The organism is Methylobacterium sp. NMS14P (assembly GCF_028583545.1).
Classification (GTDB): domain Bacteria; phylum Pseudomonadota; class Alphaproteobacteria; order Rhizobiales; family Beijerinckiaceae; genus Methylobacterium.
This window is the reverse complement of record NZ_CP087106.1, coordinates 1,687,276-1,735,000: the sequence shown is the minus strand read 5'-3', so window position 1 is coordinate 1,735,000 and position 47,725 is coordinate 1,687,276. Positions and strand designations below refer to the sequence as shown.

Genomic DNA, 47,725 nt, shown 5'->3' with positions numbered 1-47,725 from the left:
ATGTGGTCGTCGGCGTCCCGGGCGTGGATCACGAGCGGCAGGCCGGAGAGCCGGGCCGCCGCGATGTGGGCGCGCAGCACCCGCTCCTGCACGGCCTCGGGGGCGGCGTCGGTGTAGTGGTAGTCGAGGCCGGCCTCGCCGATCCCGACGCAGCGCGGGCTGGCCTGGGCGAGGCCCGCGATCGTCTCGGCGGCGACGTCCGGCTCCTCGGCGGCCCCGTGGGGATGGGTGCCGATCGTGTGCCAGACCTCGGGATGGGCCTCGGCGATCGCCCGGTAGGTGCCGGTCTTGGCGACCCGGGTGGCGATCGTGAGCATGCCCGTGACGCCGGCGGCCCTGGCGCGGGCGATCACGCCCGGGAGGTCGGCGGCGAAGTCCGGGAAATCGAGATGGCAGTGGCTGTCGATGAGCATCGGGTCTCGGGGCCGTCGGGCGGCAAGGGTCTCAGGCGGCAAGGGTCTCAGGCGGCAAGGGTCTCAGGCGGCAAGGGTCTTCAAGCGGAGGGCGTCTCGGGGCGCTCGAAGCGCGGGAAGATCGGCGCGGGGGCGGGGAGCGCCGTGCCGGGCACGAGCCGGCCCCCCTCCCCCACATCGGCGAGAATGCGCCGGTCGGCCGGCACCGCCAGCAGGTCGAGGAGCTTGGCCGCCGCCCCCGGCACGAAGGGCTGGGTCAGGATGCCGAAGACGCGCAGGCTCTCCAGCGTCGTGTAGAGCACCGCGCTCATCCGCGCCGGGTCGGACTTGCGCAGCTTCCACGGCTCCTGGGCGGCGAAGTAGCGGTTGGCCTCCGCGACCACGGCCCAGATCTCGGCCAGGACGGTGTGGAGCGCGAGCTCGCCGATGAGGTCCCGGGCCCGCGCCGGCAGGGCGTCGGCCTGGGCCAGCAGGGCCGTGTCGGCCGCGTCCAGGGCGCCGGGATCCGGCACCGCGCCGTCGCAGTTCTTGGCGACCATCGAGAGCGAGCGCTGGGCGAGGTTGCCGAGGTCGTTGGCGAGGTCGGCGTTGATCCGGCCGATGATCGCCTCGTGGCTGTAGCTGCCGTCGCCGCCGAACGGCACCTCGCGCAGCACGAAGTAGCGCACCGGGTCGACCCCGTAGGTGTCGGCGAGCTCGAACGGGTCGAGGACGTTGCCGAGCGACTTCGACATCTTCTCGCCCTTGGAGAGCAGGAAGCCGTGGCCGAAGACCCGCCTGGGCAGGGGCAGCCCGGCCGACATCAGGAAGGCCGGCCAGTAGACCGCGTGGAACCGGACGATGTCCTTGCCGATGATGTGCAGATCCATCGGCCAGAATCTTTTTCTCGGGCTCGAATCGTCGGGGAAGCCGGTGACGGTGAGATAATTGGTGAGCGCGTCGACCCACACGTACATGACGTGGTTCGGATGGCCGGGCACCGGCACGCCCCAGTCGAAATTGGTGCGGCTGACCGAGAGGTCCTTGAGGCCGGAACGCACGAAGCTCGCCACCTCGTTCCGCCGGGTCTCCGGCCCGATGAAGCCGGGCTGCTCGTCGTAGAGCGTCAGCAGCCTGTCCTGGTAGGCGGAGAGCCGGAACAGGAAATTCTCCTCCTCCATCCACTCGACCGGCGTGTCGGTGGCGAGGCTGCGGCGGCTGCCGTCCTCGAGGAGCCGGGTCTCGGACTCGTCGTAGTAGGCCTCGTCGCGGACCGAGTACCAGCCGGCATACTTGTCGAGGTAGATGTCGCCGTTGGCCTCCATCCGCCGCCAGATCTCCTGGGCGGCCGCGTAATGGTCGGGCTCGGTGGTGCGGATGAAGCGGTCGTAGGCGCAGTCCATCCGGTCGGCCATGGCCTGGAACCGGGCGGCGGTGCCGTCCACGAAGGCGCGTGGGCTGGTGCCGGCCCGGGTCGCGGCCTGCTGGATCTTCAGCCCGTGCTCGTCGGTCCCGGTGGAGAACAGCACGTCGTAGCCGTCGAGCCGGTGGAAGCGCGCGACGGCGTCGGCGGCGATCACCTCGTAGGCGTGGCCGATATGGGGCGCGCCGTTGGGGTAGGAGATCGCGGTCGAGAGACCGAAGGTCTTTCGGGGATTCGCCGGGGCGTTGGACGTCACGTCTGTGGTGTTCCGGATGAGCGCGGGAAGCTGCCCGCGTTGTCGCGCGGCCCGCGCCGGGACGCAACCGTCGCGGCCCGCGGGCGCGGTGCCCGGCCGGGGACGCGGGGCGAATCCCCACCGGTGCCGGACACGCGTCATCGTCCCCGCGCGCTCGTGGCGCCGGGGGCATGGCCCGGGAAACCGCACGAGGGACGCGGGACGCCGCGGGAACCCAGGTGTCGGCCAGGTACGCGCGGGATCCGATCCCCGCGGCGCCCCGCGGCATCGGCCGGGCGCCTGCCCCGGCCGGTGCCGTCTTTCTCGTCGCGGCGTCTCCGGCGTCCCGGTCCTGCGACTCCCCGTCAGCGGTCTCGGGCGAGGTGCGCGCACGCCGTGCCCGCACCTCCGGAACCCGCATCGGCGCCGTGGCCTTCCAGCCGTCCCCCGCCTCGTAGTGGGCGGGTCCGCAGGTCGCTCAGGTTCGGCCCAGACGCGGGTCGGCGCGGGGGCATTTCCTCACCCCGCCGGGCACAGTGCCGCCCGGTCTCACGCCCGCGTCCGAGGCACGCCCCGCACCGGTCCGCCGCCCGGGGCGATGGCGGCTGAGAGCCACCGACGCGGGCGCCGCCCCGTCCCCGGACCCGCCCGGTCAGCCACCGGGCGGGCCCCCGAAGGATGCCCCGGGATCGCTCCCGGGACGCCGCGGACAGGTGCGGTCAGGAAGCACAAAATAGGAACATTGTCAAGGAAAACTGAGCCGCGCGGCTCGGTCGACGCGCGCCTCTCCGCCCTCGCGAACGCAGCGAAGCGACGAGAGGGCGGCGCGACGTCATTGAGCGGGGCGCGACCCTGGCTCGCTTCGCTCCGCTCGCAAGGACGTCGGTGCCGAAGAACCATCGGCCGCTGGCACCGTCACAGGGGCCGAGCCCTGCCGGCGTTCCGTCGCGCCTCCGGATCGGTGCACCGCGCACGGCCGCCATCGACGTCACATCGGCCCGGAATGCCGAGCGCCAGCGGACGCAGATCCGTTCGCTAAGTTTTTCTCAGAGCTTGAGGGACGCAGAATCGTGACATATGAGCGATTCGAATCGGTATTGCCGGATCTTTGCCGACAAAGTCTCTATAGGGATCGGACGGACGATCGGCGAACATTCGATATATTACTAATCATCGAGAAAAGAAATCAGTTATTGCTGAATTGGTCGATCGAATATGGGGGTGATGTGATCTATCTGTCGTCGATGAGTTGTCTTCAGGTCACGCTTCGGGGCACCCGGCTCCGCGCAACGGACGGGTCCTCCGGAGGGCGCGCGCCAGCGCCTCTCCGAGCGGCCTGATGCTCCGGGTCTTCTCGACGGCCGGGACACATCCCCGGACGCGCTTCAAGCTCTGGCAGGAGGTCGTCGCCGAACGGATCGGGCCGATCGAGCAGCGCCGGCGCGCCGACGGGCCGTTCGCGGGCGAGATCGAGATCGGCGCCGTCGGCCCGCTGACATTCAGCCGGATCACCCAGAGCGCCCTCACGACCACGATCACCGCCGATACGGTCCGGCGCCGGCCTGACGGGCTGATCCGCGTGAACTTCCGTCTCGCCGGCTCGTCCACCTTCCAGCAGCATGGCCGCGAGGCGGTGCAGGGGACGGGAGACCTCACCGTCATCGACCATCACCCGGGCGTGCTGGACGCGCGCACGGATGGCCAGACTCTGGTCATGGCCCTGCCGCGGGAGCGCCTCGAGGGCATGCTCGGATCGGCCCGGCTGTTCGCGGCCCTGACGATGCCCGCCGGATCGGCCACGACCCGCCTGGTGACGACCTTCTTCGGGGATCTGCTCCGGGTGAACCGGCAGCTCTCCCCCGAGGCGGCGGAGCGCATGGCGACCATCGGCGTGGATCTGATCGCGGCCGCGCTCGCGGATCGGATGGCCCGGGAGGTGCCGCATTCCCTGCACGGCAGCGTCGTGGTCCAGCGCGCCAAGGCCCATGTCGAGGCGAATCTCGGCGACCAGACCCTCGATCCGCCCCGGCTCGCCGCCGCGATGGGCGTGTCCCTGCGCCGGCTCCAGGAGCTGTTCCACGAGCGCGGCCAGCACATCTCCGACTGGATCTGGGAGCGCCGCCTCGCGGCGGCGGCCAGGCGCCTCTCCGATCCGATCAGCCTGCACCGTTCGATCGGCCTCGTGGCCTATGAGTGCGGCTTCGCGAACCAGGCCCATTTCGCGCGGCGCTTCAAGGATCGCCACGGCCTGTCGCCCCGCGCCTACAGGGAGGCGGCCGCCCTGCGGCTGTCCGGCAGCCAGCCGGATCTGTGAGACGCCGCGACTCCGGTGCCGGTCGGGCTCGGCCGGGACCCCGGCGCCGTCCCGCTGCGCGGCGCGTCCGGAGCCCGGGCTCCCCGCACGGCCCCGGGCCGACGGGAGCGCCCGCCGGGCCTTAAGCCACCGCCGCGAGATCCCCGAACAGCGACAGCACCACCGGGCGCCGGTCGAGGTTGTAGATCGCCGCCTCCCGGGCGGCGCGGCCGAACCGGTCGGCGACCTCCACCAGGGCGGCGAGGCGGGCGGGGGGCTCGTCCCGGCGCCGGTCGAGCTCGGCCGAGACGAAGCGCAGCACCGCGTCCTGGGCGGCCTCGAACCGCGCCTCGGCGTCGCGGCCCGCCAGGGTCTCGGCGAGCTTGAGCACCCGGCCCCAGTCGGGCGTGCGCGCCCGCGCCAGCAGGGTCTCGATCTCGGCCACGAGGCCGGCGGTCACGGGATCGAGCATCGCGAGCGCGCGGGCGACCGAGCCCTCGCACTGGGCCAGCGCCCGGGCCAGGGCGGTCTCGTCCGGCTGCGGGAAGGGCTCGGGCAGGCCGCGCACCACCCGGGCGACGTCCTCGGCCGGGAGCGGGCGCAGCATCAGCGCCCGGCAGCGGGAGCGGATGGTCGGGAGCAGCCGGCCGGGCTGGTGGGACAGGATCAGGAACAGCGCGCGGGGCGGCGGCTCCTCCAGGACCTTGAGCAGGGCGTTGGCGGCGTTGGCGTTCAGGTCCTCGGCGCTGTCGAGGATGCAGACGCGCCAGCCGGAATCCGCGGCCGTCGAGGCGAACAGGTCGAGGGCGCGGCGCACCGCGTCGACCGAGATCTTGGTCGGCAGCGTCTTGGCGCCGGCGATCCGGTGACGGCGCAGGACTACGAGGTTCGGGTGCGACAGGCCCGCCACCTTGCCGAGGACGGCGTCGCCCGCCGGCACGGCGAGGCCCGCCGGGCCCCCGCCCGCGGGGTAGGCGAGCAGGCGCCGGGCGACCCGGTAGGCCAGGGTCGCCTTGCCGATGCCGGGGGCGCCGCCGATCAGCCACGCGTGGTGCAGGCGCCCCGCCGCGATGGCGGCCGCGAAGGCGTCGGCCGCGGCCGCGTGGCCGACGAGCCCGAGGGTCTCGCGCGGGCGCGGGATCCCGGCGAGGTCCCCGGGCTCGACGTCGTCGGCGGCGCGGTCGGTGGGCTTCACGGGGCGGGTCTCACGGGGCGGGCTTCATGAAGTGGGTCTCACGGCGCGGGCCGGCGGGCTCCGATCTGGGCGGCGCGCCCGCGCGACTGCTTACACGGCCGCCGGCCAGGATGGGACCGGTCGGGCCGGGACTGGTCCCGCCCACGCCGCCGCTCACGCGGCGTCGCCGCTCCGGCCCGCCCCCGCCGGCCGGTCGGGCAGGAGCGCCGGCAGCCGGGACGCGACGGCGGCGCGGATCGCCGCCTCGACCGCGTCGGGGTCGCGGGACGCGTCGATCACCGCGCAGCGCTCCGGTTCCGCTCGGGCGATCGCCAGGAAGGCCTCCCGCAGCCGGACGTGGAAGTCGAGGGCCTCGGCCTCGAACCGGTCGGCCCCCTGCCCCGTCCGGGCGCCGCGCCCGGCCGCGCGGGCGAGGCCGGATTCGGGGGCGAGGTCGAGGATCAGGGTGAGGTCGGGCCGGGTCGGGCCGACGACGACCCGCTCCAGGGCGTCCACGAGCCCGGGATCGAGCCCCCCGGCGGCGCCCTGGTAGGCCCGGGTCGAGTCGATGAACCGGTCGCAGAGCACGGTCTCGCCCCGGCGGAGCGCCGGGCGGATCAGCCGGTCGAGATGGTCGATTCGGGCGGCGCTGAACAGCAGGGCCTCCGCGAAGGGGCCGTAGGGCTTGGCGACGCCGTCGAGCAGCGCCGTGCGGATCTCCTCCGCCCGCGGCGAGCCGCCGGGCTCGCGCGTCACGCAGACGGGCCGCCCCGAGCGCGCGCGCAGGGTCGCGGCGAGGCGGGCGATCTGGGTCGACTTGCCGGCCCCCTCCCCGCCCTCGACGGTGATGAAGGTGCCGCCCGCCGCGGCGGGATCCCCGGACGACGGCCCGGTCACGCGCGCGCCGTCACGACGGGTTGGCCGCCCCGGCAGCACCCTTGTCGGCCCCCTTGTCGGTTCCCTTGTCCCCGCCCTTGCCGGCCCGGTCGAAGGCCTTGCGGACGAGGCCGGTGCCGAATTCCAGCGCCGCGTCCATCGCCCGCTGCGACAGGGTGCCGGGCTCCACCGCGGCGCCGGCGAAGAGCGGCTGGTCGAGGGCGACGGTGTCGCCGCGCTGGACGCGCAGGATCCCGACCCGCTGGCCCTCCTCCACCGGGGCGATGAGCGGCCCGGTATAGATCGCCCGGGCGCTGACCCGGTCGCTGGAGCCCCGCGGCAGCAGCACCCGCACGGGCTTCTTCGCCACCAGCGGCACCGAGCCCGACTGGCCGCCGAACACCGAGGCCTCGGCCACGGTCTCGCCCGGCGCGAAGACCTGCCGGGGCTCGAAGGCGCGGAACCCCCACTCCATCAGCTTGCGCGCCTCGGAGGCGCGGTCCCGGGCGGTCTTGAGGCCCGAGACCACCAGCACCAGCCGCTGGCCGTTCTGCACCGCCGAGCCGGTGAGCGCGTAGCCGGATTCCTCCAGGTAGCCGGTCTTGAGCCCGTCCGCGCCGATGTCGAGGGCGAGCAGCGGGTTGCGGTTCTGCTGGCGGATCTTGTTCCAGGTGAACTCCTTCTCGGCGAAGATCTTGTAGTAGTCCGGGTAGGTGTCGATGATGTGCAGCGCGAGCTTCGCCATGTCCCGGGCCGTGACCTTCTGGTCGGGCGCCGAGTAGCCGGTGGCGTTGCGGAAGGTCGAGTTCGTCAGCCCGATCTCCTTGGCGCGCTGGTTCATCAGCCCGGCGAAGGCCTCCTCGGAGCCGGCCATGTTCTCCGCGATGGTGATGGCCGCGTCGTTGCCCGACTGTACGATCAGGCCGCGCAGCAGGTCCGACATCTTGATGCGGCTGTTGACCTGCGCGAACATCGACGAGCCGCCGCCCCCGGCCCCGCCGCGCTTCCACGCGTCCTCGGTGACGGTGAACTCCGTGTCCATCGACAGGCGGCCGGATTTCAGCGCCTCGAACACGATGTCGGTGGTCATCAGCTTGGCCATGCTGGCCGGCGAGAACCGCTCGTCGGCGGCCTTCTCGAACAGGACCGAGCCGGAATCGGCGTCGATCAGGATCGCGTGCGGGGCCGCGGTCTGGAAGCCCTGCGCGGCGGCGGCGGCGAGGCCGGCGCCCAGCGCGCAGGCGGCCGCGAGAAGGGTGAGAAGGGGTCTGCGCATCACCGTTCCGTCCCGCGCCTGCCGTCGGGCCGGAAGCATCCCGGCCGTATCCCAATAACAAGCGTGACCATATTACGGTTTCGGCGCCGGATCGAATGCGAAATGCCGCATCGGCCGCCGGGTCGGCCGCCGGATCCGTCGGGCGGTCCGGGCGGGTCCACGCCGGACCCCGGAGCCGCCGTCAGTAGATCCCGGCGAGGCGGGCGTGTCCCGCCTTCGCGGCGGTCTTGTTGGCCGGCCCCTTGGCGGCGGGGGCCTTGGGGGACGTCTTGGCGTTGGCGTTGGCGTTGGCGTTGGCGGAGGCAGTCCCGGCCGCCTTGGCGGGCGCCGCCGCGAGGCGGGCCATGGCGAGCTTGGCCGCGGCCGGCATCGCGGCCGGGGACGCGGCGTGCGGGGAAGTCGACGGTCCGGACGGCGCCCTGGCGAGCTTCACGGGCGCGGGCGCCGGCGCCGCCCGGCCGCGGGCCTCGGCGGGCGCCGGGCCGGCCTTCGGGCCGGGCTTTCCGGCGGCATGACCGTGCGCCGGCGGCGCGGCCGGGGTGAGGGCCGGGGCGAGGGCCGGGTTGAGACCCGCGACCTTCAGGGTCCCGGCGCCGCCGCCCCTGGCCGCGACGGCCGGCACGGGGGCGGGCCGGAACTCGCGCACCCGCGGGGCGGTGGGCTGCACGGCCGCCGGGACCGTCACGGCGGCCGAGGCCAGCACGATCGGCGCGCGCACCGGCGCCGTCCGCTCGGGCCGGGTGGCCGGGGCCTCGGCGGGCGCCTTCTCGGCCTCCTCCGCCTCCTGGGCGGGCTTGAAGGCCAGCGCCGGGGCGGAGCGCGTGTAGCGCTCCGTGTCCTCCGTCGGGCCGAGATCGGCCACCATCACGGTCGAGCGGCCGGCCGGCCGGCCGTCGGTGCGCAGGCTCGCGAGGAGCTTGCGGTCGTCGCTGCCGGCCACCGAGGCCTTGCCGACATACTCGACGCGCACCCGCGCGGTGCCCCTGCGGTGGAAGCCCAGCGCGTCGGCCGCCTCCTCCGACACGTCCATGACCCGGCCGGCATGGTAGGGGCCGCGGTCGTTGACGCGCACCAGCATCGAGTAGCCGTTGTCGAGGTTCGTCACCCGGGCGTAGCTCGGCAGCGGCAGGGTCGGGTGGGCGGCGGCGATCGAGTGGCGGTCGAAGACCTCGCCGTTGGCGGTCATGCGGCCGTGGAAGGCCGAGCCGTACCAGGAGGCCAGCCCCTCGCGCACGTAGCCGTTCGGGTTCTCCTTCGGCACGTAGGTCTGGCCGGCCACCACGTAGGGCTTGCCGGTGTAGCGCCGCCCGCCGCCCTTCGGGATCACGTCGCCCTCGTTGTAGAGGCGCGGGCTCGCCTTGACCCCGTATTTCGGGTCGATCCCGTTCCCGGCGACGAGCTTCTGCTGGGGCGAGGTCGCGCAGTTGGCCGTGGCCAGGGCCACGCCCGAGACGGCCATGAGCCGCAGGGCGAGGCGCGCCGGCCGGGGAAGCGTCGTGCGCACCATCGTGGGGTTCACCAAACTCTACGCGTGACCGGGGCCCGACCGGACCGGAGCCGGCCGCGTGCACAGGGCCGCGACCAGTCCACCCAGATTTGTAGCGGTCGCGTAAAGGAAGCCTGAACGATGGGGCCCGGCCGGGTTCAGGGAGCGGGCCATCCGGCCGCCCAGATCTCGAGCGATGCGCGCGGATCGGCGGGCAAGCCTCTGTCCGAGAACGGAGTTTTCAAGATCGTGGCGGCGCGCGCATCCGACCGACCCGGGGCGCGGCGCCCCGAGTTTCCGTGTGGGAGCGGGGCGAGGTCAGGATCGCGACGCCTCACGACAGGGCCGGTGCGGAGGCGGCGCGCGGGTTGGGCCGCGCCGCCCTTCCGGGGCGCCGGGGCGCGCCGGGAAGGCGGAACCGTCGTCAGTGCCCGGCGCCGGCGCGGTGGCGCGGCCGCCGCACGCGCGGCAGCGGCACGGCCCGGAGCGGCCGCGCCGCCCCGGGCGCGGGCCCGGCCCGCCCTCAGCGGGACTGCGTGTCGGTGAGCTGCGCGATCGACTGGGCGCCGCGCTGCTTGAACAGCAGGTCGAGGCCTTCCAGCATCAGCGCGTGCATCTTGGTCCGCTCGGCGTAGGCGAGGTCGCGCAGCTGGTCGTAGACCGGCGGCTCCAGGTAGACCGACATCTGGCGGGCGCGCTGCTTGAGCGTGGCCGCCTGCTTCGGCGCCGGGGGCGCGAGGGTGAGCGACACGATCTCGGCGCCCTGCGGCCGGGCCGCCAGGGGCCGGGCCGGCGGGCTCGCCGACGCCACGATCGCCGCGAGGCTGAGCTTAGGCGGCTTGGACATGCTGGCCCGTCCTCAGGGACTGCGTGCGGCGCTCGATCCAGGACCAGAGGCGGCGGACCTCGCCGGCGGCCTGGCCCTTGGGGTTGAACTCGGTGACGCCCTGGCCGAGGCCGATCGCGTCCTGGTGGTCGGTGCGGGCGACGATGTTCACGTCGGGCAGGATGCCGAGCACCGCGAGCCCGTCCGCGGCGTCGCGGACCCGGTAGGAGCGCGGCGGGGTCTGGTTCAGCACGAAGGCGAACTTCTTCTCGAGCCGGTAGACGGCGGCCAGGGTCGGCTTGAACGCCCGCAGGTCCGCGGGGGTCGGCCGGCACGGGATGATGCACAGGTCCGCGGCGCGGATCGCCGAGAGGGTGCCGGTGGAATCGACGCCGGGCGTGTCGATGAACACGTAGTCGTAGGCGGAGTCGCGCAGGCGCTCCATCACGGCGTCGATCTGGGTGGCGTCGATCTGCGCCACCTCGGGACCGTCGGCCGTGCGGTGGTCCAGCCAGTCGGAGATCGTGGCCTGCCGGTCCATCTCCAGGATGCAGACCGTGTGGCCCGCCTCCCGGGCGGCCACCGCCAGGGAGATGCACAGCGTGCTCTTGCCGCTGCCGCCCTTCTGCGTGACGAAGGTGATCGCTTTCATCCCGGGCGTCCTCCAGAAGGCCCCATCCATCCGTCCGGGCGCCCGCAACCGCCGGTCGCCGCGCCGTCTGTGCCAACCTCAGGTATGGGATTCGCGGTGTGCCGCGATCCTGTGACCCAAGGATGTCCGGGCACAGCTTGGGGCCGGCATGGTTAACGAGCCGTTAAGACCACGGTCCGTCGCGGATATCCCCGCCCAGTGCGGCCGCAGGACAGCGGTCTAAACTTCAAGTTAAGATTCTTGGCATATAGAGGGTTAACAGCCTTTCCAGCGACGCCCGGATACCGTAGCGTGAGCGCGGGTGAGACGAGGAGCTTGGTGGGGGTGAAAACCTCAAGTTTAAAGACAAGGATCGCCCCATCGAGGAATGGCATGTCCGAAGCCCCGATCCCGCAATCCATTCTGGAGGCCTCCGGCGTCGTGGGCACCTGGGCCCACGATTACTGGGCGGGGCAGCTGGCGCTCTCGGCCCCGCTCGCGGATCTGCTCGGCCTGGACCCCGAGGCGGCGGCCGCCGGCGTGTCCCTGGAGGCCTTCCTCGACCGCACCCATCCCGAGGACCGCGTCCGGATCGAGAGCTACCTCCACGCGGTGGCCGAGACCGGCGGCCCCGTCGAGGCGGAGTTCCGCACGAGGGACACGCGCACCGGGATCCGCACGCTGCTGATGCGCGGCCGGATCGAGCGGGACCCGACCGGCGGGGCGACCCGCGGGCGCGGCATCGCCATCGACCGCACCGAGGAGCAGGCCGCCAACCTCGTGCAGAGCGAGCGGGTGGTGAACCGGATGGCCGAGCACGTCATCGCCCTGCGCGACCTCGCCCGCGCCCTGCACCGGCCGACGCTCACCGACCGGATCGAGCACCTGATGATCGAGATCGGGTTCGAGCTCGCCCGCTTCCTGCCCGAGCCCGAGGACGAGCCGCGCCACTGAGCGCGCGGCTCGGCGCGCGATTCGGCGCGCCACGCAGCCCGCCACGCAGCCCGCACCGGGCCGCCGGTGCGGAAGCCCCGCCGGACCGATTGATCGCGCCCGTTCCGGCAAGCTACTGTCCCGGCAATACTTTGCCGGGAGGACGGGGATGGCCCGCGACACGATCTACGACCGCGACCTCGACCGCGTCCCGGCCAACCACCAGCCGCTGACGCCCCTGCTCTACCTGGACCGGGCCGCGCGGGTGTTTCCCGACCACCTGGCGGTGGTCCACGGCCCCCTGCGGCGCTCCTACCGGGAGGTCTACGCCCGCGCCCGCCGCCTCGCCTCGGCGCTGGCGGCGCGCGGGATCGGCCGCGGCGACACCGTGGCGGCGCTGCTCGCCAACACCCCCGAGATGATCGAGTGCCACTACGGCGTGCCGATGACCGGGGCGGTGCTCAACACCCTCAACACCCGCCTCGACGCCGACGCGATCCGCTTCTGCCTGCAGCACGGCGAGGCGACGGTGCTGATCACCGACCGCGAGTTCTCCCGGACGGCCGCCGCGGCCCTGGAGGGGCTGGAGCCCAAGCCTTTCGTGATCGACGTCGACGATCCCGAGTACGACGGCCCGGGCGCCCGCCTGGGCGCGACCGACTACGAGGCCTTCCTGGCCGGGGGCGACCCGGAGCACGACTGGCGTCTGCCCGACGACGAGTGGGACGCGATCACCCTGAACTACACGTCGGGCACCACCGGCGACCCGAAGGGCGTGGTCTACCACCATCGCGGGGCGGCGCTGCTGGCCCTCGGCAACGTCATCACGGGCGGGCTCGGCCAGCACCCGGTCTATCTCTGGACCCTGCCGATGTTCCACTGCAACGGCTGGTGCTTCCCCTGGACCCTGTCGATCGTGGCCGGGACCCATGTCTGCCTGCGGCAGGTGCGGGCCGAGGCGATGTACCGGCTGATGGCCGAGCACGGGGTCACGCATCTCTGCGGCGCGCCGATCGTCATGCAGATGCTGATCAACGCCCCCGACGCCGAGCGCCGCGACCTGCCCCGCCGCGTCGCCTTCTTCACCGCCGCCGCGCCGCCGCCGGAGGCGGTGCTGGCCGGCATGTCGGAGGCCGGGTTCGACGTGACCCACCTGTACGGCCTGACCGAGAGCTACGGGCCGGCGGTGGTCAACGCCTGGCACGCCGACTGGGACGCGCTCGCCGCCGACCAGCGGGCGGCCAGGAAGGCCCGCCAGGGCGTGCGCTACCCGGTGCTCGAGGCCCTCGACGTCCGCGACCCGGAGACGCTGGAGCCGGTGCCCGCCGACGGGGCGACGATCGGCGAGGTGATGATGCGCGGCAACGTGGTGATGCGCGGCTACCTCAAGAATCCCGCCGCCACGCAGGCCGCGTTCGCGGGCGGCTGGTTCCGCACCGGCGACCTCGGGGTGAAGCACCCGGACGGCTACGTGCAGCTCAAGGACCGCTCGAAGGACATCATCATCTCGGGGGGCGAGAACATCTCGTCGATCGAGGTCGAGGACGCCCTGTTCAAGCACCCGGCGGTGGCCGCGGCCGCGGTGGTGGCGAGGCCCGACGAGAAATGGGGCGAGACCCCGTGCGCGTTCGTCGAGCTCAAGGCCGGCGCGACCCCCACGGCCGACGAGCTGATCCAGTGGTGCCGCGGGCGGCTGGCCTCCTACAAGCTCCCCCGCCACGTGATCTTCGGCGAATTGCCCAAGACCTCCACCGGCAAGGTGCAGAAGTTCATCCTGCGGGAGCGGGCCCGGCAGGACGGGGCCTGATCGGCGCCCGGCCGGTCAGGCCTGCGGCGGATCCCGGCGGTCGGCGCGGACCGGGACCGGCACGGCCTTCGGGGCGGATCCGGCGTCGCGGAGGTCGGCCAGGATCTGGGCGACGAACGCCTGGAGCGACACGAGGCTGAACAGGGTGATGGACGCGACCAGGGCGGCGGAGACCAGGGTCTTGGCGGTTTCGGGATCCACGGCGGGAGTCCTTGGCTTCGCCCCGCCGCGGGCGATCCGGGCGGGGGGCGCCGCTGGTGGCGCCGGTGCTTCCCCAAGGTGGGCGCGCCGCCCGCGCCGCGCCAGCACCGCCGCGGTCGCGCCTGGCATGCGCGGAGGGCCGGGCTCGACCGCGATTCAGGTTACCGCGACGCTTCGTCCGACCGGGGCGTGATCGCGCGGGACCGTGCAGCTTTCCCGGCTGGCCGAACGTTCCGTTTCCCGCAATAAGCGCCGGCGCGGAGCGGCGCGCATCCGGGAGAGACGGCATGGCCGGCAGCGGCATCGCGGGCGGTATCGCGGACGGCATCGCGAGCGGCACCCGCGCGGCGCGCCGCGCCGGTCAGGGGCTGATCCTGGCCGCCGGGCTGGGGGCCGGGCTGATCGCGGGGCTGGCCGCGGGTCCCGCCCGGGCCCAGGGGGCCGTCCCGGCCCAGCCCGCGCCCCCTTCGAATGCCCCGTCCCAGCCGGCGGCGCCCGCCCCCGCCCCCGCCCCGCCGGGCCCGGCCGAGCCGGTGACCCGCGCCGGCTACTTCTACATCGGCGGCCGCTACCAGAAGCTCGGCGACAAGACCGTGATGGTCGGCCAGATGTTCGTGCAGTCGCGCACCCCGGCCCGGATCACGCAGCCCTACCCGGTGGTGATGGTGCACGGCCTCGCCCAGACCGGCGTGAACTACCTCGCCACCGCGGACGGCCGCCCCGGCTGGGTGCAGCGCTTCGTCGAGAAGGGCTACCAGGTCTACGTGGTCGATCAGGTCGGGCGCGGGCGCTCGGGCACCAACCCGGAGGTCTACGGGCCCTACGACCGGCTCGGCACCCGCAGCCTGGAGCGCACCCACACGGCCCCGGAGGTCTACGACCTCTACCCGCAGGCCAAGCTCCACACCCGCTGGCCGGAGGGGCCCGGCGTGCAGGGCAACGCCGCCTTCGACCAGTTCTTCGCGAGCCAGGTCCCGTTCCTCGCCAACAGCCAGCAGACCGAGGAATGGGTCGACCCCGCGCTGGTGGCGCTCCTCGACAAGATCGGGCCGGCGATCCTGGTCACCCACGGCCAGGCGGCCCTGTTCGGCTGGGCGGCCTCGGACGCGCGGCCGGACCTCGTGAAGGCGCACGTCGCCGTCGAGCCGAACGGCCCGCCCTTCTTCGACGTGCAGTTCCGCGGCGGCAAGGAGTTCTGGGAGAAGACCGGTGACGGGCGCGCCCGCGCCTACGGGCTGACCCGCATGCCGCTGACCTTCGACCCTCCGGTGAAGGCGCCCGAGGACCTGACGGTGGCGCAGCAGGCCAAGGGATCCGAGTCCCGGCCCGACAAGGCGGCGGACGGGCGGATCCGCTGCTGGCTGCAGGGCGAGCCCGTCCGGACCCTGCCGAACCTCGCCAAGGTGCCGGCCGTGGTGGTGACCGCGGAGGCCTCCTTCCACGCCACCTACGACGACTGCACGGTCGCGTTCCTGACCCAGGCCGGCGCCAGGCCGGACGTGGTCCGGCTGGCCGACCAGGGCCTCCGCGGCAACGGCCACATGATGATGCTGGAGACGAACAGCGACGCCGTCGCGGACGTCCTGGCCGGCTGGCTCGCGGGCCGCGTGAAGTAGCCCCGCGGGACCGCTTCCGCCGCACCACCGATACGTGTCGCTACGGCAACAGCCGTCGCCTTCCGCGTGAAGGCCGCTTGCGGCCGCGCGCGGCTGTCCGTAGTCCGGTGTATAGAAAGATCAAGTATTACAGTACTTTATCACAATTCTAAACAGCGCGGCTGAGACGTCGGAGGCGAATCCGGCGCGCGCGGCCGGCTGCCCGCAGCGTCGCATCCGGCAAGAGACCATGAGAGCCGCCCACCCCCTCCCCCGCCTGCCCCTGCGCGCCCTGCTCGCGGGCGCCTCGCTCGCCGTGATGGCGCAGGCGGCGCCGAGCCTCGCCCAGGACGCGGCGCCGCGCCGCGGCGGCGCCAACCCGCCGGCCGGCGGCAGCGTGCAACTCGAGGAGCTGAGCGTCACCGGCCAGGGCGGCCCGGCCTCCGCGGTCCGCGCCGGCGCGCCCGTGCGGGGGGCGGAGAGCCCGACCGGCCCGATCGACGGCTACGTGGCCCGGCGCTCGGCGACCGCGACCAAGACCAACACCCCGCTGATCGAGACCCCGCAATCGATCACCGTCGTGGGCCGGCAGCAGCTCGACACCCAGAACGCCCAGACCCTCACCCAGGCGACCCAGTACGTCGCCGGCACCTACGCGGGCACCTTCGGCGCCGACACGCGCCTCGACTTCTTCCAGCTCCGCGGCTTCGTGGTCAGCGATTACGGCCTCTACCTCAACGGCCTGCAGCTCCTGAACTACGGCTTCGCCTACAGCCGGGTGAACACGTTCGGGCTGGAGCGCATCGAGGTGCTGCGCGGTCCCTCCGCGGTGCTGTTCGGCGCCGGCAATCCCGGCGGCCTGATCAACCAGATCAGCAAGCGCCCGACCGAGACCCCGTTCGGGCTCATCGAGGTCGGCGGCGGCTCCTTCGACCAGCGCTACGCCGCCTTCGACGTCGGCGGCCCGGCCGACGCCGAGGGGCACTGGTTCACCCGCCTGACCGGCTACGCCCGCAACGGCGGCACGCAGGTCCAGGGCGCGCCGGACGACAGCTACTACATCGCCCCGGCCTTCACCTACAAGCCGGACGGGTCGACCAAGTTCACGGTCCTGTCGAGCTTCCAGCACGACAACACGGCGGTGACGGCGAACTTCCTGCCCTACTACGGCACGGCCCGGCCGACCGTGCTCGGCCTGCGCATCCCGCGCTCGCTCAACGTGGGCGACGCCGGCTTCAACACCTTCCAGCGCGACCAGGCCTTCATCGGCTACGAGTTCGAGCACGTCTTCGACGACACCTGGGCGGTGCGCCAGAACGCCCGCTACGCCTACACGCAGAGCTACCAGAATTCCTATATCGGCCAGCTCGGCTACACCGACCCGCTCCAGACCCGGCTCGGCCGCTACCTGTTCCGCGATTCCGCCAAGATCGCGCAGCTCGACGTCGACACGCAGGCCGAGGCCAAGTTCTCCGACGGCTTCTTCCGCCACGACTTCCTGATGGGCGTCGAGTACCGGAACTTCCAGATCCACGACAACCAGGCCTCGGGCTTCCCCGGCCCCGACCTCAACATCCTCGCGCCCTCTTACGGCCCACAGGCGGTCTCGGCCTCGCCCTACCTGATCAACGCCAACTCGTTCCAGCAGGTCGGCCTCTACTTCCAGGACCAGATCAAGCTCACGCCGGAGCTGACCCTGATCCTCGGCGGCCGCCAGGACTTCGTCCAGAACACCGTCTACGACCGCCTGACGCCCGCCAACACCAACGGCCGCAACGACAGCGCCTTCACCTACCGGGCGGCGGCGATCTACAACTTCGACTTCGGCCTCGCGCCCTACATCATGTACGCGACCTCGTTCCAGCCCCAGATCGGCGTGGACATCAACAACCGCACCTTCAGGCCCGATACCGGCGATCAGGTCGAGGGCGGCGTCAAGTTCGAGCCGCCCGGCCAGGGCTACTTCCTGACGCTGGCGGGCTTCGACATCCACCGCAACAACGTGCTCACCCCCAACCCGGTGAACACGATCTTCCAGACGCAGGTCGGCGCGGTGCGCTCCACCGGCTTCGAGGCGCAGCTCGTCGCCAACGTCGCCGACGGCCTCAACCTCGTGGCGTCCTTCACCAAGTTCGACTTCACCACCGAGCGGGATGCCGACCCGGTGCGGGTCGGCAAGACGCCGGTCAACATCCCCCAGACCCTGGCCTCGCTGTTCGCCGACTACACCATCCCGCTCGGGCCGTGGCGCGGCTTCGGCTTCGGCGGCGGCGTGCGCTACGTCGGCAGCTCGTTCGCGGACGTCGGCAACACCCTGCGGGTACCCGACTACGTGCTGTTCGACGCGCAGGTGCACTACGATTACGAGAACTGGCGCTTCCAGGTGAACGCCTCGAACCTCGCCGACCGGCGCTACGTCGCCTCCTGCCAGTCGAACGTGTCGTGCTTCTACGGCGACGCCCGGCGGGTGCTGGCGAAGGTCAGCTACAGGTGGTGAGGCGGCTCGGGCGGTCCCGTTGGCGACCGCCCGCAGCATGGTGACCAGCCCCGTCATCGCGAGCGTAGCGAGGCGATCCAGGGCAGCGCGACATCGGCGGGCGTGGCGCTGCTGGATTGCTTCGCTGCGCCCGCGAGGACGGCGGCGCCCGGATCAGCCGTCCGCAGCCTCCGCCCCGGTGATCGGCTGCGGGCCCGACAGCCGGGTCGGCAGGGCGTCGATCCGCAGGGACCGGCGCAGGGCCCGCGAGAAGGCGTCGACCGCCACCGTCACCAGCGCGGTGGCGGCGATCAGCACGACGGCCACGTCGAGGCGCAGTTCCGAGATCGCGGCGTCCACGTAGAAGCCGAGCGTCGCGACCCCCAGGATCCCGAAGATCGCGCTCTCCCGCAGGATCAGCTCCCAGCGGTAGAGCAGGTAGGCCAGGAACTGCCCGTAGAGTCGCGGCACGGTCTCGTAGGCGTAGAGGTCGAGGCCCCGCGGCGCGTCGGCCCGGTAGGGGATCGCGTCGGCGTGCCGGCCCATCAGGTAGGCGACGATGCCGGCATTGTGCAGCGCCAGCGCCAGGATCGCCGGCAGCATCGAGGGGCCGAGCAGCTGCAGGCCCACATAGGCCAGCATGTATTCCGGCGTGGAGCGCACCACCACGAGTAGCGCCCGCCCCAGGGGCCGCCCGACCGGGCCGGCGAAGCGCCGCGCGGTCAGCGGGAACAGGACGAGGGCCCCGAGCGCGGTGGCGGCCAGGGCGATCTGCGCCAGGACCAGGGTCTGGGCGGTGCCGGGCAGGACCTGCTCGGTCAGGATCGGGCGCAGCCACGACCAGAGCCGCGCCCAGGTCTCGGGCTCGGCGAGCGGCGCGCCCCGGAGCGGGGCCGGCACGACGTCGTGGCCGAGGAAGCGGGCGAGGCTCGGGCCGATCGCCGCGCTGCCGACGGTCGGCGGCAGCGCCAGCGCGGCGCCGACGAGGAGGACGGGCAGGGTCCGGGCGCGCACCCAGAGCCGCCGCGTGCCGATCAGCGCGTAGAAGATCAGGAGCAGCGCCCCGGCCTCGGCGTAGCGGCCCTGGCGGAAGGCGGATTCGAAGGCGAAGCCCATGGTCGGCAGGCCGATGAAGCCGAGCACGAGGCTGGAGCGCAGGCCGCATTCCAGGCGGTAGAGGGTGTAGTCGCGCATCCGCCCGGCCACCTCGGGCAGGCGCGCGTACAGGAACGCCGAGACCGCGCCGGTGCCCGCGGGCAGGACCCGGAGCGCCGCGAGGTCGGCCTCCTCGATCAGCTCGGCGTAGACCTTGGCGCAGATGCCCGCGTAGGGCAGCGCGATGGCGAGCACGCCGGTGGTCGCCGACAGGCCGAAGACCTGCATCAGCAGCAGCGCCCAGAACAGCTCGTGGACGGCGCGCAGGCCCGCGCAGGCGAGCCGGACGGCGCGCGAGCGGGCGAACGGGATGGCGAGCAGCAGCCCCGTCCCGGCCCCGAGCCCGACGCCGAGCATCGCGAAGGCCACCGTGGTGACGACGCTCCAGCCCTCGACGGCGAGGAAATCCGGCCGGACCAGGCCGTCGAGGAGCCGGGCGAGGTCGGCGAAGGGGTGGAGCGTCGTGACCTGCAGGTCCGCCACCAGCAGGCCGGCGAGCGCCGCGGCCAAGAACCAGCGGCTCGCCGCCGCGTAGCCCGGCCGCGGCAGGAGGGCGGCCTTGAGCGCGCCGGCGCGCATCAGGCGGCCTCGTAGAACGGGCTGAGCCGCGCCGGGTCGAGGCCGGACGAGGGCGCGTCGAGGACGATCCGGCCGGCCTCCAGCACCACGATCCGGTCGGTGTGGGCGAGCGCCAGGGTCACGTCGTGGAGCGCCAGGATCAGGGTCTCGTGCCCGCGGGCCAGCTCGGCCAGGATCCGGCCGCCCTGCTGGCGGTCCAGAGCCGAGACCGGCTCGTCCCCCACCAGGATCGGCCGGCCGTTGTACAGGGCGCGGGCCACCGAGACGCGCTGCTGCTGGCCGCCGGAGAGCTCCCCGGCCCGGGCCCAGAGCCGGTCTGCGAGCCCGACCCGGTCGAGGATCGCCTCCACGGCGGCGACGTCGGCCCGCGCCGGCCGGACCAGCGTGCGCAGGTTGTGCAGGGTCGAGCGCCGGTCGAGGCGGCCCATGTAGACGTTGTGGAACACCGAGAGCGGCCGCACCAGGGCGGCCGCCTGGGGCACCAGCGCCACCCGCCCGGGGGCCTGCCCGTGGATCAGGCCGATCAGGGTCGACTTGCCGGCCCCCGAGCGCCCCATGAGCGCGACCCGCTCGCCCGCCCGCACGGTCAGGTCGAGGCCCGACAGAACCGGGCGCCCGTCATAGGCCGCGGAGGCGTTCGCCAGGACGATGGCCGCGCCGGAATCCGCGCCGGAATCCGTGCCGGCTGCCGCGCCGCGCGACACGGGCGTCAGTCCAGGAGGCCGGTGGAGCGTCCGACCTCGACGAGGGGCTCGTAGGCCGCGTTGGTCACGGGGATGAACTTCGAGCGCCCGAACGGCTCCAGGATCGCCGGGTCGGCGATGCCGGTCAGCGCGGCCCGCAGCCTGTCGGTGAAGCCGGCGCCGTAGGTCTGCTCCACGTCGCCCCGCACGGTCCACTGGTAGTCGGGGAAGGTCGGGCTCTCCCAGATCACCGCGACGGCCTTCGGGTCGACCTTGCCGGCCTTCGAGTCGAGGTCCCAGACCGAGTAGTCGACGGCGCCGACCGCGAAGGCGCCGGACTGGACCAGCTGGATCGTGCGGGTGTGGTCGCCCGAGAAGCCGACCCGGGCGAAGACCTGCTCGGGGGTCTTCCCCGGGAAGGCCTGCCGGATGAAATACTCGGGCATCAGCCGCCCGGAGGTCGAGGCGCGGGCGCCGAACGTGAAGGTCTTGCCCGCGACGTCCTTCGGGAAATCCTTCTCGGGCTTCAGGCCGGTGGCGGCGTTGGCGATGAGATAGGTCTTGAACGCCGCGTCCTCGGCGCCCTGCGCGATCGCCTGGGAGCCCGGGACGGCCTTGCGCGCCTGGACGCCGGTGAAGCCGCCGAACCACGCGAGCTGCACCTGCCCGTTGGTGAAGGCGGTGACCGCCGCCGGGTAGCTCTTCACCGGGATGTAGCGCACCGGCACGCCGAGCCTGGCCTCCAGATAGGCGGCGACCTTGCCGAAGCGCTCGACCAGGCGGCTCTCGTCCTGGTCGGGGATGCCGGTGAACACGAGGGGCGGGAGCGCCTTCGGGGCCGGCTTCTCCTGCGCCCGCGCCGGCCCGGCGGCGGCCAGGGCCGCCAGGGCGCCCAGGGCGAGCCGCCCCAGCCAGCCCGGTCCCGGCTTCGATCCCGGCTTCGATCCCAGCGTCGATCCCTGCATCGCGTCCTCGTGGCACCACGCCCACGCACGGTGGGCCCGCAATCCGGTGGCGGGCGTAGCAGAAGCCGCCTCGCACGCCACCGTCAGGCGCTGTTGATTCCCGAAAACGGGTCAAACCGGAAGCTCTCGGAGATCCGATCAGCTATCCGCGGCCTGAAAACATCCGAATCCGGCGCCGGACCGATCAGCGGTGGCGGCGATGGTGACGACGAGGGCGCGCATCCGGTGGGCGCGGTGCACCAGCGCCCGCGCCTCCATCCGGGCGTAGCGGTGCACGCGGCCGAAATTGCCGTCGCCCCGGGCGGCGGCGTTCCGGTCGCGGCCGTCGCCGGGAGCCGCGAGCGTCGGGCTGGCGGCGCCGACGACGAGGCCGAGCGCGCGCGCCGCGGATGAGCTTGTTCGTGGGAGAATCTCGTCTCTCCGCAACCCTGTGCCGCGCCGACCGAACGGGTCATCCGCGGCCCGGTTCCGACGCGATGGGGCCGGCGGTGCGGCATCCTGCGGCGGAGCGCGGCCCCGGTCCGCGCCGGGTCGACATCGCGCGCCGCGGCCCGATCCCGGGCCGCGCGACGCCCCCGGAGAGGCACCTCCGGTCCGGGCGGTGACGGCCGGACCGGGCGCTCCGCTACGCCGCGATCGAGAACAGGGTCAGGTGCTCCGGCAGGTCGGCATCCGGCACCGGCGCCGCCCGGATGCCGGACGGGAGCGTCCCGTCGAGCAGGTCCAGGAAATGCCCGGAGGCGGCGAGTTCGATCTCGGCCGCCTTGGCCCGGGTCTCGATCCGCGCCAGGGCGTTCATCGCCGGGCCCAGCACCGTGTACTCGGCCCGCACCCCGTCGTCGAAGACCCCGACCAGGAGGTCGCCCGCGTGCAGGGCGACGACCACCCGCAGGGCGAACAGCCCCTCCCGGGCGCGGGCCGCGTTGAGCGCGGCGATCCGGTCGTGGATCGACAGGGCGCAGGCGAGCGCCGCGCGCGCCTGGGCGTCGGGGTGTCCGACGACGAACTGCACCAGCACCGCGTCGCCGATGTACTTGTCGACGAGGCCGCCCTGCTCCGCCACCGCCGCCTGGGCGGCCGCCCGGACCGCCAGCAGGGCCGTCACCATGGCCTCGGGCGGGTGCTCCCGGGAGAGCCGCGAGAAGCCGCGGATGTCGAGGATCATCAGGCAGGCGTGGCGCCGGTGGATGCCGAGGCCGGAATCGCCGTCCTCGGCGGCGAGGTCGAGGGCGACCGTGTCGGGCACGAAGCGGGCGAGCTGGGAGCGCTCGTGCTCCATGCGCAGGGCCCGCGCCACCGCGGCGCGCAGGCGGATCATACCGTCGACCACCAGGAGGCCCGCCGCCATGAAGGTGGCGAGCCCGGTGACCTGCGCGGTCGGGAAGGTGTCGGCGTTCGGGAACAGGTCCGGATGGACCAGGCCGACCAGGAAGGCCGCGCTCCAGCAGACGGTGACGAGCCCGCAGAACAGCAGGGTCTGCGCCACCCGCATGCTCAGGCCGGTCTGGAGCAGGAGCAGGAAGGCGGGCAGGCGGCTCACCGCGTCGGCGCCGAGCCCGGCCCCGCCGCCGGCCAGCATGTGCTCGATGATCACGTAGACGGCGAGCCCGGCATTGAGCCCGGTGCCGGCCCAGCTGTAGGCGCTGGCCGCGGGGCCGCCGCCACGCTCCCGCAGCCCGAACCAGATCGTGCCGAGGCCGTACAGGGCGAGGATGAACCAGTGGCTCAGGGCGTGCAGCGAGCCGTCATAGGCCTGGGCCGCCATCAGCAGCACCAGCACGATCACCACCCGCAGGCCGAGCAGGCGCAGGCCGCCGCCGGCCTGCATGGCCCGCAGCACCGCCTCGTCGTCCGATCCGGGATCCGCCCGGCGCTCGGCCGGAGCCCGCGCGGGCTGCAGCGCGGAGAGCGTCGGGTTGCCGGCGCTGCCCGAGGCCATCAACCGCCCCGGCCGAGGCGCCGGGCCGCCGCGAAGCGGTTGAGGAAGCGCGGCTCCTTCTCGGGGGCGATCCGGATCGCGAGGTGCAGGGTGCCGTCGGCCTCGGAGCGGCGGTCGAGGATCTCGGCGTTCTCGTAGAGCCAGTTCAGCGCCGCCCCGTCCTCCGGCGGCAGCGCCACCGCGAAGCTCGCGCGGTTGCGCCCGATCCGCGCCTCGATCCGGCTGGTGAGCGCGGCGAGCCCCTCCCCGGTCAGCGCCGAGACCAGGACCGGCGCGGCGCTGTCGCGGTCGTTGCGGGCCCTGGCCTGGCCGCTGAGGTTCAGGAGGCGGGTGCGCTCGTCGTCGTCGAGGAGGTCGGCCTTGTTCCAGACCTCGATGATCCGGTCGGCGCTGGTCTCGATGCCGAGCTCGCGCAGGACCTCGCCGACATCCTCGGCCTGGGCCTCGGAATCGACGTGGGAGACGTCGCGCACGTGGAGCAGCACGTCGGCCTCGATGGCGTCCTCGAGCGTCGCCCGGAAGGCGGCGATCAGGGGCGTCGGCAGGTCGGAGATGAAGCCCACCGTGTCGGACAGGATCACGGTCTCGCCGTGGGGCAGCTTGGTCGCCCGGGCGGTGGGGTCGAGGGTAGCGAACAGCATGTCCTTGGCGGTGACCTCGGCCCGGGTCAGGGTGTTGAACAGGCTCGACTTGCCGGCGTTCGTGTAGCCGACGAGCGCCACGATCGGGTACGGCACCCGCGCCCGGCTCTGCCGGTGCAGGCCCCGGGTGCGCACCACCGCGTCGAGGTCGCGCTCGATCCGGGTCATGCGCTCCTGGATCATGCGCCGGTCGGCCTCGATCTGGGTCTCGCCGGGGCCACCCAGGAAGCCGAAGCCGCCGCGCTGGCGCTCGAGGTGGGTCCACGAGCGGACGAGCCGGGACTTCTGGTAGGCGAGGTGGGCGTGCTCGACCTGCAGCGTGCCCTCCCGGGTCGAGGCGCGGCGCCCGAAGATCTCGAGGATCAGGCCGGTGCGGTCGATGACCTTGGCGCCCCAGGCCTTCTCGAGGTTGCGCTGCTGCACCGGCGACAGGGCGCAGTCCATCACCACGAGGCCGATCTCGCGGGCGCGGATCAGGCCGGCGATCTCCTCGACCCGGCCCTTGCCGAGGTAGGTGGAGGGCCGGATCCGCGGCAGGCTGACGGCGAGGCTCTCGACGACGTCGAGCTCGATCGCGGCGGCGAGGCCGGTCGCCTCGTCGAGGCGGGCCTCCACGGAGCGCGACGGCGCGGCCGGTCCGGGGCCGGCCCCCGGCGCGCCGCGCGCGAGGTAGGGGCCGATCACCAGGGTGTGGGTCGCCGCGGCGATCTCGCCCTCGGGGGCGGCCTGCGCCTGGAGGCGGGCTTCGCCGGACGTCAGCGTCTCGCTCATGCAGCCTTTGGCACCGCCGGGAGGCCGGCGGCTTCGTTCGAGAGGTCGGATTCGACAGAATGGGGATGCGGGCGGGCCGGGCCAAGGCTCGGAGCCGGAAACGCGGCGGATATCCGCTGTCGCCCGGTCATACCCGGGCCGCGCAGCGGGGCCCGGGATCCGGACCCGGCGCCCTGCCGGCTCCCGGCGCGCTCGCGGGGTCCGGGCTCGACCGCGGCGCCCCGGAACGGCGGCGCCGGGCGCCGACGCGCGGCTATGCACGGGCGGCGGTCATCCCCGACGCGGCGACCCCCTCGCCCGTCGAGACGATCACGCCTTCTCGGCGGTCTCGTCCGGCTCGAACAGCTGCACGGGATGGCCCGGCATGATCGTGGAGATCGCGTGCTTGTAGACCAGCTGCGAGTGCCCGTCCCGGCGCAGCAGCACGCAGAAATTGTCGAACCACGTCACCACGCCCTGGAGCTTGACGCCGTTGACGAGGAAGATGGTCAGCGGAATCTTGTTCTTGCGGACATGGTTGAGAAAGGTGTCCTGAAGGTTCTGTGCGCGTTCGCCCGCCATCTTCTTGGCCTTCTTGTTGTCCCGGCTTCACTCGGCCCGGGATGGGTATGCCGCGGGCCGGATCGTCCGATCATCCGGTCCAGCGTCGTGTATACAAACACCATGACGACGTGAAAGCGTGGGCGCAAGCAACCCCCGTTCCAGCCGATCCGTGACGGATCGGCCCCGCCCTCAACGCGCCCCCCGGCGCCGCGGCCTCACGGGCCGATGCCGAGGGACTTCAACTTGCGGTGCAAGGCCGAGCGCTCCATGCCGATGAACTCGGCGGTGCGCGAGATGTTGCCCGAGAACCGGGCGATCTGCGCCACGAGGTACTCGCGCTCGAAGATCTCGCGGGCCTCGCGCAGCGCGAGGCTCATCAGCTTCTCGCCGCCCGCGCCGCCCGGCGTCGTCGGCACCAGGGCGCCGATCTCGGAGGGCAGCATCTCGGAGGTGACCTCCTGCTCCGGGTCGGCCTGCGTGAGGATCATCAGCCGCTCGACGTTGTTCTTGAGCTGGCGGACGTTCCCCGGCCAGTTGTGCGACTGCAGCACCGCCATCGCGTCCTCGGCGATCCGGCGCTTGGGCAGGCCAGTCTGGGACGAGATGTTGTCCATGAAGAACTGGATCAGCTCGGGCACGTCCTCCCGGCGCTCCGACAGGGCCGGCACCCGGATCGGCACCACCGAGAGGCGGTGGAACAGGTCCTCGCGGAAGCGGCCGGCGGCGATCTCCTCCTGAAGGTCCCGGGACGAGGACGAGATGATGCGCACGTCGACGTGGACCCGCGTCGTGCCGCCGACCCGCTGGAAGTTCTGGTCGACGAGGACGCGCAGGATCCGGTTCTGGGTCTCGCGCGGCATGTCGGCGACCTCGTCGAGGTAGAGGGTGCCGCCGTGGGCCTCCTCCAGGGCGCCGACCCGGCGGCCGCTCTCGCCCTCGACCCCGAACAGCTCCGCCTCCATGGTCTCGGGCAGGATCGCCGCCGCGTTGAGCAGCACGAACGGGCCGTTCGCCCGGGCCGAGGCCTTGTGCAGGCTGCGCGCCGCGAGCTCCTTGCCGGAGCCCAGCGCCCCGGTGATCATCACCCGGGCGTTGGTCGGCGCCACCCGGTCGAGGGTCTGGCGCAGCTGGTTGATGGCGAGCGAGGTGCCGACGATGCGGTTTGTGGCGCCGGAGCGCGCCGTCAGGTCGCGGACCTCGCGCCGGAGCCGGGAGGCCTCCAGCGCCCGCTCGGCCACCAGGATCAGCCGGTCGGCCTTGAACGGCTTCTCGATGAAGTCGTAGGCGCCCGCCTTGATGGCCGAGACCGCGGTCTCGATGTTGCCGTGGCCCGAGATCATCACCACCGGCAGGTCCGGGTTGGCGGCCTTGATCAGGTCGAGCACCTGCAGGCCGTCGAGCCGGGAGCCCTGCAGCCAGATGTCGAGGAAGACGAGGTGCGGCCGGCGCGCCTCGATGGCGGCGAGCGCCTCGTCCGAGCCGCCGGCCGTGCGGCAGCGGTGGCCCTCGTCGTCCAGGATCCCGGCGACGAGGTCGCGGATGTCGGCCTCGTCGTCGACGATCAGGATATCGGCGCTCATGCGTGCATCTCCGCGATCCGGGGGGCCGTCGGCGCGGCGCCCTTCTCCTCTGTCGTGACGGGGCTGGTCTCGAGGGCCGCCGCCGCCGGCTCGGGCCCGTGCTCGCGCGGGACCCGCATCCGGACCTGGCCGCCGCGGCCGGCGGGATTGTCGTTCAGCTCGATCCCGCCGCCGTGCTCCTCAAGCACCTTGCTGACGATAGCAAGCCCCAGTCCGGTCCCACCCTCGCGGGTGGTCATGTAGGGCTCGAGCAGGCGCTGGCGCCCCTCGGCCGGAAATCCCTTGCCGTTGTCGGTGACGGCGATCACCGCGAACCCGTCCTCGACGGCGAGGCTCAGGGCGATCTTGCCCTTGCCGAGCTCGGCCTCCGGCACCTCGGCCACCGCCTCGACGGCGTTCTTGAGGATGTTGGTGATCACCTGGCTGAGCAGCCGGATGTCGAAGGCCGCCACGATCTTCTCCGAACTCCCCGCGCCGCCCTGGGCCGAGAACGCGAAGTCGATGTCCGGGTGCGCCACGCGCATCATGAACAGGTTCTGCTTGGCGATCTCGGTGAGGTCGTTCGGCGCGATGGCGGGCTTCGGCATCCGCGCGAAGGCCGAGAACTCGTCGACCATGCGCTTGATCTCGTCCACCTGCCGGACGATCGTGGCGGTGCACTGGTCGAACACCTCCTTGTCGGCGGTGATGACCTTCCCGTACTTGCGCCGGATCCGCTCGGCGGAGAGCTGGATCGGGGTCAGCGGGTTCTTGATCTCGTGGGCGATGCGGCGCGCCACGTCGCCCCAGGCCGAGCTGCGCTGCGCCTGGACGAGGTCGGTGATGTCGTCGAGCGTCACCACCGAGCCGCGGGAGGCCCCCTGCGCCTGCTCGCTCGTGACCCGCACCGTGATGGTGCGCTCGCCCCGGGACCGGGTGAGCTGGACCTGCTGCTGCTGCAGGCTGCGCGGGCGCGCCTCGCTCTCGGCGAGCACGGGGGCGAGTTCCGGCACGGCGCGGCCGAGCGGCTGGCCCACCAGGGCGTCGCTCTCCAGGTCGAGCATCCGCTCGGCGGCCGGGTTGGCGATGGTGACGAAGCCCGCCGCGTCGAGGCCGATCACCCCGGGCGAGACCCCCGACAGCACGGCCTCGGTGAAGCGGCGGCGGGTGTCGATCAGGTCGCTCGCGGCGATCAGGCCCGCGTGCTGGCGGCGCAGCTCCTGGGTCATCTTGTTGAAGCTCTCGCCGAGATGGGCGAGGTCGCCGCTGGTCTTCTTGGTCGGCACCTGGGCGTAGAAATTGCCCGACGCCACCTGGTCGGCGGCGTTGATCAGCCGGCGGATCGGCGCCACGAACCGGTTGGCGAAGTTCATCCCGAACCACACGGCCGAGAGCAGCGCGATCAGCGCGATCAGCAGGAACACCGACGCGAAGGTGATCTGGATCGAGCGCCGCAGCGAATCGTAGGTGAGGTACTCGGCCGCCGCCGCCCGGGAGACGCCGGGGAACTCGATGGCGAGCTGGCTCACCTCCCGCTGCACCATCAGCACGGCGTCGTCGTAGGCCGGCATGCGCAGCAGCGCGGCGAAGACCCGGCCCTCGGTGGGCAGGAGGCAGATCGGGTCGGCCGAGTTGGCCGCGTCCTCGAAGGCCGCCGCCGAGGGCAGGCGGTTGGTCTTCAGGACGTCGATCTTGGCCCGGGCCACCACCTCGGTGGGGCCGCGCATGATCTGGGCGACCGGCAGGCCGAGATTGGTCGCCCGGGTGGTCAGGAAGGTCTGGAACCAGTCCCGGTTCACGTCGAAGTTCGGCCGGGCCCGGGTGAGGTCGTCGGCGAGGATGCGGATCTCGCGGGCGAGGCTCTGGCACTGGTTCTCCTGGTAGGCGTCGGCCACCTCCACGGATTTCAGCACCACGTCGCGGACCCGGTCGGTGAAGCCGAGCGACAGGCCCCGGTCGATGGTCACGGACGCCACCACGGCGAGCAGGATCGTCGGCAGGATCGCGATCAGCGAGAACAGGCCGACGATGCGGGTGTGCAGGCGCGCCACCGCGGCGTTGGCCTTGCGGGCGTGCAGGAAGACCCGCGCCTCCCAGGCGATGATGACGGCGAGGCCGAGCACCAGGGCGGCGTTGATGGCGAGCAGCGTCACGCCGTAGGCCGGCGTCGGCGTCACCCGGATCACGCCGGCCAGGATCAGGAAGGTCGCGAGCGCCGAGACCAGGGCGGTGACCACCATGGCGGCGCCGATCCAGCCGGGACCGCGCGGGCCCGGCCGCAGGGACTCCGCCAGGGGCGTGCCGGACGGCTGGGCCGCCTCGGGGCCCGCGGGCGTGCCCGCGTCCTGCTGATCCGCGGCCGTCTGGCCCGCGTCCCGGCCCGTCCCGTCGGTACCCCTCTCGGGGACCGGCGCGGGGCCTTCCTCTGTCCGTGAGCGTCTCAGGAACGGCATGACTGGTGCAGGGCCACAACAGTGTGGCGGAATTAATACGAATCCGGGCGCCCGGGCGGCGGACCGGCGGCGCGATCCGCCGCAGGCGGCCGGCCTTGACCCCGCCCCGCCCCGCCCGTACCCCCGGCCGTGGAGGCGAACGGGGTCTGGTGGCCCTCCTGGTCTTCAAAACCAGCGGTACGCCAACAGCGTACGGTGGGTTCGATTCCCATCCGCTTCCGCCATTCTTCAGATAGTCGCAACCGATAAATCAGTGTTCGCCGATATCTGGGCGACACGTGCGATAAAATTCGCAATACTGCTGCATCGGAACTGTGGGGGTGCCGGCTCGTTTCCCGCGATCGATCCCGCTTGGGTGCCCGCGTGAAGAACTGGTCCACCACCGTCCCGTCCCCGCCGGCCTCGGCCGGCCGTGCGCGCTGAGGCCGGCCATGCTGGACAGACTCGTCACGTTCCTCCCGCCGGGCGCCCGCGAGGCGCTGCGGGCGCTGGCGGCGCGCCGGCCCGCGCGTCGGCCGGGCGCCGAGGCCACGATCCTGCCGAGCCTCGACACGCGGCCCGCCCCGATGGCGCCGCTGCACCCGCCCGCCGCCATCAACGACAATCCCCTCCAGGCCGTTCACGACGCCGTCGAGCGGGATCTGCGCGCCAGCGGCCACCTGCGCTGAGCGCGGGCCGGGAGGCTGACCGAGAGTCCGACCGGAGCCTGGCCGGGAGCCGCGCCGGGGCCCCGTCCGTCAGCGCTTGGCGGGCGCGGGAGCCTCGGGGATCGTCCCGGGCGCGATCCAGTGGCAGGCCGTGGTGCCGCGCACGCCGGCGCAGTCGTAGCTCTGGCCGCCCAGCGTCACCTTGTCGACGATGCCGGTGACCTCCGTGCGCGCCAGCGCCGCGCAGCCGAGATGGTCCGCCTTGGGATCGGCCAGGTGCGCCGCGGCGGCCGCCGCCCCGTCGCGCATCAGCATGCGGTAATTGGCCAGCGACGGGCAGCCGATCACCGGCGGCCCGGCCCGCCGGTCCGGGGCGCTCCTGTCGGGGCCGGCCGCGCGGGGCGCGCGGGGCGCCTGCTGCGCCTGAACCTGCGTCGCGCCGAGGCCGAGGGCCAGCGCGACGAGGACGGCGTCGGAGAGAGGGCGGCGTGTCATGGGCCGCTCGTAGCACGGCGCGTCCGGGGTTGCGCCTCCGCCGCAGGCCTGCGGCGGGCTCAGGGCTCGCCTGCGGATGTTCAGGCTTGACCGCGGGCCCGCCATTTGCGAGCGCCGCGAAGGAACGGAGGACGGGCCATGACGACGGCAATCGACAGCGACCAGAAGCTGCACTTGGTCTTCGGCGGTGAATTGCAGGATCTCGACGGGGTCCGGTTCCGGGACATCAAGAACCTCGACATCGTCGGCATCTTCCCGGACTACGCCTCCGCCCAGGCCGCGTGGCGGGCCAAGGCCCAGGCCACCGTCGACAGCGCGCAGACGCGCTACTTCGTGGTGCACCTGCACCGGCTGCTGGAGCCGCCGGCCCCCTGAGGGGACCGAGCGCGCGGCCCCGGCCCGGCTCCGGGTCCGCCGCGCGCATCCGCGGTGAGCGCGCGGTGAGTGCGCGGTGCGCGCGGGGCGGCCGTGAAGGCATTGTGACACTTCCTGCCCGCTGCTAAGAGCCTCGCCCGTCATCGGATCGTTCCGGCTCCTCGGGAACCGGTCTGAACAAGAGCGGCGGGAGGTCCGGCCGCGAGCGAGCGGCCGCCCATGAAATCCTCGATCAAGATCATCGCCGGGAATGCCAGCCGGCCCCTGGCCGAGGCGATCGCGGCCTATCTCGAATTGCCGCTCGCCAAGTGCATGGTCCGGCGCTTCGCCGACATGGAGATCTTCGTCGAGCTCCAGGAGAACGTGCGCGGCGAGGACGTGTTCATCGTCCAGTCGACGTCGTTCCCGGCCAACGACCACCTGATGGAGCTGCTGATCATGATCGACGCCGCGCGCCGGTCCTCGGCCCGGCGCATCACGGCGGTGATCCCGTATTTCGGCTACGCACGGCAGGACCGGCGCACCTCCGGCCGCACGCCGATCTCGGCCAAGCTGGTGGCGAACCTGATCACGGAAGCCGGCGCCGACCGAGTCCTCACCCTCGACCTCCACGCCGGCCAGATCCAGGGCTTCTTCGACATCCCCACCGACAACCTGTTCGCCGCCCCCGTGATGGTGCGCGACATCAAGGAGCGGCTGCCGAGCGCCGACCGGATGGTGGTCTCGCCGGACGTCGGCGGTGTGGTCCGGGCCCGGGCCATCGCCAAGCGGATCGACTGCCCGCTGGCCATCGTCGACAAGCGCCGCGAGCGCCCGGGCGAGTCCGAGGTGATGAACATCATCGGCGAGGTCGAGGGCCGCTCCTGCATCCTGGTCGACGACATCGTCGATTCGGGCGGCACCCTGGTCAACGCCGCCGAGGCCCTGCTCAACGCCGGCGCCAAGGACGTCTCGGCCTACATCACGCACGGCGTGCTGTCGGGCGGCGCGGTCTCGCGCATCGCCGCCTCGCGGATGAAGGAACTGGTGATCACCGACTCGATCCAGCCGACCCAGGCCGTCAAGCTCGCCCGCAACATCCGGGTGGCGACGATCGCGCCGCTGCTCGGCGAGGCGATCGGCCGGACCGCGACGGAATCCAGCGTCTCCAGCCTGTTCGACTGACGGCGCCTCCCGGCCGATTCCGGCCGCCCCCGGGGGCGCCTCGCCCCTACCGGCCCGGCACCCAGGCGCCCCGGTTGCCGGTCTCCGTCCCCGGCGCGGTGAGCACCAGGACCGTGCGGCCCGGCAGCGGCACGGCGGTCCCGGCCGCGATCGCCGGCGCGTCGGGCGCGCGGGCGCCCGCCGGCTCGCCCGTGTCGAAGACCGGCGTCCACGGGCCGCCGATCACCGGGGCGAGGCGGAAGCTGACGGCCTCCACTCCGGCATTGAACAGCATCAGCAGGCGCTCGCCCGGATCGCCGTCGTTGCCGATCTGCATGCCGAACACCTGGAGCCCGTCGTCCGACCAGTGCCGGACCTCCATCTCGATGCCCTCGGGGGAGAGCCAGTGCACGTCGCGCAGCGGCTCGTCGGGGTCGATCAGCGCGCCGGTGAAGAAGCGCCGCCGCCGCAGGGCGGCTTGAGCCCGGCGCAGGGCCAGCAGGTTGGCGACGAAGTCCGTGAGGGCGGGGTCCGGATCGACGCTCCAGTCCATCCAGCTCGTCGGGTTGTCCTGGGCGTAGGCGTTGTTGTTGCCGCCCTGGCTGCGGGAGCGCTCGTCGCCCATGAGCAGCATCGGGACGCCCTGGGCCAGCATCACGGTCGCCAGCATGTTGCGCTTCTGGCGGGCGCGCAGGGCGAGGATCGCCGCGTCGTCGGTGTCGCCCTCGACGCCGTAGTTGCGGCTGACGTTGTGGTTATGGCCGTCGCGGTTGTCCTCGCCGTTGGCCGCGTTGTGCTTCGCCTCGTACGACACCGTGTCGGCGAGCGTGTAGCCGTCGTGGCTGGCGATGAAGTTGACGCTGGCCAGCGGCGAGCGCCGGGACGGGGCGAACACCTCGCGCGAGCCGGTCAGCCCCTGCGTGACCTTGGCGAGCGTGGCGGAATCGCCCTTCCAGAAGCCCCGGGCCGCGTCGCGGAACTTGTCGTTCCACTCGCTCCAGCCGCGCGGGTAGCCGCCGAGCTGGTAGCCGCCCTCCCCGACATCCCACGGCTCGGCCACCATCTTGACCCGCGCCAGCACCGGGTCCTGCGCCACCGCCTGGAAGAAGGCCGCCTGCGGGGTGAAGGCGAAGGGCGCGCGCCCGAGGCTCGAGGCGAGGTCGAAGCGGAAGCCCGCGATGCCGTAGGCGGTGACCCAGTGGCGCAGGGAATCGAGCACGAGCTGCATCACCCGCGGGTGGCTCGCGTCGAAGGTGTTGCCGCAGCCGGTGCAGTCGCGATTGCGGCGCGGGTCGGCCGGGTCGAGCTTGTAGTAGCTGGCGTTGTCGATGCCGCGGAACGACAGCGTCGGGCCGGTATGGTCGCCCTCGGCGGTGTGGTTGTAGACCACGTCGAGCCAGGTCTCGATCCCGGCGGCGTTCAGTTCCCGGATCGCCGCCTTCAGGCCGCCGAGGCCGCCCTCCCCCAGGTAGCGCGGCTCCGGGGCGAAGTAGCCCAGGGGCTGATACCCCCAGAAATTGACCAGCCCCTTCTCCACCAGGAAGCGGTCGTCCGCGAAGGCCTGGATCGGCAGCAGCTCCAGGGCGGTGACGCCGAGCTTGACGAGGTGCGCGATGATCGCCGGGTGGGCGAGCGCCCCGTAGGTGCCGCGCTCCGCCTCGGGGATGTCGGGATGGGTGCGGGTCAGCGCCTTGACGTGCGCCTCGTACACCACCGTCTCGGCGAGCGGACGCCGCACCGGGTTGAGGGCGAGGTCGGGCACTTCCGGGGCGGTGACCACGCATTTCGGCATGTAGACCGCGCTGTCGCGCCGGTCGATCCGGTCCTCGCGGCCGCCCCGGCGGTGGCCGTAGAGCGCGTCGTGCCAGCGGATCCGGCCGCGGATCTCCCGCGCGTAGGGGTCGAGGACGAGCTTCGAGGCGTTGAACCGGTGGCCCGACGCCGGGTCCCAGGGGCCGTGCACCCGGTAGCCGTAGAGCTGGCCCGGCAGCACGCCGCGCAGGTAGCCGTGCCAGACGTCGTCGGTCCGGCAGGGCAGCCGCACCGTGCGGGTCTCGTGCCGCTCCCCGGGCTCGAACAGGCAGATGTCGACCGCGGTGGCGTGCTCGGAGAACAGGGCGAAGTTGACGCCGCGCCCGTCGAAATGGGCGCCGAGCGGCGCCGGCACCCCGTCGTCGACGGCGATCATGCGGGGCGTCCGGTCACACGGAGGGCGGCGGGCGGAAGCAGCGGGTGGCGCCGGCTATTCGGCGGCCGCGGCGGCGGTGGGCGGCTCGCGCTCGATCGTGCGGAAATTCTCGAGCTCAGCCAGGAAGTTGCGCGCCCACCAGTCGACGTCCTCGCGGGTCATGCGCTCGACCATCGGCTTCCAGCGCGCCAGCCGCTCGGCCTTGGGCATGTAGAGGGCGGCCCGGATCGCCTCGGCGACCTCGAACCGGTCGTAGGGGTTGATCAACAGCGCCTCGGGCAGCTGCCGGGCGGCGCCGGCGAATTTCGACAGGACCAGCACGCCCGGATCGTCCTCGGACTGGGCGACGACGTACTCCTTGGCGACGAGGTTCATGCCGTCGCGCATCGGCGTCACGAGGCCGACCCGGGCGGCCCGGTAGAGGCCGGCGAGCACGGGACGCGGATAGGCCTTGGTGATGTACTGGATCGGCGTCCAGGCCGGGTCGCCGAGCGAGCCGTTGATCTCGCCGACCTTCTCGTTCACCTCGCGGGCGAGCTGCTCGTATTCCGGCACCTCGCTGCGGGATTTCGGCGTGATCTGGATGTAGGTGACGTTGCCGCGCTGGTCGGGATTGGAGGCGAAGAAGCTCTCCACCGCCTCCATCCGTTCGGGCACGCCCTTGGAATAGTCGAGCCGGTCGACGCCGATCAGCAGCTTGCGGGTGCGCAGGCCGGCGATGGTCTCGCGCACGACCTTGTTGGCGTTGGCCTTCTCGGCGGCCTCCTTGAAGCCCGCGACGTCGATGCCGATCGGGAAGGCGCGGATCCGGGTCCGGCGGCCGTCGACCATCAGCGAGCCGCCGCCGAGCGGGATCGCCCGCTGGGTGTCGACGAGGTTGCGCTGCAGGTTCTGGACGTCCGCCTCGGTCTGCAGGCCGATCAGGTCGTAATCGACGATGGCGCGCAGGAGCTCGCCGCTCGCCGGCAGCGAGTTGAACACGTCGGCGGCGGGCCAGGGGATGTGGTGGAAGTAGCCGATCGGGTTGTCGAGCCCGAGGCCGCGCAGCTCGGCCGCGAGCGGCAGCAGGTGGTAATCGTGGACCCAGATGATGTCGTCGGGCTCGACCAGCTTGGCGAGCGCCCGGGCGAAGGTCCGGTTCACGCGGCTGTAGCCGGCATAGTCCGAGCGCGAGAAGGCGCCGAGCCCGAGCCGGTAGTGCATGATCGGCCACAGGGCGCGATTCGCGAAGCCCGCGTAGTATTCCAGGTGGTCCTGCGGCGAGAGGTCGACGACGGCGTACTGGACCCGGCCCCGGTCGATCAGGGTCGGCTCCTCGGAGGGCTCGTCCGTGATGGTGCCGCTCCAGCCGAACCACAGACCCTCGTAGGCCGTGAAGGCCTCCTTGACCGCGACGGCGAGGCCGCCCGCCGCCACCGCCTTGCCGCCCTCTTCCGGGACGGCGACGCGGTTCGATACGATCACAAGGCGTGCCACGCGGGTCGACTCCGGATCAGGGGCGCGGGTCGGGTCGAGGATCTCGCCGCGCCTGCATCGGGACATCACTACTATGTCAGAACGCGCGGAGTCCCTGCGCGATCCTTTGTTGGTCGTTCGGCAACCCAAGCGTGAAGCCGGGCGCGGGTCAAGTCGAGGCCCTACCGTTCCGGGACAGGGCGGCCGCTCCGTCCCGATCGGGCGTCCCGTGCGCGCGTTGTGCGAGCGTTGTGCGAGCGTTGTGCAAGCGTGGCGGTTCTGGCAGACCTTGCCTGAACGGGGACTGAGCGGTGCCGCGCGTCGCGCCGGACCCGGCGTGCGCGCCGGAACGGCGCACGGGAACCGGAACCCGCGACAGCCGAGTCGGTTACTCAGCCATCGCGGGGCCCGCGGTCGCCGCGAGCGGCCCCGTCCCCGCGCCGCGAGGAGTGTTTTCGAGATGGCCGGCAACGAGTTACCGCAAGGCACCCCCGCGGACCCGATCGCGGATCCGCACCGCGAGGGGTCGCACGACGCGCCGCACGACGCGCCGCACACTGCTGCGGAGGAGCGCGCGCAGTGGCGCGCCCTGCAGGGCGACGTCGAGGGGCTCGCCGACGTGGCGGCCGAGCGCGGGCGCGGCCTGCTCGACGCGGCCCGGCTGCAGGCGCAGAGCTACGTCGAGCAGCGCAAGACCGACGCCGCGCAGTCGGTCCACGACCTCGCCCAGACGATCCGCAATTCCGGCCGCGACCTCGGCGACAAGCCGAACGTCCGCGCCTTCTTCGACAGCGCCGCCGACGGGCTGGAGCAGCTCGGCTCCTCGATCGAGCGCCGCAGCCTAGGCGAGTTCTACAGCGAGGCCGAGTCCTTCGCCAGGCGCGCGCCGGTGGCGGTGGCGGTGGGCACCTTCGTGGCCGGCCTGATCGCCGCCCGCTTCATCAAGTCGTCCAGCCTGCCGCCGGAGGCGCCGGACGGCGACGCCCGCGACAGCTTCCGGGCCTGACGCCATGACCCACGGCTCCGACCCGCGCCAGGCGGGCCCATCCACGGGCCCATCCACCGGTCCCTCCAGCATCCAGAGCCTGATCGGCGACGCCCTGCGCGAGACCAACGAGCTCGCCCGCAAGGAGATCGCGCTGTTCCGGGCCGAGATGGCCGGCAACGTCCGCCAGCTCATCGTCGGCCTCGCCTGCATGGTCGGCTCGGCGGTGTTCGCCGTGGTCGCCCTGCTGGTCCTGATCGGCGCCTTCGTGAAGTGGCTTGCCACCATCGTGGGCTCTGAGTGGCTCTCGGCGCTGATCGTCGGCGGCGTGCTGCTGCTCCTCGCCCTCGGGATGGCCCTGTGGGCGCGCAGCGTCCTCTCCCTCTCGACCCTGGCCCCGAAGCGCACCACGCGCCAGGTCCGCCAGGATGCCCAGGCCCTCTCGGAGCGCGTGTCCGGATGAGTACGATGAACGACCTCGAGAAGGAGATCGAGGAGAGCCGCGCCCGGCTCGACGACACGATCGACCGCATCCAGGGCCGGCTCTCGGTGCCGAATCTCGTGGACGAGATGCTGGGCAATGCCCGGCGGGTTCCGGCCCTGAACACCACCTACGATTCGGCCCTGGAGGCGGTGCGCCGCAACCCGGTGCCGGTGCTGCTGATCGCGGCGGGCGTCGGCCTGCTGTTCAACCGGATGGCCCGCGACGCCCAGCGCCGCCGCACCGAGGTCTCGGCCGCGCGCGTGCCCACCCTGAACACCGGCGCGGCCCGCGGCTACGACCCCGATCTCCCGACGGTCCGCCCGGCCCGCGATCCGCTGGACACGACCGAGATCTGAGGACCGGACCCGTCCGGATCCGGCCGGATCCGGGATGAGACACCTCGCGCGCCCGGCCGGACGACCGGGCGCACCGGCGCCGAAGGCGGGCCGCCGAGACCGACATTTGAGGACAGCGCCATGACCGACAAGCCGGGTACCCCCTCCAGCACCCCCGAGCAGCTCGCCGCCGAGGCGGGCATGCCGCACGGCGGAGGCGACAAGAGCCTGCGGCCGGACCCGGCCGGCCTCGGCGACCCGGGCGCGCCCGGCACCGCCGCGGGCGACTTCACGCTCCGGCCGGACCCGCGCGGCCTGCACGACCCGCTCCGGCCCGGCGCCGCGACGGGCTCGCACGACGCGGCCGCGCACGATGCCGCGCGCGATGCAGCGGCGACCGCGAAGGACGGCATCCGGGCGGCGGGCGACCGGGCCACCGAGTTCGCCGGACAGGCGCGCCGCACCGTCTCGGGCCTCGCCGACGACATCAACGACCGCCTCGGCGGGGCGGCCGACGAGGCGCGCGACCGCGCCTCCGCGGCCTACGACGATGCCCGGGAGCGGGCCGGCGCCCTCCATCGCCGCAACATGCGGGCCCTGGACGACCTGACCAACCAGGGGATCGAGGGGATCAACCGCGGCCGCACCGCCGTCGAGCGCTTCGTGGACGACAACCCGCTGCTCGTCGGCGTGGTCGGCGTGGCGGCAGGCCTGCTCCTCGGCGCGCTGCTGCCGCGCACCCGCCAGGAGGACCGGAGCATCGGCCCCTGGGCCGACGAGGTCCGCGACCAGGGCCTGCGCTACGCCCGCGAGGTGACCAATATCGGCCGCGAGTTCGTCCAGACCGCCCTCGATCCGGACAACCTCAACGCCGCCGCCCGCAAGGTGGTCGATCCGGAGGGTCACACGCCGCCCGAGGGCGAGCGGACGCAGCACAACCTCTGATTTAGGTTCCGGCTCGGGCGCGTCGCTCCCACACCGTCATCACGAGCGGAGCGCAGTGACCCAGTGCGGCGCCACGTCCGGAATCGTGGCGCCGCACTGAGTCGCTTCGCCTCGCGCGCAAGGACGGCGCGGCTTCGATCCTCGGTCCAGTTCCCTTCTTGCCGTTGGGCCGACCGCGCGCCTGGATCAGTCCCGATACAGCCCGGCATGCGCCTCGCGCAGCAGGTTCTTCTGGACCTTGCCCATGGTGTTGCGCGGCAGCTCGTCCACGAACAGGACGCGCTTGGGGCACTTGAACCGGGCGAGGCGGCCCTCCAGGGCGGCCTGCACGCCGGCCTCGTCGGGGCAGCCGGCGCCGCCCACCACCACGGCTGTGACGGCCTCGCCGAAATCCGGGTGCGCCAGGCCGATCACGGCGGATTCGACCACGCCCGGCAGGGCGTCGATCTCGGTCTCGACCTCCTTCGGGTAGACGTTGAAGCCGCCCGAGATGATCAGGTCCTTGCCGCGCCCGACGATGTTGACGTAGCCCCGGCCGTCGACCTTGCCGAGGTCGCCCGTGATGAAGAACCCGTCGGCCCGGAACTCGGCCGCGGTCTTCTCGGGCATGCGCCAGTAGCCCTGGAACACGTTCGGGCCCTTCACCTCGATCATGCCGACCGCGTCGGGCCCGAGGGCCGCGCCGGTCTCGGGCTCGACCACCCGCAGGGACACGCCCGGCAGGGGGAAGCCGACCGTGCCGGCGACCCGGTCCCCCGCGTAGGGGTTCGAGGTGCTCATGTTGGTCTCGGTCATGCCGTAGCGCTCGAGGATGGCGTGGCCGGTGCGGGCCTGCCATTCGCGGTGGGTCTCGGCCAGCAGCGGCGCCGAGCCCGACACGAACAGGCGCATGCCCCGGGCGGCCTCCGGCGTCAGGCCCGGCTCCTTGAGGAGCCGGGTGTAGAAGGTCGGCACGCCCATCAAGGCGGTCGCCCGCGGCATCAGGCTCAGGATCAGCTTCGGGTCGAGCCGGGGCAGGAACAGCATGGAGCCGCCGCTCGCCAACACCGTGTTGGTCGCCACGAACAGGCCGTGGGTGTGGAACACCGGCAGGGCGTGGATCAGCACGTCGTCGGCGGTGAAGCGCCAGTACTCGACCAGCGTCCGGGCGTTCGACGCGAGGTTGTCGTGGGTCAGCATGGCGCCCTTCGAGCGCCCGGTCGTGCCCGACGTGTAGAGGATCGCCGCGAGATCCTCCGGGCCCCGGGGCGCGTCCGCGAAGGCGGCGCCCGCCGCGGCGGCCCGGTCCGCGGCCTCGGCGGCGCTGCCGCCGCCCGCCCCGTCGAGGGTCCAGACCTGCCGGACGCCGGCGGCGGCCTCGGCCAGCGCGTCGCGCCGGCCCGGGTCGCAGACGAACACGGTCGGCTCGGCGTCGCCCAGGAAGTAGCCGATCTCCGCCGGGGTGTAGGCGGTGTTGAGCGGCAGGAACACGGCGCCGGCCCGGACCGCGCCGAGATACAGGAAGATCACCTCGGGGCTCTTCTCGACCTGCACGGCCACCCGGTCGCCGGGGGCGACGCCCGCCGCCCGCAGGGCCGCCGCGTAGGCGCCGGAGCGGGCGATCAGGTCCGCATACGCGTAGCGGCGCCCGTCCGGCGTCTCGATCGCGGTCTTGGCGGGATCGGCGGCGCCGTCCCGCACCAGGGAGAAGAGGTGGTTCGTCATCGTGAGGCTTGAGCTGTCGCGGGCCTTTGTGTCTCACGCACCCATAGCCGGCCGAGGGCCCTTCCGGCGAGCCCTTTCCGGCGGCGTGCCGTCCGCGCGGTCCCGCGCGCCGTCCCCTACGCCTCGGCGAGCACCACGGCCCGGGGCGGCGGCAGCTTGGCGCGCAGCTCCCGGGTCACCGCCGGGGCCGCCACCACGGTGCCGAGATTGGCGTAGGTCTCGTGGTTCCGCTCGATGGCGGCGAGGTCGTACAGGTAGTTGACCATCAGGCCGTGGGACTGGGCCAGCCCCTTCTTGGAGGTGTCGCCCAGGAAGTTGATCCGGTCGAGGCGCGCGCCGTTGCCGAGATGGAACCGGGCGACCGGGTCGAGGGGGCGCCCGCGCTCGTTCTTGGCGCGCAGGAAGTAGGCGGCCGCCGCCGGGATCAGCGCCCGGCGCACCGTCTCGGCCCGGGCCTTGTCGGCCGGCCAGGCCGGGTCGTCCAGCGCCCGCAGGGTCTCGACATCCTCGGGCAGCAGGCCCTGCGGGCTGTCGGCCCGGCGCTCCCGCGCCAGCCACGCGGCGAAGCCCGGCACCGGCGAGAGGGTCACGAAGGTCTTGAGCGTCGGGACCTCGCGGGTCAGGTCCTCGACCACCTGCTTGATCAGGAAGTTGCCGAAGGTGACGCCGGCGAGGCCCTTCTGGCAGTTCGAGATCGAGTAGAACACCGCCGTGGTGGCGGCGTGCGGCTGCAGCGGCTTGCGCTCCTGCGACAGGATCGGGGCGATCGCCGGGGCGATCTGGTCGGTCAGCGCCACCTCGACGAAGATCAGCGGCTCGTCGGCGAGCGCCGGGTGGAAGAACGCGAAGCAGCGCCGGTCCGGCGGCTCGATGCGGGCGCGCAGGTCGTCCCAGCCGGAGATGGCGTGGACCGCCTCGTAGCGGATGATCTTCTCCAGGATGTGCGCCGGCGTCGTCCAGTCGATGTGGCGCAGCACCAGGAAGCCGCGGTTGAACCACGACGCGAACAGGTGCTCGAAGTCGCAGTCGAGGCTGTCGACGGCGTCCATCAGGGCCGGGTCGGCCTCGTCGCCGGCGCGCAGCGCCCGGCGCAGGTCGAACAGGTCCTCGCGCATCCGCACGAGGCTGAGCGTGCCGCCGCGGGCCAGGTTGAGGCGGCGGATCAGCTCCTGGCTGCGCGGCTCGGCGGCCTCGTGCAGGCTGCCGAGGCGGGCGCGGGAGGGGGCGGCGCGGTAGGCGGCGATCGCCTCGTCGACGGCGGCGTGGTCCGCGTCGAAGTCGAGCGCGATGGCGCGCAGGAAGGCGTGGCGCTCCGCCTGGCCGAAGCTCGCGTAGCGGTCGAGGATCAGGCGGGCCAGCGCCACCCCGGAGGCCTCGCCGCGCCGGGAGATCAGGTCCTCGCACAGCTTGACGAGGTCGCCGGCGCTCGCCCGGGACCCCAGGTCGCCGCGGCCGATCCCGATCAGGTCGCGGCCGCGCTCGCTGATGGTCTGAAGCAGGTCGCCGAAGAAGGAGATCGCCGCCATGACCTTCGCACTGACCCCCGTCGACCCGGATTCGAGACGTGTCCGGCCCCGCGACGCCGGCTCGTCGGTCGGGCGCGGGCGGAACCGGATCCGGACGCCGCCGGGCGTCCCGATCCGCCCGCCACTCTACGGCGCCGCGGCCGCCGCGACCAGAGCTTGACCGGTCGCGGACACGGGGCTCCCAGAGTGCGGGAGCGGCACGAACATCGTGTGACGGGTGGGGTCGGGCGACGACGCCGGGCGGGCGGTCGTCAGAGCCGCTCGGCCACGGTGGCGAGGTCCGCCCGCTCGCGCCAGTCGCCGACGCCGTGCTGGCGGGCGAAGCGCAGCTCCGCGGCGCGGCGCGCGCGCTCGGGATCGCGGGCCCGCGCGATCGCGACAGAGCCGATCGTGAACGGCACCCCGAGGATCTCCTTGGCGAAGTCGACGCGGTAGTTCGGCATCCCGTACTCCCTGCTGCGGCGGCCCCGGCGCCGTTCGTACGGAACGAAACCGCCCTCTCGCTCGTAGTCCGGTCCGGAACCTGAGAACGGCTCGACGCCCGGGACATGGACCTGCGGTGCCCGCTCGCGTGCGGACGGCGCCGGCGCCATCCCTCGCATATGGTGCGCCGCCGGCTCCGGTGAAGGGCCCCGGGGTGTGCCGGCAGGGATGCATCGCCGCAGCTTGCCCGGCGGCGCGCTCCGCCCGTATCGCTCGCGGCTCCGATCTCCTCCCCCACACGGACCCGACCATGGCCCTTCCGCGGCGGCGCGCCTGCCTGCCCCCCACCCTGCCGTGACCGCACCCCTCGACGCGAAGGCCCGGCTCGGCCTGACGCTGATCGCCGGCGGGGCCGTGGCCAACATCTACTACAACCAGCCGCTGCTCGGCCTGATCGTGGCCGAGTTCGGCGACCGCGCCGCCCTGTGGGTGCCGACCACGGCCCTGGTCGGCTACGGGCTCGGCATCGTCGGGCTCGTGCCGCTCGGCGACGCGCTGCCGCGCCGCGCCCTGATCGTGGGGCAGTGCCTCGGCCTCGCCGTGGCGCTGCTCGCCGTGGGCCTCGCCCCGAACCTCGCCTGCCTCGCGCTGGCCCATCTGGTGGTCGGCGTGCTGTCCTGCGCGGCCCAGCAGGCGGTCCCGTTCGCGGCCGAACTCGCCCCGGACGCGAGCCGCGGGCGGATCGTCGGCCAGGTCATGACCGGGCTCCTCACCGGCATCCTGCTCGCCCGCACGGCGAGCGGCTTCCTGGGGGCGCATCTCGGCTGGCGGCCGGTCTTCCTGGTCGCGTCCGTGGTGGCGCTGGCCATGGCGGGCATCGCGCGGGCCACCCTGCCCCACACGGCGCAGACGCACCCGCTGCGCTACCGCGCCCTGATGCTGTCGATCCTCCACCTCGCCCGCACCCAGCCGGTCCTGCGCACGGCGAGCCTGTCGCAGGCGCTGCTGTTCGCGGGCTTCAACGCCTTCTGGGCGACCCTGGCCCTGCTGGTCGAGGGGCCGCCCTTCGGCCTCACCGCCGCCGGGGCCGGTCTGTTCGGCGTGATCGGCGTCTGCGGGGCCTTCGTGGCGCCGATCTCGGGCCGCTTCACCGACCGGCGGGGGGCGAAGCCCGTCGTCCTCGGCGGCAGCCTGCTGGTCGCGCTGTCGTTCGTGGTCCTGTGGGGCGGGGGCACGTGGTCGCTGGTCGCGGTGGCGCTCGGCGTGCTGCTCATCGACATCGGCATGAACGGCGCGCTCATCGCCAACCAGACCCGCGCCTACGCCCTGGTCCCGGGGGCGCGGGGCCGCATCAACACCGTGCTGTTCACGACCCTGTTCGTGTTCGGGGCGCTCGGCGCCTACGCCGGCTCGCAGGCCTTCCTGCTCGTGGGCTGGCCGGGCGTCTGCGCGGTCGGCCTCGCCTTCTCGGCGCTGGCCGTGATCGTGGCGGCCCGCGACCCGCACCCGCACCCGCACCCGCTCGGCGGGCGCTCTACCTGAGCACCCGCGACAGCCGGCACCAGCCCGCCTTGTCGGGTGGCAGCCCGAAGCGCAGGCGCTCCGGACGCCCGGCGAAGCGCCGCACCGCGATCCCGGACGCCGCCAGCCGCCGGTAGAGGTCCGGCCCGTCGGGGAAGTCGGCGGTCCGGAACAGGCACGTGCCGCCGACGATCCGGCCGCCGCCGCGGGCGATCATCCGGTCGAGGCGGGCCGCGTCCGCCGCGCGGTCCCGGGCGGCCTGCGCGCGCCAGCCCGCGTCCGACAGGGCCGCGCGCCCGATCGCCAGGGCCGGGCCCGACACCGCCCAGGGTCCCAGCGCCGCGGCGATCCGGGCCGCCGTGCCGGGATCGGCGATCGCGAAGCCGAGGCGCAGGCCGGCGAGACCGTAGGTCTTGCCGAAGGAGCGCAGCACCACGGGGCCCGGCGCCGAGCCCGGTGCGGAGACGTGCGGGCACAGGCTCTCCACCGGCTCGAGGTCGGCGAAGGCCTCGTCGGCGACGAGCAGGCCGCCGCGCCGCCCGAGCGCCGCGGCGAGCGCCCGGCGCTCGGCCAGGGGATGGGTGCGCCCGTCCGGGTTGTTGGGATCGACGATCACCGCCACCCGGGCCGCGCCGAGGTCGTCGACGCTCGCAGCCTCCGCCACCGCGTGCCCGGCCCGCGCCCAGGCGGCGGCGTGCTCGGCGTAGGTCGGCCCGACCACGGCGACCCGGGTCGGGGCCAGGAGCCGGGGCAGGGTCTCGATCAGGATCTGGGTGCCGGGCGCGGGCACGACGTGGTCGGCGTCCGGCGCGCCGTAGGCCGCGGCGGCCGCCTCCCGGAGCGCGCGGACCTCGGCGGCCTCGGGCAGGCGCGCCCAGGCGCTGGCCTCCAGGGCGGGCACGCGATAGGGGACCGGGTTGATCCCCGTCGAGAGGTCGAGCCAGGGCTCCGGCGCGTCGGGAAAGGCTTGTCGGAGTCCGCCGAGATCGCCGCCATGCGCGATCGGGGCGGCCTCACGCGCGGGAACGCTCCACACCGAATGGTCCATCTGCCCGGTACGTTCGCCGACACGCTCGCCGTCCTCGCCGTCGCCCTCGGGATCGAGGCGGCGGTCGGCTATCCCGACGGGCTCTACAGGGCGGCCGGTCACCCTGTCACCTGGATCGGCCGGCTGATCGCCGCCCTGGAGCGCGGCCTCAACCGCGGCTCGGCGCGCCGGCGGCGGGGCGCCGGCTGCCTCGCGCTGGCGCTGCTGCTCGCCGCGGTGGGCCTGCCGGCCCTCGCCGTCGCGGCGCTGGCGGGGCTCGCGGGCCCCCTCCCCGCTCTGCTCCTCCTCGGCCTGCTCAGCGCGAGCCTGCCGGCGCAGCGCAGCCTGCACCAGCACGTCGCCGCCGTGGAGACGGCCCTGCGCGCGGGCGGCCTCGAGTCCGGGCGCCGGGCCGTGGCGATGATCGTCGGGCGCGACCCCGAGCGCCTCGACGAGGCGGCGGTCTGCCGGGCCGCGATCGAGAGCCTGGCGGAGAATTTCTCCGACGGGATCGTGGCGCCGGCCTTCTGGATCGGCTGCCTCGGCCTGCCGGGCGGCGCCCTCTACAAGGCGATCAACACCGCCGACAGCATGATCGGCCACCGCAGCCCGCGCTACGAGGCCTTCGGCTGGGCGGCGGCCCGGCTCGACGACGGCGTCAACCTGCCGGCCTCCCGGCTCGCGGGCCTGCTGATCGCCGGGGCGGCGGCCCTGCGCGGCGCCGACGCCCGGGGGGCGTTCCGGGCGATGATGCGCGATGCGCGCCATCACCGCTCGCCCAATGCCGGCTGGCCCGAATCCGCCATGGCGGGGGCGCTGGGCCTGCGGCTCGCGGGGCCGCGGGTCTACGACGGCACCCTCGTCCCGGACGCCCATATGGGCGACGGGCGGGACGCGGCCGCGGCCGACGACATCGCCCGGGCCCTCACCCTCTACCGGACGGCCTGCTGGCTCCAGGGCGGGCTCGTGCTGGCGCTCCTCGCGCTCTGCCTGACCCTGGCGGGCTGACCGGTCTTCGCGAGCGGAGCGAAGCGCGCCAGGGCCGCGCGACCTCTGAGATCGTGGCGCCGACTGGATTGCTTCGCTCCGCTCGCAAAGACGGCGGCCATTCCCGATCGGGCCTTGGCACGGCCCGCGCACCGGACGCATCGTGGCCGGACGGGGCCGGATGAGGGAGACGCCGATGCGCGCTGTGTTCGTGGATGCCAGCGAGACCCTGGCGGCGGTGGCCCGGCGGCTGCTGCGGCCGGACGACCCGCCCTTCGCGATCCACGCCGATCCCGGCATCGCGCCGCAGGATCTGCCCGCGATCCTGGCCGGGGCGGAGATCGCGGTGATCGACCACACCGCCCTCCCCCTCGACGTGGCCCGGGCCTGCGCGGGCCTGAAGCACGTCGTGTTCCTCGGCACCGGCGCCCGCAGCTACATGGACCCCGAGGCGCTCCAGGACGCGCTCGGCGTCACCGTCCACACCATCAAGGGCTACGGCGACACGGCGGTCGCCGAGTGCGCCTTCGCGCTGATGTGGGCCGCCGCCCGCGGCCTGCCCGAGATGGACCGGGCGATGCGCGCCGGATCCTGGCTGCGCACCGAGGGGATCCAGCTCACCGGCAAGACCGTCGGCCTCGTCGGGTTCGGCGGGATCGCGGCCGAGATGGCGCGCCTCTGCCGGGGCGTGGGCATGCGGGTGCTCGCCTGGAACCGGACCCCGAAGACCCATCCCGGCGTCGACTTCGTCCCGCTCGACCGCCTGCTCGCCGAGAGCGACGTGGTCTCGCTCCACCTGCTCCTGACCGACGCGACGCGCGGCTTCCTGTCGGCCGCGCGGATCGCCGCGATGAAGCCCGGCGCGATGCTGATCAACACCGCCCGCGGGGCGGTGCTCGACGAAGCCGCCCTGGTCGCGGCCCTGCGCACCGGCCACGTGGCGCGGGCCGGGCTCGACGTGTTCGCGGTCGAGCCGCTGCCGGCGGATCACCCGCTGGCGCGGCTGCCCAGCGTCACCCTGTCGGCGCACTCGGCGTTCCGCACGCCCGAGGCCAGCGACAACCTGATCGGCGCCGCCCTCGCGCATTGCCGCCGGATCGCCGCCGGCTGACGGACGCGCGGCGGGAGCGGCCGCCCCGGTGCTCGGCTACCCTAGTGCTCGGTGCCCTGCATGTTCGGGCGCGGCTCGCCGCCGTGGTTGTGAATCACGCTGGAACGCTCGGGGCTGCCCTTGGCGTCGGCGACCTGCTTCCGGGCCGCGGCGGCCAGGAACCAGATGCCGCCGAGCGTCCCGAAGGCGAGGATCATGAGCGGAAATCCCTGACTCATCGCGGTGCCCTCCTCGACGATGGCCCGCGGGCTTGCGGGTCTGCATCATCCTGCCGGTCGCGCCGGCCTGAGGAAGGATAACGCACGAATCCGGACCGTGTTCAGGCCGGTCTCGCGGCCGTCGGCACCGCCCGCCGCGCCGCGTCGCGGCGCAGGGCGGAGAGCACCACGAACATGAGGCCGGCCCCCACGGCGAGGCAGGCGGCCAGGAACAGCATCGGCACGAGGTCGCTCTGGGTCTGGTCGCGGATGAACGGCACGGCGTTCTGGGCGACGAAGCCGCCGAGATTGCCCACCGAGTTGATCGCCGCGATCCCGGCGGCCGCCGAGGCGCCGCGCAGGAACGTCCCGGGCATCGACCAGAAGACCGGCTGGGCCGCGAAGGTCCCGGCCGCGGCCACGCACAGGCAGGCGAACTTCACGGCGTTGCCCGGCAGGACGACGGAGAGCGCGAGGCCCGCCGCCCCGACCAGCGCCGGCCCGACCACGTGCCAGGTCAGGGCGTTGCCCTGCGCGCCCGTGCGGGCGGCGTGGCGCGGCACCCACCACAGGGCGAAGGCCGTGACCAGCCACGGGATGATGTTGAGGAAGCCGTTGGTCAGGTTCGAGACGCCGAAGCCCTTGACCACGGTCGGGAGCCAGTAGCCCAGGCCGTAGGCGGCGAGCGGCAGGGAGACGTAGACCCCGGCGAGCATCAGCACCCGCCGGTCGAGGAGCGCCGCGAACGGGTTGCCGTGGTCGACGTGGCCGCCGTCCTCGCGCTCGGCCCGGAGCGTGCGGGCGAGCCAGTCGCGCTGGGCCTGCGACAGCCAGGGCGCGGTCTCGGGGCCGTCCGGCAGGACGAACAGCACCACCGCGGCCATGAGGATCGCCGGCGCGCCGGTGGCCAGGAACACCCACTGCCAGCCCTGGAGGCCGAGGAGCCCGTCGAGGCCCAGCAGCGCGCCGCCGATCGCTGCGCCGACCGCGTTGGCGATGGCGCTGGCGATCATGAACCAGCCGATCATCCGCGCCCGGTGCGCTTGCGGGAACCACAGGGTCAGGGCGAACAGTACGCCGGGGAAGAAGCCGGCCTCCGCGGCGCCGAGCAGGAAGCGCAGCACGTAGAACATCGCCGTGCCCTGGGTGAAGCCCAGCAGGACGGTGACGATCCCCCAGGTGATCATGATCCGGGCGAACCAGATCCGCGCGCCGACCCGCTCCAAGAAGACGTTGGCCGGCACCTCGAACAGGAAGTAGCCGAG

43 protein-coding genes and 1 tRNA gene (2 of these 44 running past the window's edge) are annotated in these 47,725 nt (G+C 73.3%); 17 read left to right on the top strand and 27 right to left on the bottom strand.

The features are described from left to right. Both LOK46_RS08135 and metG read right to left on the bottom strand, forming a co-directional pair. Positions 1–413 carry the 5' portion of a TatD family hydrolase gene (locus tag LOK46_RS08135; RefSeq protein ID WP_273563305.1) on the bottom strand. It extends 388 nt beyond the left edge of the window, so 413 of the gene's 801 nt are visible here — the first part of the coding sequence; the start codon lies at positions 411–413; its stop codon lies beyond the left edge, outside the window. Between the two features lie 80 nt (positions 414–493). Next, the gene (gene metG / locus LOK46_RS08130; RefSeq protein WP_273563304.1) at positions 494–2,071 is read right to left on the bottom strand and encodes a methionine--tRNA ligase; all 1,578 of its coding nucleotides are present in this window, start codon (positions 2,069–2,071) and stop codon (positions 494–496) included. A gap of 1,318 nt (positions 2,072–3,389) precedes the next feature. Here metG and LOK46_RS08125 point away from each other — a divergent pair. After that, positions 3,390–4,364, top strand: a complete 975-nt coding sequence (locus tag LOK46_RS08125; protein ID WP_273563303.1) for a helix-turn-helix domain-containing protein — start codon at positions 3,390–3,392, stop codon at positions 4,362–4,364. Positions 4,365–4,485: 121 nt separating this feature from the next. Here LOK46_RS08125 and LOK46_RS08120 read toward each other — a convergent pair whose 3' ends face one another. The 6 genes from LOK46_RS08120 to LOK46_RS08095 all read right to left on the bottom strand — a co-directional run bounded on the left by LOK46_RS08120 (position 4,486) and on the right by LOK46_RS08095 (position 10,633). After that, positions 4,486–5,538 (bottom strand): DNA polymerase III subunit delta', encoded by a 1,053-nt coding sequence (locus LOK46_RS08120; RefSeq protein ID WP_273563302.1) that lies wholly within the window; start codon positions 5,536–5,538, stop codon positions 4,486–4,488. Between the two features lie 153 nt (positions 5,539–5,691). Next, the gene (tmk, locus tag LOK46_RS08115) at positions 5,692–6,414 is read right to left on the bottom strand and encodes a dTMP kinase (protein WP_273563301.1); all 723 of its coding nucleotides are present in this window, start codon (positions 6,412–6,414) and stop codon (positions 5,692–5,694) included. A 10-nt stretch (positions 6,415–6,424) separates the two neighbouring features. Then, positions 6,425–7,669, bottom strand: coding sequence for a D-alanyl-D-alanine carboxypeptidase family protein (locus LOK46_RS08110; protein WP_273563300.1), 1,245 nt, complete (start codon positions 7,667–7,669; stop codon positions 6,425–6,427). A gap of 181 nt (positions 7,670–7,850) precedes the next feature. Beyond that, a complete protein-coding gene (locus tag LOK46_RS08105; RefSeq protein ID WP_273564561.1) occupies positions 7,851–9,176 on the bottom strand; it encodes a septal ring lytic transglycosylase RlpA family protein in 1,326 nt (441 codons plus the stop codon). A gap of 502 nt (positions 9,177–9,678) precedes the next feature. Beyond that, a complete protein-coding gene (locus tag LOK46_RS08100; protein ID WP_012318488.1) occupies positions 9,679–10,002 on the bottom strand; it encodes a ribbon-helix-helix domain-containing protein in 324 nt (107 codons plus the stop codon). Next, positions 9,986–10,633 (bottom strand): ParA family protein, encoded by a 648-nt coding sequence (locus LOK46_RS08095; protein ID WP_012318487.1) that lies wholly within the window; start codon positions 10,631–10,633, stop codon positions 9,986–9,988. The genes LOK46_RS08100 and LOK46_RS08095 overlap by 17 nt, the downstream gene beginning before the upstream one ends. Positions 10,634–11,005: 372 nt before the next feature. Between LOK46_RS08095 and LOK46_RS08090 the strand changes: the two genes are divergently transcribed. Both LOK46_RS08090 and LOK46_RS08085 read left to right on the top strand, forming a co-directional pair. Next, on the top strand, positions 11,006–11,566 hold the full coding sequence (locus tag LOK46_RS08090) for a PAS domain-containing protein (RefSeq protein WP_273563299.1): 561 nt from the start codon (positions 11,006–11,008) through the stop codon (positions 11,564–11,566). Between the two features lie 148 nt (positions 11,567–11,714). Further along, complete coding sequence (locus tag LOK46_RS08085) at positions 11,715–13,352, top strand: acyl-CoA synthetase (protein WP_273563298.1); 1,638 nt, start codon at positions 11,715–11,717, stop codon at positions 13,350–13,352. A gap of 15 nt (positions 13,353–13,367) precedes the next feature. Here the strand turns inward: LOK46_RS08085 and LOK46_RS08080 are convergent, their stop codons facing one another. After that, positions 13,368–13,553 carry a hypothetical protein gene (locus LOK46_RS08080; protein WP_041372294.1) on the bottom strand — a complete coding sequence of 62 codons (186 nt, stop codon included), beginning with the start codon at positions 13,551–13,553 and terminating at the stop codon, positions 13,368–13,370. Between the two features lie 287 nt (positions 13,554–13,840). On the opposite strand from LOK46_RS08080, the gene LOK46_RS08075 reads away from it, so the two are divergent. Continuing rightward, positions 13,841–15,169 carry an alpha/beta hydrolase gene (locus tag LOK46_RS08075; RefSeq protein WP_273563297.1) on the top strand — a complete coding sequence of 443 codons (1,329 nt, stop codon included), beginning with the start codon at positions 13,841–13,843 and terminating at the stop codon, positions 15,167–15,169. A 229-nt stretch (positions 15,170–15,398) separates the two neighbouring features. Continuing rightward, a complete protein-coding gene (locus LOK46_RS08070; RefSeq protein ID WP_273563296.1) occupies positions 15,399–17,645 on the top strand; it encodes a TonB-dependent siderophore receptor in 2,247 nt (748 codons plus the stop codon). Between the two features lie 153 nt (positions 17,646–17,798). On the opposite strand, the gene LOK46_RS08065 is transcribed toward LOK46_RS08070, so the two are convergent. The 9 genes from LOK46_RS08065 to LOK46_RS08025 form a co-directional block, all read right to left on the bottom strand. After that, on the bottom strand, positions 17,799–19,358 hold the full coding sequence (locus LOK46_RS08065; protein ID WP_273563295.1) for a PhnE/PtxC family ABC transporter permease: 1,560 nt from the start codon (positions 19,356–19,358) through the stop codon (positions 17,799–17,801). Continuing rightward, a complete protein-coding gene (locus LOK46_RS08060) occupies positions 19,358–20,062 on the bottom strand; it encodes an ATP-binding cassette domain-containing protein (protein WP_273563294.1) in 705 nt (234 codons plus the stop codon). The genes LOK46_RS08065 and LOK46_RS08060 overlap by 1 nt, the downstream gene beginning before the upstream one ends. A gap of 5 nt (positions 20,063–20,067) precedes the next feature. Then, entirely contained in the window at positions 20,068–21,006 is a 939-nt protein-coding gene (locus LOK46_RS08055) for a putative selenate ABC transporter substrate-binding protein (protein WP_273563293.1), read from the bottom strand. Positions 21,007–21,144: 138 nt separating this feature from the next. Continuing rightward, positions 21,145–21,432: a hypothetical protein gene (locus tag LOK46_RS08050; RefSeq protein WP_273563292.1), complete on the bottom strand. Its 288-nt coding sequence runs from the start codon at positions 21,430–21,432 to the stop codon at positions 21,145–21,147. A 199-nt stretch (positions 21,433–21,631) separates the two neighbouring features. After that, the gene (locus tag LOK46_RS08045) at positions 21,632–22,945 is read right to left on the bottom strand and encodes an adenylate/guanylate cyclase domain-containing protein (protein WP_273563291.1); all 1,314 of its coding nucleotides are present in this window, start codon (positions 22,943–22,945) and stop codon (positions 21,632–21,634) included. Continuing rightward, positions 22,945–24,357, bottom strand: coding sequence for a GTPase HflX (gene hflX / locus LOK46_RS08040; RefSeq protein WP_273563290.1), 1,413 nt, complete (start codon positions 24,355–24,357; stop codon positions 22,945–22,947). The genes LOK46_RS08045 and hflX overlap by 1 nt, the downstream gene beginning before the upstream one ends. A 309-nt stretch (positions 24,358–24,666) precedes the next feature. After that, a complete protein-coding gene (hfq, locus tag LOK46_RS08035; protein WP_007563033.1) occupies positions 24,667–24,918 on the bottom strand; it encodes an RNA chaperone Hfq in 252 nt (83 codons plus the stop codon). 197 nt (positions 24,919–25,115) lie between these two features. Beyond that, positions 25,116–26,480, bottom strand: a complete 1,365-nt coding sequence (gene ntrX / locus LOK46_RS08030; RefSeq protein WP_012318476.1) for a nitrogen assimilation response regulator NtrX — start codon at positions 26,478–26,480, stop codon at positions 25,116–25,118. Further along, positions 26,477–28,912: a sensor histidine kinase NtrY-like gene (locus tag LOK46_RS08025; protein WP_273563289.1), complete on the bottom strand. Its 2,436-nt coding sequence runs from the start codon at positions 28,910–28,912 to the stop codon at positions 26,477–26,479. The genes ntrX and LOK46_RS08025 overlap by 4 nt, the downstream gene beginning before the upstream one ends. 131 nt (positions 28,913–29,043) lie before the next feature. Between LOK46_RS08025 and LOK46_RS08020 the strand changes: the two genes are divergently transcribed. Beyond that, a tRNA-Sec gene (locus tag LOK46_RS08020) sits at positions 29,044–29,136 on the top strand. Between the two features lie 207 nt (positions 29,137–29,343). Beyond that, complete coding sequence (locus LOK46_RS08015) at positions 29,344–29,580, top strand: hypothetical protein (protein ID WP_273563288.1); 237 nt, start codon at positions 29,344–29,346, stop codon at positions 29,578–29,580. Between the two features lie 69 nt (positions 29,581–29,649). Here the strand turns inward: LOK46_RS08015 and LOK46_RS08010 are convergent, their stop codons facing one another. Next, the gene (locus tag LOK46_RS08010) at positions 29,650–30,054 is read right to left on the bottom strand and encodes a hypothetical protein (protein WP_273563287.1); all 405 of its coding nucleotides are present in this window, start codon (positions 30,052–30,054) and stop codon (positions 29,650–29,652) included. 138 nt (positions 30,055–30,192) lie between these two features. Between LOK46_RS08010 and LOK46_RS08005 the strand changes: the two genes are divergently transcribed. Both LOK46_RS08005 and LOK46_RS08000 read left to right on the top strand, forming a co-directional pair. Continuing rightward, positions 30,193–30,429, top strand: coding sequence for a DUF4170 domain-containing protein (locus LOK46_RS08005; protein WP_273563286.1), 237 nt, complete (start codon positions 30,193–30,195; stop codon positions 30,427–30,429). A gap of 219 nt (positions 30,430–30,648) precedes the next feature. Continuing rightward, the gene (locus LOK46_RS08000; RefSeq protein WP_012318471.1) at positions 30,649–31,593 is read left to right on the top strand and encodes a ribose-phosphate pyrophosphokinase; all 945 of its coding nucleotides are present in this window, start codon (positions 30,649–30,651) and stop codon (positions 31,591–31,593) included. Between the two features lie 46 nt (positions 31,594–31,639). Here the strand turns inward: LOK46_RS08000 and glgX are convergent, their stop codons facing one another. Both glgX and LOK46_RS07990 read right to left on the bottom strand, forming a co-directional pair. Continuing rightward, a complete protein-coding gene (gene glgX, locus LOK46_RS07995) occupies positions 31,640–33,760 on the bottom strand; it encodes a glycogen debranching protein GlgX (protein ID WP_273563285.1) in 2,121 nt (706 codons plus the stop codon). Between the two features lie 54 nt (positions 33,761–33,814). Continuing rightward, positions 33,815–35,236 (bottom strand): alpha,alpha-trehalose-phosphate synthase (UDP-forming), encoded by a 1,422-nt coding sequence (locus LOK46_RS07990; RefSeq protein ID WP_024830509.1) that lies wholly within the window; start codon positions 35,234–35,236, stop codon positions 33,815–33,817. A gap of 439 nt (positions 35,237–35,675) precedes the next feature. On the opposite strand from LOK46_RS07990, the gene LOK46_RS07985 reads away from it, so the two are divergent. The 4 genes from LOK46_RS07985 (at position 35,676) to LOK46_RS07970 (ending at position 37,964) form a co-directional block, all read left to right on the top strand. Further along, complete coding sequence (locus tag LOK46_RS07985; protein WP_273563284.1) at positions 35,676–36,221, top strand: hypothetical protein; 546 nt, start codon at positions 35,676–35,678, stop codon at positions 36,219–36,221. A gap of 4 nt (positions 36,222–36,225) precedes the next feature. Beyond that, positions 36,226–36,663: a phage holin family protein gene (locus LOK46_RS07980; RefSeq protein WP_273563283.1), complete on the top strand. Its 438-nt coding sequence runs from the start codon at positions 36,226–36,228 to the stop codon at positions 36,661–36,663. A 5-nt stretch (positions 36,664–36,668) separates the two neighbouring features. After that, positions 36,669–37,040, top strand: coding sequence for a DUF3618 domain-containing protein (locus LOK46_RS07975; protein ID WP_273563282.1), 372 nt, complete (start codon positions 36,669–36,671; stop codon positions 37,038–37,040). Between the two features lie 120 nt (positions 37,041–37,160). Next, complete coding sequence (locus tag LOK46_RS07970) at positions 37,161–37,964, top strand: hypothetical protein (protein WP_273563281.1); 804 nt, start codon at positions 37,161–37,163, stop codon at positions 37,962–37,964. 186 nt (positions 37,965–38,150) lie between these two features. Here LOK46_RS07970 and LOK46_RS07965 read toward each other — a convergent pair whose 3' ends face one another. Both LOK46_RS07965 and LOK46_RS07960 read right to left on the bottom strand, forming a co-directional pair. Continuing rightward, a complete protein-coding gene (locus tag LOK46_RS07965) occupies positions 38,151–39,668 on the bottom strand; it encodes a malonate--CoA ligase (RefSeq protein WP_273563280.1) in 1,518 nt (505 codons plus the stop codon). A gap of 116 nt (positions 39,669–39,784) precedes the next feature. After that, a complete protein-coding gene (locus LOK46_RS07960; RefSeq protein ID WP_273563279.1) occupies positions 39,785–41,194 on the bottom strand; it encodes a malonyl-CoA decarboxylase in 1,410 nt (469 codons plus the stop codon). On the opposite strand from LOK46_RS07960, the gene LOK46_RS07955 reads away from it, so the two are divergent. Further along, positions 41,193–41,354, top strand: coding sequence for a hypothetical protein (locus LOK46_RS07955; protein WP_273563278.1), 162 nt, complete (start codon positions 41,193–41,195; stop codon positions 41,352–41,354). The genes LOK46_RS07960 and LOK46_RS07955 overlap by 2 nt on opposite strands. A gap of 91 nt (positions 41,355–41,445) precedes the next feature. Here LOK46_RS07955 and LOK46_RS07950 read toward each other — a convergent pair whose 3' ends face one another. Next, complete coding sequence (locus LOK46_RS07950) at positions 41,446–41,637, bottom strand: hypothetical protein (RefSeq protein WP_012318462.1); 192 nt, start codon at positions 41,635–41,637, stop codon at positions 41,446–41,448. A gap of 334 nt (positions 41,638–41,971) precedes the next feature. Between LOK46_RS07950 and LOK46_RS07945 the strand changes: the two genes are divergently transcribed. Next, positions 41,972–43,159: an MFS transporter gene (locus LOK46_RS07945; RefSeq protein WP_273563277.1), complete on the top strand. Its 1,188-nt coding sequence runs from the start codon at positions 41,972–41,974 to the stop codon at positions 43,157–43,159. On the opposite strand, the gene cobD is transcribed toward LOK46_RS07945, so the two are convergent. Then, on the bottom strand, positions 43,152–44,186 hold the full coding sequence (cobD, locus tag LOK46_RS07940) for a threonine-phosphate decarboxylase CobD (protein ID WP_273563276.1): 1,035 nt from the start codon (positions 44,184–44,186) through the stop codon (positions 43,152–43,154). The genes LOK46_RS07945 and cobD overlap by 8 nt on opposite strands. On the opposite strand from cobD, the gene cbiB reads away from it, so the two are divergent. Together cbiB and LOK46_RS07930 are read left to right on the top strand one after the other, a co-directional pair. Further along, positions 44,178–45,173, top strand: coding sequence for an adenosylcobinamide-phosphate synthase CbiB (cbiB, locus tag LOK46_RS07935; protein WP_273563275.1), 996 nt, complete (start codon positions 44,178–44,180; stop codon positions 45,171–45,173). The two genes, cobD and cbiB, sit on opposite strands and share 9 nt — an antisense overlap. A 175-nt stretch (positions 45,174–45,348) precedes the next feature. Next, entirely contained in the window at positions 45,349–46,263 is a 915-nt protein-coding gene (locus LOK46_RS07930) for an NAD(P)-dependent oxidoreductase (protein WP_273563274.1), read from the top strand. A gap of 41 nt (positions 46,264–46,304) precedes the next feature. Here LOK46_RS07930 and LOK46_RS07925 read toward each other — a convergent pair whose 3' ends face one another. Continuing rightward, complete coding sequence (locus LOK46_RS07925; RefSeq protein WP_273563273.1) at positions 46,305–46,481, bottom strand: hypothetical protein; 177 nt, start codon at positions 46,479–46,481, stop codon at positions 46,305–46,307. 101 nt (positions 46,482–46,582) lie between these two features. Continuing rightward, on the bottom strand, positions 46,583–47,725 hold the 3' portion of the coding sequence (locus LOK46_RS07920; RefSeq protein WP_273563272.1) for an MFS transporter. Its footprint extends 204 nt past the window's final position; the window shows 1,143 of its 1,347 coding nt (coding positions 205–1,347); the start codon falls outside the window, past its right edge — the gene reads right to left on this strand; its stop codon occupies positions 46,583–46,585.

Bases quoted from the DNA above. Each gene is read 5' to 3' on its own strand.
- LOK46_RS08105 (WP_273564561.1), bottom strand. From the start codon at position 9,176: ATGGTGCGCACGACGCTTCCCCGGCCGGCGCGCCTCGCCCTGCGGCTC.
- LOK46_RS07960 (WP_273563279.1), bottom strand. From the start codon at position 41,194: ATGGCGGCGATCTCCTTCTTCGGCGACCTGCTTCAGACCATCAGCGAG.
- LOK46_RS07975 (WP_273563282.1), top strand. From the start codon at position 36,669: ATGAACGACCTCGAGAAGGAGATCGAGGAGAGCCGCGCCCGGCTCGAC.
- LOK46_RS08045 (WP_273563291.1), bottom strand. From the start codon at position 22,945: ATGGCCTCGGGCAGCGCCGGCAACCCGACGCTCTCCGCGCTGCAGCCC.
- LOK46_RS08000 (WP_012318471.1), top strand. From the start codon at position 30,649: ATGAAATCCTCGATCAAGATCATCGCCGGGAATGCCAGCCGGCCCCTG.
- LOK46_RS07985 (WP_273563284.1), top strand. From the start codon at position 35,676: ATGGCCGGCAACGAGTTACCGCAAGGCACCCCCGCGGACCCGATCGCG.
- LOK46_RS08125 (WP_273563303.1), top strand. From the start codon at position 3,390: ATGCTCCGGGTCTTCTCGACGGCCGGGACACATCCCCGGACGCGCTTC.
- LOK46_RS07925 (WP_273563273.1), bottom strand. From the start codon at position 46,481: ATGAGTCAGGGATTTCCGCTCATGATCCTCGCCTTCGGGACGCTCGGC.
- LOK46_RS08070 (WP_273563296.1), top strand. From the start codon at position 15,399: ATGAGAGCCGCCCACCCCCTCCCCCGCCTGCCCCTGCGCGCCCTGCTC.
- LOK46_RS07980 (WP_273563283.1), top strand. From the start codon at position 36,226: ATGACCCACGGCTCCGACCCGCGCCAGGCGGGCCCATCCACGGGCCCA.
- LOK46_RS07965 (WP_273563280.1), bottom strand. From the start codon at position 39,668: ATGACGAACCACCTCTTCTCCCTGGTGCGGGACGGCGCCGCCGATCCC.
- LOK46_RS08100 (WP_012318488.1), bottom strand. From the start codon at position 10,002: ATGTCCAAGCCGCCTAAGCTCAGCCTCGCGGCGATCGTGGCGTCGGCG.
- LOK46_RS08110 (WP_273563300.1), bottom strand. From the start codon at position 7,669: ATGCGCAGACCCCTTCTCACCCTTCTCGCGGCCGCCTGCGCGCTGGGC.
- LOK46_RS07930 (WP_273563274.1), top strand. From the start codon at position 45,349: ATGCGCGCTGTGTTCGTGGATGCCAGCGAGACCCTGGCGGCGGTGGCC.
- LOK46_RS08065 (WP_273563295.1), bottom strand. From the start codon at position 19,358: ATGCGCGCCGGCGCGCTCAAGGCCGCCCTCCTGCCGCGGCCGGGCTAC.
- LOK46_RS08090 (WP_273563299.1), top strand. From the start codon at position 11,006: ATGTCCGAAGCCCCGATCCCGCAATCCATTCTGGAGGCCTCCGGCGTC.
- LOK46_RS07955 (WP_273563278.1), top strand. From the start codon at position 41,193: ATGACCTTCGCACTGACCCCCGTCGACCCGGATTCGAGACGTGTCCGG.
- cobD (WP_273563276.1), bottom strand. From the start codon at position 44,186: ATGGACCATTCGGTGTGGAGCGTTCCCGCGCGTGAGGCCGCCCCGATC.
- LOK46_RS08025 (WP_273563289.1), bottom strand. From the start codon at position 28,912: ATGCCGTTCCTGAGACGCTCACGGACAGAGGAAGGCCCCGCGCCGGTC.
- LOK46_RS08015 (WP_273563288.1), top strand. From the start codon at position 29,344: ATGCTGGACAGACTCGTCACGTTCCTCCCGCCGGGCGCCCGCGAGGCG.
- glgX (WP_273563285.1), bottom strand. From the start codon at position 33,760: ATGATCGCCGTCGACGACGGGGTGCCGGCGCCGCTCGGCGCCCATTTC.
- LOK46_RS08005 (WP_273563286.1), top strand. From the start codon at position 30,193: ATGACGACGGCAATCGACAGCGACCAGAAGCTGCACTTGGTCTTCGGC.
- cbiB (WP_273563275.1), top strand. From the start codon at position 44,178: ATGGTCCATCTGCCCGGTACGTTCGCCGACACGCTCGCCGTCCTCGCC.
- LOK46_RS08095 (WP_012318487.1), bottom strand. From the start codon at position 10,633: ATGAAAGCGATCACCTTCGTCACGCAGAAGGGCGGCAGCGGCAAGAGC.
- ntrX (WP_012318476.1), bottom strand. From the start codon at position 26,480: ATGAGCGCCGATATCCTGATCGTCGACGACGAGGCCGACATCCGCGAC.
- hfq (WP_007563033.1), bottom strand. From the start codon at position 24,918: ATGGCGGGCGAACGCGCACAGAACCTTCAGGACACCTTTCTCAACCAT.
- LOK46_RS07970 (WP_273563281.1), top strand. From the start codon at position 37,161: ATGACCGACAAGCCGGGTACCCCCTCCAGCACCCCCGAGCAGCTCGCC.
- LOK46_RS07950 (WP_012318462.1), bottom strand. From the start codon at position 41,637: ATGCCGAACTACCGCGTCGACTTCGCCAAGGAGATCCTCGGGGTGCCG.
- LOK46_RS08085 (WP_273563298.1), top strand. From the start codon at position 11,715: ATGGCCCGCGACACGATCTACGACCGCGACCTCGACCGCGTCCCGGCC.
- LOK46_RS08055 (WP_273563293.1), bottom strand. From the start codon at position 21,006: ATGCAGGGATCGACGCTGGGATCGAAGCCGGGATCGAAGCCGGGACCG.
- LOK46_RS08010 (WP_273563287.1), bottom strand. From the start codon at position 30,054: ATGACACGCCGCCCTCTCTCCGACGCCGTCCTCGTCGCGCTGGCCCTC.
- hflX (WP_273563290.1), bottom strand. From the start codon at position 24,357: ATGAGCGAGACGCTGACGTCCGGCGAAGCCCGCCTCCAGGCGCAGGCC.
- LOK46_RS08075 (WP_273563297.1), top strand. From the start codon at position 13,841: ATGGCCGGCAGCGGCATCGCGGGCGGTATCGCGGACGGCATCGCGAGC.